Here is a 57,671-nt window from a genome sequence, read left to right as displayed (position 1 = left end):
TGAATCAGAAATACGTAAGGAGATCCTTAACGTAAAGTTTAATTCAGGTGAAAAATCGATGACTCCGAAAATTATCGAAGTAAGATTGCTGACCCAAATGCCAGATAAAACTAAATAAACCTTGACAAGGCTTATTAGAAAAAATTAAACCAATGAACAATAAACTCAACAAAATTTTAAGCTTAATTCTCTGTACATTCTGCATTTTCATTGATGCAAAAATTACACTTCCGGCATTGGTTTCAGACGGAATGGTTTTACAAAGAAACCAAAAGCTGAATGTTTGGGGAAAAGCAGATGCAGGAGAGAAAGTGGAAGTGAAATTCCTCAATAAAAATTATAAAACCACAGCTGATCAGGCTGGAAACTGGAAAATCACCCTTCCCGAGCAGAAAGCCGGAGGTCCTTACACAATGACCATCAATGAAATTACATTAAAAGATATTCTTATCGGCGACGTTTGGCTGGCTTCAGGGCAATCTAACATGGAACTGCCGATGCGTAGATTGATACCGCTTTACGCCGATGAAATTAAAAAAGCAAATAACCAGAATATCAGATTTTTCACAGTTCCTCAAAAATATAATTTCAAGTTACCTCAAACTGAGCTTGACAGCGGAAAATGGGAAGCTACCAATCCTCAGACTATTCTAAATTTCTCTGGAGTTGCTTATTTTTTTGCGAAACAGTTGAGTGAAAAAAATAAAGTTGCCGTTGGAATTATCCACACAAGTTTAGGCGGCTCGCCGATTCAGGCATGGATGGATGAAAATTCCCTGAAAAAATATCCTGAATATTTAGATGAAGCCAAAAAATGGCAGAATGATGAATTGATAAAATCTACAGAATCTTCAGAGCAGGCATCGAGTAAAGCCTGGTATGCAGAACTCGAGCAAAGCGATATCGGATTAAACCAGCATTGGGAAAGTTTTGATTTAAACGATTCCGATTGGAAAACAATGCAGATTCCCGGTTCCTGGGAAGATAAAGAAGGTTCTTTCGAAGGCGTAATTTGGTTCAGGAAAGAAGTTAATTTAACTAAAAATCAGGCACAAAAAGCAGCCTTTTTAAATTTAGGAAGAATAAAAGACGCCGATGTTACCTATATTAATGGAAAAAAAGTAGGAAATGTAACCTACGAATATCCACCTCGCTGGTACGATATTCCGGCCGGCGTTTTAAAAGAAGGAAAAAATGTGATTGCTGTGAGAATTACCAATGGAAGCGGGAAAGGACAGTTCATCGCTGACAAGCCTTATTACCTTGAAATTGACGGAAATAAAATCGATTTAAAAACCGAATGGAAATATAAAATCGGAGCCAAAATGGAAAAAATGGCTCCCGGGCAAACCTTCATCCGATGGAAGCCAACCGGATTATACAACGCGATGATCCATCCGCTTATTAATTACAATATTAAAGGAGCAATCTGGTATCAGGGCGAAAGTAATACCGGAAAACCAAAAGAATACGGAGATTTGCTGACCACAATGATTAACGATTGGCGAAACAAATGGAATCAGAAAGATTTACCTTTCTTTACCGTACAGCTGGCAAATTTTATGGAACCCAAAGCACAACCTGTAGAAAGTAATTGGGCAGAACTCAGAGACCAGCAACGTCAGGTTTCACTGAAAGTTCCGAATACCGGACTTGCTGTGATTATCGATACAGGAGACTGGAATGATATTCATCCTTTAAACAAGAAAACAGTGGGTGACAGGCTGGCGTTGCAGGCGTTAAAAGTTGCATACCAAAAAAATATCATTGCAGACGGGCCTGTTTACCAATCAATGAAAATTGAAGGAAATAAAATTGTTCTTTCTTTTAAAAAAGGAACTGATGATTTTGTATCTGTTTCAGAATTAAAAGGCTTTACCATCAAAGGAAAAGACGGGAAATATGAATGGGCAAAGGCAAAAATCGAAGGCAATAAAATCCTTGTCTGGAATGACACGATTTCAAATCCCGTTTCAGTACGATACGACTGGTCAGACAATCCGGACGGCAATCTGAAAAATAAATCAGGACTTCCGGCTTCACCATTTACTACAGAATAATCAATTTGAAATTCAAACTATAAAAAACATATGAACAACTCATCCCCAAAAATATCTGTCGTTGAAAAAGTAGGCTACAGCTTAGGAGATCTGGCGGCTAATTTGGTCTTCCAGACGCTCGTAACATATTTGGCATACTTTTACACCGATATTTATGGATTAAAAGCAGAAGATGCATCCATCATCACGCTCACCGTTGGCCTGATTGCCGGTTTTGGCTTCAATCCTCTTGTTGGAGCACTGGCAGACAGAACCCGTACAAAATGGGGTAAATTCCGTCCGTGGATTTTACTTTCTGCAATTCCGTTGGGTGCAGCAGCACTCTTCGCCTTCAGCACACCTGATTTTTCTTATAAAGGGAAAATGATATATGCGGCAGTTACGTATTCATTGCTGCTGCTGCTTTATGCGGCCAATAATTTACCTTATGCTGCTTTAAGCGGCGTTATCACGGGAGATATGGGCGAAAGAAACAGTATTTCATCATACCGTTTTGTGGCTGTGATGTTTGCCCAGTTTTTTGTGCAGGTTTTTATGCTTCCGATTATTTTATCTGCAGGACATGGTGACAAAGCAGCCGGAATCGAGGTGGTAATGACCTGGCTTGCCATTATCGGGACGGTAATGTTGCTCATCACATTCTTCACCACCAAAGAAAGAGTCATTCCAAAACCGGAGCAGGAATCAACGTTGGGTGCAGATTTAAAAGATTTAAAGAAAAATAAGCCCTGGATTATCATGCTGATCGTTACAGCTTTGATTTTCATTACATTAGCAATGAAAGGTGGTTCATACGTCTATTATTTTAACAATTATGTAGACGAAGCTTCACTTCAGCAGTTTATATCACCTATTACCAATTTCTTCAATTCTATCGGAATGAATTTCTTTGGGGAAGATCCCCGTTCAGCAGGTTTCGGATTGTTCAATGCAGGCGGGATCATTATGATGATCATTGGGATTACTTTTTCCAAGAGATTTGCTGATAAATATGGTAAAAGAGATGCATTCATCGCTTCACTTTTTATTTCAACATTATTTGTTTTGGCATTCATATTTTATCCGCCAAAATCTGTAGGATTGATGTTTTTATCCCAAATTCTACACGGTTTTTTCTATGGAATCGGAACGCCGCTGCTTTGGGCAATGATTGCTGATGTCGCCGATTATTCAGAATGGAAAAATAACAGGCGGGCAACAGCAATTATTTTCTCGGCAATGATGGTCGGTTTAAAAGTCGGTTTAAGCATCGGAAGCTCATTGGTAGCCTACATCATCGGTCAGTACGGTTATATTTCTTCCGAAGGGGCAGTGAATGTTTTACAGCCGGAAACCGTTTCAGCAGGCGCAAAAATGCTGGTCAGCGTATTTCCTTCCATTCCGTTCTTTTTAGCGTGCGGCTTGCTGATGTTCTATGAAATCAACAAAAAGATGGAAATTAAAATAGAGCAGGATCTTAAAAAAAGAAGAAAATCAAAGGATTAATCAAAATATTTTTGGGCAGCTTTATCCGTCTTCCGCTCCCGCTTTTTTGTTCCGCTTCGCTCCACAAAAAGAGCTCCGCTCAAGCCGAGCTGCGTGCGATTCGAATTCAAAAATCTTGACAATATTAATTGGAAAAATCAATAGGAACGGGCTTTAACCTGTTCAATAAAAGACAAGGAAAAAGGCTTTAGCCAAAATTTATAAGTTGCGGCTAAAACCAAATGAAAATATAAATCTTATGAAAAAAATAGTAGCATTATTAGGAATTTTAGCCTTAACCGTCTCCTGCAAAACAGCAGGCACGGCCAGCTCTGACAATACCCTGAAAAGCGCGTTCAAAAATAAATTCTACATCGGAACTGCAATGAGCCTTCCGCAGGTTAACGAAACGGATACCAAATCAGTTGAGATCATTAAAAATCAGTTCAGTTCAATTGTGGCGGAAAATTGTATGAAATCAATGTTTTTGCAGCCGGAAGAAGGCAAATTCTTCTTTGATGATGCCGATAAATTCGTGGCGTTCGGAGAGAAAAATAAAATGTTTATCATCGGTCATACTCTGGTTTGGCATTCACAGCTTCCCAAGTGGTTTTTTGTGGATAAAGATGGAAAAGACGTTTCCGCGGAAATTTTAAAACAAAGAATGAAAAACCACATCACAACGGTTGTTACCAGATACAAAGACAGGGTAAAAGGTTGGGATGTTGTGAATGAAGCCATAATGGAAGACGGTTCTTACCGTAAGAGCAAATTCTATGAAATCCTTGGCAAAGAGTTTATTCCTCTGGCATTTCAATATGCTCAGGAGGCAGACCCGAACGCAGAACTGTACTATAATGATTACAACGAATGGCATCCCGGAAAAGTTCAGACCGTGATAAAAATGGTTGAAAATATAAAGTCCAGAGGAATACGGGTTGATGGTGTAGGTATGCAGACTCACGTCGGACTGGATTCTCCCTCCATCAGTGAATACGAAAAAGCACTGGTTGATTATGCTTCTGCCGGAGTCAAAGTAAATGTTACTGAAATGGAAATCAGCGCGCTTCCTTCGCCTTGGGGAACTTCCGCCAACGTTTCTGACACTGTAGAATATCAGGCAAAAATGAATCCTTACACCAAAGGCCTTCCGGAAAATGTAAAGGCAGAGTGGGAAAACCGTTATCTTGATTTTTTCAGATTATTCCTAAAACATCAGGATAAAATCAGAAGAGTGACTTTGTGGGGTGTTACTGATAATCAATCCTGGAAAAATGATTTCCCGGTAAAAGGCAGGACAGATTATCCGTTACTTTTCGACAGGAATGATCAGGCAAAACCTGTGGTGAAAAAGATTATTCAATTAACAAAAGAAAAATAAGTCTAACATCTAGTTTCTAACATCTAACTTCCAATTTAAACAATGAAAAAAGCAAAATATCTATTCCCGAAAGACTATATGGCAGATCCTTCCGTACACGTTTTTGAAGGCAAATTGTACATCTACCCCTCACACGACCGGGAAAGCGGAATAGAAGAAAATGACAACGGAGACCACTTTGATATGAATGATTATCACGTTTTTTCCCTGGATGATGTAGAGAATGGTGAAATCACAGACCATGGTACTGTTCTTTCGGTAAAAGACATTCCCTGGTCGGGAAGGCAGTTGTGGGATTGCGATGTTGCCCATAAAAACGGCAAATTTTATATGTATTTTCCGTTAAAAGATAAAAATGATATCTTCAGAATCGGCATTGCGGTAAGCGAAAAGCCTTACGGTCCGTTTATTCCCGAAAAACATCCGATAATGGGAAGCTACAGCATCGATCCCTGTATTTTTGAGGAAGATGGAAAGCATTATATGTATTTCGGTGGAATCTGGGGCGGACAATTGCAGCGTTACAGAAACAACAAAGCACTGGAATCGGCCATTCTTCCTAATGATAATGAGCCGGCAATTCCTTCAAAAGTCGTTTTATTGAGTGATGATATGCTGGAATTTGAAGAAGAACCGAAAGACGTTCTGATTCTGGACGAAAACGGAAATCCTTTGCTTCACGGTGACAAACATCGCTTTTTCGAAGCTTCCTGGATGCACAAATACAACGGCAAATATTATTTTTCATATTCTACCGGCGATACACATTTGATTTGTTATGCTACAGGAGATAATCCGTACGGCCCGTTTACTTTTCAGGGTGAGATTCTAACGCCTGTAATAGGATGGACAACCCATCACAGCATTGTGGAGTTCAAAGGGAAATGGTATTTGTTCTTTCACGACTCTGTACCGAGTGAAGGCAAAACCTGGCTGAGAAGTATGAAAGTAATTGAGCTTGAATATGACGAAAATGGTAAAATTAAAACCATTGAAGGTTTGGAAGAAAATCAATAGAAACGGGCTTTAGCCCGTTTTAAAATAGAATATGCAATTTGGCTTCAGCCAAAACCTAAATAATTTTGAAAAATTCACCAATGCAAAAATTCCGACTTTACATTCTGTTATTTTTGATGATTCCGTTTGCAATTTTCGCAGAAGACGGAAGTCAGCTCTGGCTTCGGTTTCCGGCAAAAAATGGAATTTCGGCAGATAAAATCATTTTCAAAGGAAATAATCCGACTTTAAATATTGCCAGAAAAGAGTTGATGAATCATTGGCAGGGTCAGGAAATTGAACTTCGAACCGACAGATCATTAAAAAACCTGAAAGGCGGTTACAAAATACAGTCAGTTCAGAATAAATTGGTTATTTCTGCAGAAAAGGAAATCGGCTTATTGTATGGGGTTTATCATATTTTGCGGCTGCAGCAGACAAAATCGACTACAACAGATATTAACATCATCGAAAAACCATCTTACGATGTAAGAATTCTCAACCATTGGGACAATCTGGATGGAACGATAGAGCGCGGTTATGCCGGGCACTCCCTTTGGAAATGGGAAGATTTACCCAACAAAATTTCCCCTAGATACGAAGAATATGCCAGAGCGAATGCATCCATCGGAATTAATGCAGCCGTTCTCAACAACGTGAACGCATCACCGAATATGCTCCGAAAGGATTATCTTGAAAAAGTAAAAGTTCTGGCAGACATTTTCAGACCTTACGGCATTAAAGTATATTTATCCGTGAATTTCTCATCACCGAAAGTGTTGGGAGGACTTGAGAATTCAGACCCTCTGAACAAAGATGTTCAGAAATGGTGGAAGGAAAAAGCATCAGAAATTTATAAATTAATTCCTGATTTCGGCGGATTTTTGGTGAAAGCCAATTCTGAAGGACAACCGGGACCGCAGGATTATGGAAGAACCCACGCAGACGGAGCCAATATGATGGCAGATGTTCTGAAACCTTACGGCGGAATCGTGATGTGGAGAGCATTTGTATACAGCCCGAGCAAAGAAGACCGTGCAAAGCAGGCTTATCTGGAATTTGTTCCTCTTGACGGTAAATTCAGGGATAATGTCATTATTCAGATCAAAAACGGACCTGTTGATTTCCAGCCTCGTGAAGCATTTAATCCACTTTTCGGAGCTTTAAAGAAAACTCCGGAAATGGTTGAGTTTCAGATTACCCAGGAATATCTGGGACATTCTAATCACCTGGTTTATTTGGCTCCATTATTTAAAGAAACTTTAGATAGTGATACTTATTCGGATGGCAGGGGTTCCACAATTGCTAAAATTACGGACGGAACATTAAGGCCTTCAAAAATTTCGGCTATTTCGGCTGTTGCCAATATCGGGGAAGATAAAAACTGGACAGGTCATCATTTTGCACAGGCCAATTGGTATGCTTTTGGGCGTCTGGCCTGGAACCACGATCTGACTTCAGAACAGATTGCCGATGAATGGATCAAAATGACCTTTACCGATAACGAAAAATTTCTCAATCCTGTAAAAGAAATAATGCTCACTTCAAGAGAAACTGTGGTGGATTATATGATGCCGCTCGGTTTACACCATATTTTTGCAGGAGGACATCATTATGGCCCGGAACCTTGGGGCGATTACAAGGGTGGAAGACCGGACTGGTCGCCGGTATATTATCATAGGGCCGACGCACAGGGAGTCGGGTTCGACAGAACAAAAACAGGAAGTAATGCGGTTTCACAATATTTTCCTCCATTAAATGAAACGTATGGAAACATTAAGACCTGCCCAGAAAACCTGATTCTCTGGTTCCATCATGTTCCATGGGATTATAAAATGAAAGACGGAAAAACTTTGTGGGAAGAACTTTCTTACAAATACGATACAGGTGTAAAAAATGTCCGTGATTATCAAAAATTCTGGGACAAAATGCAGCCTTATATTGATGAAGAAAGATTTGCAGAAGTCCGGTCGAAGCTTACAATTCAGGCAAAAGATGCTGTTTGGTGGAAAGATGCCTGCTTGCTTTATTTTCAGACTTTTTCAAAAATGCCGATTCCTTATGACATTGAAAAACCGGTTCATGAAATGGAAGATTTGAAGAAAATTAAACTGAACATGGGGCATCACAATTAAATCTTTATAAGAATAACTTAAACAAATTTTATATGAAATTTTTTATTGACACAGCCAACCTCTCGATGATAGAGGAGGCCAACGCATTGGGAATACTTGATGGCGTTACCACCAATCCTTCTCTCATGGCAAAAGAAGGAATTTCCGGTAAAGAAAATATCCTTAACCATTACCTTGAAATCTGCGATATTGTAGATGGAGATGTAAGTGCAGAGGTCATCGGGATTACTTATGACGAAATGATTGCAGAAGGAGAGGAGCTGGCGGCGCTACATCCTCAGATTGTGGTAAAAGTTCCCATCACCAAAGACGGAATCAAAGCGATCAAATATTTTTCAGGAAAAGGAATCCGTACCAACTGTACCCTTATTTTTTCTGCCGGACAGGCACTTTTAGCTGCAAAAGCCGGTGCAACTTATGTTTCACCTTTTTTAGGAAGGCTGGATGATGTTTCTACCGACGGGCTGAATTTAATTGAAGAAATAAGAACCATTTTTGACAATTTCGGCTTCGAAACAGAGATTCTAGCGGCTTCCGTAAGACACAGCATGCACATTATAAATTGTGCGAAAATAGGCGCCGATGTGGTAACATGCCCATTACCTCCGATCTTGTCTTTGCTAAAGCATCCCTTGACAGACAGCGGCCTGGAGCAGTTTATAAAAGATTCACAGAAAATGAAATAAATATATGTAGAATGTGCTGATTGTTTTTTATAATAAATATTTTAAATTATTCGAATAATATTAAAATTGGCTTAGTCAGATATATTATAAAAAGCATAAATTGCAGTTATCTATGAAGGAGAAATTAATCAATCATACAAAAGAAGCATTTCAATCGTTCTTCCGGACAGAACCGGATCATATTTTTCTTGCTCCGGGAAGAATTAATATTATTGGTGAGCACGTAGATTACAGTGATGGCTTTGTGCTTCCTGCAGCCATAGATAAATATATTTGTTTTGCCGTAAAAAAGGCGGATGATTCAGAAAACTGCACTTTTTTCGCGAAAGATTTTGATGATTCTTTCAGCTTTAATGTTAATCAAAAACAAACTCCGGTTTCACAGGTCTGGGTGAATTATCTGCTGGGTGTTTTTAACGCTGTTCAGGAAAGCGGAAAACAGATCGAAGGTCTACAGATTGCTTTTAGCAGTACGATTCCGATGGGATCTGGTTTATCTTCTTCCGCAGCTTTGGAATGTGGATTTGCCTTTATTCTCAATCAGCTTTTTGATTTAAATTTACCCAAGAAAGAGCTGGCGCTCATTGGTCAGAAGTCCGAACATACCTTTGTGGGTGTCAATTGTGGAATTATGGACCAGTTCGCATCCGTTTTCGGTAAAGAACATCAAGTGATCATGCTGGACTGCAATTCTTTGGAACATCAGTATTTTGAAGCTAATTTAGGAGATCACAGCCTGGTGCTTTTTGACAGTTGTGTAAAGCATACCCATCTGACTTCCGGCTACAACGACAGGAGGAAAGACGTTGATAACGGAAAAAAAGTGTTATGGCAAAAATTTCCTGAAGTAGAAAAGTACAGAGATTTCAGCTTTTCCATGCTTGATGCAGTGAGGGCTGAAATAGGGGAAATATCCTATAAAAGATGCAGGTATCTTTTAAAAGAAATTGAAAGAGTGAAGAAAGCTGCCAAAGCTTTATCAGAAGGTGATGTGGAATATTTGGGAACACTTCTTACCGAAACTCATTCCGGGCTTTCCACTGAATATGAAGTGAGCTGTGAAGAGCTTGATTTTATGGTAAAAGAAACTTTGAAGGAAAACGGCGTTTTAGGTGCGAGAATTATGGGTGGCGGTTTTGGCGGATGCAGCATCAATTTGATCAAAAATGAAAATATAAAGGATGTGATTGAAAAAATCAGCGAAAAATATAAAGCAGATTTTGATATCGAGATGAAAGTGTACCATGTAAAAATATCGGATGGAATTAATGAATACCAAAGAAATGAATTCGTCATTTAATCAGAAAAAACATCCTCACAGAAGATATAATCCGCTTTTGGACGAGTGGATTTTAGTTTCCCCACAAAGAGCCAGCCGGCCCTGGCAGGGACAAACCGAAAAAACGGCTGAAGACCAGCTTCCAGCTCACGACCCGAATTGCTATTTATGTTCAGGGAACATCCGCGCTAATGGTGAGAGAAATCCTGATTATCAAGGAGTCTATGTTTTTGACAATGATTTTGGCTCTCTGATGAAAGAAGAGGTAACGTTTTCCAATGAACAGCCGGATTTTTTTTCATTGAAGCCGGAACGGGGAATCAACAGGGTTATTTGCTTCTCAGAAAATCACAGCCTTACGTTACCGGAAATGGAAGTAGAAGATATCAAAAAAGTGGTAGATGTGTGGCAGGAACAGTACAAAGAACTTGGCGCTGAAGATTACATTAATCACGTTCAGATTTTTGAAAATAAAGGAAGTGTAATGGGCTGCAGCAACCCGCATCCCCACGGACAAATCTGGGCACAGTCATCCATTCCGTCTACAGTTTTGAGAACACAGGAGAATCTGAAGAAATATTTTGAAAAAACCGGAAATTCTCTTTTAGAAGATTATATAAAAAAAGAACTGGAAATCAATGAAAGAATCATTCTGCAAAATGAAGATTTTGTAGTGGTGGTTCCATTTTGGGCTGTCTGGCCTTACGAAACAATGATCGTCAGCAAAAGAAAAGCTGAAAATTTATTAGAGTTTTCAGATAGCGAAAAACTTTCTTTAGCATTGATAATAAAAGATGTAACAACCATTTATGACAATCTCTTTGAGATTTCTTTTCCATACTCTGCGGGAATTCATCAATCACCAACCGATGGAAAACTGCACGCGGAATGGCATTTCCACATGCATTTTTATCCGCCACTGCTTCGAAATGCAGAGGTAAAAAAGTTTATGGTGGGTTACGAAATGCTGGCGGAACCGCAGCGCGACATCACACCGGAACAAAGCGCGGAAATATTGAAAAATATTTCGGTTATGCACTATAAAATCCATAAATAAAAGAGCTTAACTTTGCATTGTAAATTTTTAACTGATCAAGAGATTTCCACTTGAACTTTTTTGTAAAGAACTATTATGAGAGATATTAAACTGATTGTCACAGATATGGATGGCACTTTTCTCAATTCAGATTATGAAGTAGGCCCCAATTTTTCTGCTGTTTTTAAAGAACTGAAAAAAAGAAATATCCTTTTTGTGCCCGCAAGTGGCAGACAAATGCCTGGTATTACCCAATATTTTGAAGACATTAAAAATGATATTGGCTTTATTGCAGAAAATGGGGGATATGTCATTTACAAAAATGAAGAACTTTTCGCGGATAAATTAGACCATAAATTTATTGTTGATATCACAGCAGCTGTCCGTGAAATTCCTGGTGCGAGAGCAGTTTTGTCCGCAAAGAAGAAAGCTTATTATGAAAGTGACGATCAACAATTTGTTGATTATTTTACAAAATATTATACTGAGAATCAAAAAGTAAATGATTTGGGAGAAAAAGTTGATGACGATGTGTTCAAAATCGCAGTTTATCATCCTGAGGGTTCTGAAAAGAATCTTTACCCTTACCTGGAAAAATTCAGGAACAATAATCTTGAAGTTGTTGTATCCGGGAAATACTGGCTTGATATAATGAATAAAGGTATCAACAAGGGTAATGCACTGGAAAAGCTGCAGAATCTACTGAATATTTCACCATCCCAGACAATGTCTTTCGGAGATTACATGAATGATATTACCATGCTGGAAAAATCAAAATATTCTTATGCAATGGAAAATGCTCATCCTTCTGTAAAGGTTGCAGCCAGTTTTTCTACCCTTTCAAATGACGATTTTGGAGTTTTAGAAACAATTAGTGAATATTTAAAAATTTAGTCTAAGGATTTTCAGCATACCTTCTTTAATTAAATTTAATAGGTTAACTATTTTGTTTTTAAAGTTTCTTTTATTTTTTACCAAATGACAAATACCCTACAGGTTACTTTAGCTAACTTGCAATTATGAAAGAATTATTTGACTTTATTCTAAGGTTTGGAAATCTTAATCAACAACAGATTGATTTTATTTCAAGTAAAGCTCAGGAGATTACCCTGCCAAAAGATCAATATTTTTCAGAGGCAGGTAAAATTGCCCGCCAGGTAGGATTTATTGTAGATGGAATTTTAAGAGTTTGCTATTATAATAATGAGGGACAGGAAATCACCAAATACTTTGTAGAAGAAAATAATCTGGTGGTGGACCTGGAAAGTTTTGATAATGAGATTTGTTCAAGTACTTATGTTCAGGCGATAACCGATGCGAAAATGATCGTTTTTTCGAGAAAAGACTGGCTGGAGCTTTTACAGACAATTGTTGGCTGGGATGCTATTGTCCATAAAATTATTTCAAGAGCCTTAATACAGAAAGTGGAAAGAAGGAGTCCTTTGGTTTCAGAAGATGCAACAACCCGTTATCTTAAATTTTTGGAGATTTATCCCACAGTTGTTAATCGTATTCCACTGTCGTATATTGCTTCTTACTTAGGTGTTACCCAATCTTCATTGAGTAGAATTAGAAAAAATATCCGCTAAAGTTACTTTTTGCCAAATGGCAAATGATTCTATTTTTAATTGATGGAATTTTACATCATTAATTAAAACAAAGAATAATGAATTCAGCATTAATTACAGGAGCCAACAGAAGTATTGGTCTGGAAACAGCAAAACAACTTTCAGAAAAAGGATTTTTAGTTTATTTGGGAAGCCGTGATCTTGCAAAAGGTGAAGAGACCGTACAAGAGTTGTTAAAAAAGGGATTCCAAAATATTAAAGCAATTGAAATAGATGTTACTCAGCCCCATTCAATTTCAGCAGCAAGGAATATCATCGAAAAAGAACAAGGAAGGCTTGACATTCTAATTAATAACGCAGGAATCTTAGGAGTAAACCCTCAAACTGCATCGGATACCTCCATTGAACATATTCGGGAAGTGTTTGATACCAATTTCTTTGGGGCGATCAGCGTTACACAAGCGTTTTTGGAATTGCTCAAAAAATCGGATAGTCCCAGAATCAGCAATATTACTTCCGGACTTGGATCATTAACACTGCACAGTGATTCTACCTGGAAGTACTATGGCATAAAAGGGGCAGCTTATGGCCCTTCAAAATCAGCTTTAAATGCATACACCATTGTATTGGCTTATGAATTGAAGGATTTGCCTTTTAAAGTTAATGCCATCGATCCCGGCTATACCGCGACAGATTTTAACCATCACAGCGGCCATGGGTCTGTGGAAAGTGCAGCTTCCTTTATCATTAAGCACACGCTTACTGATGAAAATGCACCAACGGGACAATTTTTCAGTAATGACATAGAAGATGAGACAAAAATAAGCCCATGGTAAGGTCTGTAAATAGTAGAATGTTTAGAAATTATAATATGGAATTAATTTTTTTATGTAAGCTTTAGACTACAACAAAGCATTTGCAAAAAAGTTCCGGCCTTTATATTTTCTACAAAAACGTACAGAAGATTTTAAGCCCTGTAATTCTCAGTAATTACAGGGCTTTTATTTTTGATATAACTAGGATTATTATTAAAATGTTTTCAACCATGCTATCCAATTCCTGTTTTTCCAGATTTCCCAGTTTATTTGCTATTGTTAACCTAGCTCCCATAACAATTATTGTTTCATAATATTGCAATTAATAATATTTTATTTAACTGGTAATAAGTGAGTTACTTTCGTTTTTATAGGTTAGGATTTCAGAATTTACAACTTACACTATTTAAATAGACTTAAAAAAGGAGTTAATTTTACGACCTGATTTTTAAGATTGGATAACAAATAAATAGATAATCTTATATATTTTGATTAAAAGATCTACTTGAGTTGACCAAAAGGTTCTGTTTCTTTTTTACATTCATAGAAAGGCTGAAATTTTAAGATTACAGTCTTTTGCCGGTTATATTAAAGATCAGCTAAAATAAATATAGTATCATGTTTAAATTTTTTTCTTCCCATTTAACGGGAAAAAGGCAGCAGGCGAAAGATGAAATCGAATATGAGAAAAGTATTTTATTTGATGTTTATACGATTGTTCTTGTTTTTATTTTGATCAGTAATTTTTTATTGAACCTTATTTTTCTTGAGGAAGCTATTTATGCCGCAATATTTTTGGGAATGGCTTTGTTCATGCTCTGCACAATTTTATGGCCGGACAGGTTGCGCTTCAACAAACACTTACTCATGTTGCTTTTTATGTTTTTGGGGATTGTTATTTTTTATTGTGATACAGTAAGTGGAAGAGAAGTGATGAACTATTTAAGTTATATATCATTATCAATTGCCGTAGCATTTTTTTTTGATTATGATAAAGACAGAGCCATCGTATTTATGCTTTTGGGGCTATATATACTGTTTTTTTTAGTAAACATTATTACGGATTATTCTGTACTCACTTTTTTACAGCAGAACCTTTCCCCTGAAAAACAATGGTACGTTCGGGTTTATAAGGTAATGGAGATTGCTTTCTGTACGTTTGTCGGCATGTATTTTATTCACAGAAAGGAAAAAATGATCATTAAATATTATCTTGAAAAAGAGAAAATGAATGATCTGATTAAAAAGACAGATAAAATAAATTTTTCTGACACTCTGTATGAACTTGCCATGAGTAGGAACTCTTTATTTATCACCTATTTTAAATCTCAGTTTCCGGATTATTTCGAGAAAATTTTAGAATCCTGTCCCAATCTTGTTGCCTCAGAATTGGAGATCTGTGCTTTATTAAAACTAAACCTAAACACAAAAGATATGGCAGTTGCTACCAATACCACTGTCCGCGCTGTCGAAAATAAAAAATACAGAATACGGAAGAAGCTCAAGCTGTCTTCTGAAACAGACCTCAATTCATATATGATTGTTACATTTTAATTTGATTGTATTTAACATGTTGATTTTTAAATAAAAATGATTTTTAGTAAATATAAGTAGGCAAAGAAGTATATGTGAGTAGCTCTTTTTTTGCCCTCTACAATGTTTGTAATTAACATTGCACTGATAAAAAATGGATGTGGCTGATATGGTAAAAACAGATACATCCGGCTATTTTATTTTCTATAAAGTTTAATACACAAATGTCTCTATATAAGAGAATACTGCTGGATTCTATCAGTATACTCTTGGGGTATCCCAAAATGTTGAGAACAATTTCAACAATAACAATTTTTATAACACTAAATAAATGAGAAAATTTAAACTATTTCTTGTCGTCTCAGTTATTTGTACGGTCTCAGCTTACGGACAATCTCCTGGCGGGGTCAATGCAGATTTGGGATTATGGGTAAAGGCAGATGATGGCTTTACCCCATCATCATGGGCAGATAAATCAGGCAACAACTACCATCTTACCCAAAGTACTACAACATTACAACCTGCTTTAACAAATGCACCGGATAAATTTAATTTTAATCCGGCTGTTGATTTTAATAATAAAGCAATGGGGAATAATCAGATTGCAAACCGTGGGGTGAATAATAGCTTGTCGCTGTATTCGGTAGCCTCTCTTGAAACAAATTCGGGAGCCAATACTTTGATAGGGATCGGAGCAAACGGAGATAATCCGCACTTTGGAGCTTATCCAAACGCCACTTTTATGATGTATACCAGTTTATACGGAAGTGCTGACAACCCTGCTATGGCCATGTCAAAGTCTTATCTAATGTCAGGACACTGGCAGCATGCAACAGCAGGTACAGGCCGCCTGGAGCTTAATGGATTTACTGCCCGGACAGGGGGAATCAAAGTTCCGCAGCAGGGAATTTTGTTGTCGGGAATGACTTTATTAATTCCATTAACCAGCCATGGAGAGGATTGGTTCCTGAGGTTATTGTCTATACAAGCCCAAAATCAGGAAACGAAAACCAAAGAATCAGCAGCTATTTGGGAATTAAGTATGGCCTTACACTTCGTACAGGCGGAGTTGATTCCGGTACATTTGATTATCTTTCGTCAACAGGTGCTAATATTTGGAATGGCGCAGCGAATAGTGCCTATCACAACAATATTTTAGGAATAGGCCGTGATGATGCAGGCGCTTTATATCAAAAGCAATCAAAAAGCATTAATGAAAATCAGAAATTAATTATCGGAGCCGGAAGTTCATTATTTAATATGAATTCAGCTAATACGAACAGTCTTACGAACGGCCAGTTTCTGGTGACAGGAGATAACGGATTAAAACAGTCTTTATCCGTTTCCTTACTCTATCCCGGTGCAGCAGGAGGGGAAATCAACTATAGATTCGCTTCTGTATGGAAGGTCCGGAATACAGGAAACACAGGTACTGTAATTGTAGCATGGCCTAAGGGAATTGTAAATTTAAATTTAGTACGTTCTACAAATGAAACATTTGACACATCGGATGATTTTATTCCGATGACTGGCGAAGTGACTGTTAATGGAACAGTTTATAATACAGCTGTGGTTACGTTTAATGATGGAGATTATTTTACATTGGCCGGTTATGCACAGTCTCCGGGCGGGGTAGTGGCAGATTTAGGATTATGGGTAAAAGCAGATGATGGTTTTGCTCCTTCTTTATGGTCAGATAAATCGGGAAATGATTATCATCTTACACAAAGTACAGCCGGCTTACAGCCTGTTTTAGCAAATAGCGCGGATAAATTTAACTTTAACCCGGCTGTTAACTTTGATAATAAGGTGATGGGTAACAATCAGGTAGCAAACCGCGGAGTGAATAACAGTTTATCGCTGTATTCGGTAGCCTCTCTTGAAACAAATTCGGGAGCCAATACTTTAATTGGAGTAGGGACAGCAGGAGATAATCCCCACCTTGGAGCTTATCCAAACGCCACTTTTATGATGTATACCAGTTTATACGGGAGTGCTAGTAATCCTGCGATGACCATGTCAAAGTCTTATCTAATGTCAGGACACTGGCAACATGCCGTTGCTGGTACAGCTCGTATTGAGTTTAACGGATTTGCTGCCCGTACGGGGGGAAATCAAAGTTCCGCAGCAGGAAATTTTGTTGTTGGAAGTGACGGCATTACAGGAGCAAGCCAGCCATGGAGAGGGCTGGTTCCCGAAGTTATTGCCTATACAAACCCAAAATCAGGGAATGAAAACCAAAGAATTAATAGTTATTTAGGCATTAAATACGGTCTTACGTTACGTACAGGCGGAGTTGATTCCGGTACATTTGATTATCTATCATCAACAAGTGTTAATGTCTGGAATGGTACAGCAAATAGTACATATCACAACAATGTCTTCGGAATAGCCCGTGATGATGCAGGTGCTTTATATCAAAAGCAATCGAAAAGTGCTAATGAAGATCAGAAATTAATTATCGGAGCCGGAAGTTCATTATTTAATATGAATTCAGCTAATACGAACAGTCTTACGAACGGCCAGTTTCTTATGACAGGAGATAACGGATTAAGACAATCCTTATCAGTAGCGTTGTCAAATCCTGCAGCACAGGTTAATTATAGATTTGCTTCTATATGGAAAGTTCAGAATATCGGAAATACGGGTAATGTAATTGTCGCTTGGCCAAAAAAGATCTCAAATTTACATTTAATCCGTTCTACGGATCCAACTTTTGATACATCCGATGAATTTGTTCCAATGACTTCTGAAGTGACTGTAAACGGAACGGTTTATAATACAGCAGTAATCACTTTTAATAATGGAGATTACTTTACATTTGGCGGTTATGCTTATGCACCTGGCGGGGTAGCTAATTCATTAAGCTATTGGTACAGGGCAGATAAAGATGCTGCCAATAACGGTGCAGGCACAGAAGTTACTTCCTGGAAAGATTTTTTTTCCGGAACAGTTTCTTCTCAATTGGGGACAAATCCATTTCCGAAGTATGTAACTGGTGCAGCCAATTACTTCAATTTTAATCCTGGAATCAATTTCACTGCAACTAATCAGAGTTTGGGAAACACTAATGTACGTACGGTTTCAGAACTAGAATACGATATTTTTACCTTTACTAAAGAAGGGCTTCTTCCCGGAAGTACTAATACAAGGATTTTCAGCTCATTAGTTAATAATGCAAACCAATCCGGCAATATCGCATATTGGGATGGAATTGGAATTAATAAAAGATTTAACCCCAACCCCGATGAGATTGAAAGGGTAGACGCTGCTTATGCAGGTAGATACCTGGCAAATCCGGGAAATATTAATTTTTCAACCACCATTCCTAGTATTATGTATCATAGATTTACTAATACAGAGGTTTCAAAGGGTCTTAATGGAGTGGCTAATGGGGTAGTCGGTGCCCACCATGCTATGGGATATTTGAACGGAGGGCATGCCTTTGGGTCCACTATATTTTCAGGTAATGGAAGTGATAATGATAGTTTTAGAGGAAGTATTGGAGAGACTATTATTTATGGAGCAGGTAGTTTGACAGAAACAGAAAGAAGAAGGGTGGATTCCTATCTGGCCATTAAATATGGCCTTACTTTGGGACGTACAGCTACAAACCACTATTTGTCTTCAACAGAATCAGTGGTATGGAACGGAGGAGAAAATGCATCCTTTAATAACAATATTTTTGGGATCGGGCGTGATGATATCTCAGCATTGCATCAAAAAGTATCAAACAGTGTGAACAGTGGAACCATACTCACCATAGCAACTGATAATGACTTCGTATCGGAAAATCTTGCGGCATCAAGAACAGCTATTTCTGATGACCAGGAGTTTTTAATTGCAGGAGATAATAATATTGTTGCACTTCCTATGCAGACGGTTAATCTGGGAAATGGCAATGCTAAAATTATCCAGAGAGAGTGGCTTTTACAGAGAACAGGAACTATGGATACTGTATATTTTCAGGCTGATCTGTCAGCTTATGAAAGTCAGTTTTATAACCCGAACGTAGCTTATATGATAATAGCTGATGATGCTAATTTCACCGTTAACAGAATATTAGTTCAAGGTACAAAAACAGCAGGTAAATGGGTTTTTAATCATGATTTTAATACAGAAAACACAAAACGTTATATCACATTTGGAACGCTTGAAAATGCTGTTTGCTACAAGCCTGGAGCCATTGCTACAGCAGAAAATCCGGCATTGATCAGTAAGGTAGGAATCAGTTCATTAACAAGAGCTGGGATTCAGAACTCAGATAACTGGCCGGCAGTCCGAAATGGCGCGTGGCTGGTTCTGGAAGCCAGAACGAAAGGTTTTGTTGTGAACAGAATGCCTTTTAACACTTCAGGAAATCCGGTAGGAATTCCGGCTGCTGATTTTGTGGAAGGAATGCTGGTGTACGATACCACCAATAAATGTCTTAAAATGTATACCTCCCAGAACGGAGATGCATTAGCCTGGTTTTGTGTCAGTACACAAACCTGCCCTGATTAATAATAATTTCTGAGGGCCTGAATGATGTCATTCAATATTCAGGCTCTTGTTCTTTCATTAAACTTAAATTAAAATGATTAAAAATATAATTGTAATAAGCAGTTTTTTAATGACTGTTTCTTTACAGGCACAAATAGGAATAAGCACAGAAAGCGTAAGCAACGGTTCGGTTTCTTTAGAGTTTGGAAACAACGAAAATAAAGGTCTTCTTCTTCCCTATGTTACGGATAAAACCGGAATTACCGAAAATGGGACTGTCCTTTTTGATACAGCAGATCATAAAGTAAAATACTTAAAAGATACCAACACATGGTTTGATCTGAGCATAGATTCATCAGGAACCGCAGATCTGAGTATTCAGGATACTGACAGGGAAGAGCAGCCGGGAGCTAAGGTTTGTATCAGTACCACTGCAGGAGGAACAGATACCACAAAAGGAATCCTGGTACTCGCTGATGCAGATAAAGCCATGATACTGCCTAAAGTAGCAAGCCCTCATTTAAATATTATCAACCCAAGTGCCGGAATGTTGGCTTATGATACTGTAAAGAAACAGCTAGCAGTATATAACGGTACAGTATGGACGTTTTGGAAACCCTGAAATAAAAAGACCTTCTTAAATGAAGACTCTTTATGAAAAATAAGATGAAAATTATAGAAAAAGGAATCAATTACGATTCCTTTTTTCTTTAAATATTTGTTCGAAGAAGATTTTTTTATCCGTAATATTCTTTCATCAGACTTTTTCTTTCATTAGATTCGAGGTCGATACAATCAAATTTCTTATACTGACAGAAAGAACCCATGTCCCGGTCGCCGTTAATAAAGACTGCTCCAACTAAAATTACATATTTACAGGGATAATTGGTCTGTTTTACTAAAACTTCTATTCTGTCATCAATAGCTTCATACATCACTTCAGTAGCTTCGAAAATTTGATTTTCAGCATCTAAGATCCTGTTTTTATGATGCAGAAAGATCTGTTCAATGGTATTCATCTGAAAATCTAATGATGTAATGTTGCCTTCCACAATCTGTCCTGCCACGAGTTTTCCTAAAGCCCCTTTTGCCGCACCGCAGCAGGGTGAATGACCAGTCTGGCCTATTCTGCTTATCTCACCCAAGCTTCCATCTTTGGTAATGCCAATGTGCGGAGCATAAAATATGATTACTGCTCCATCTTCAGGAACATGATGGGCAAAAGCGTTCATTCCTGTAATCCCTGCAAAAGGAAAACCGTTAAGTCCTCCCATATGAAAAGGTCCCAGCATTTCATAAGCTCTTGGAGGATACTGAATGGCATTTACATCATCACAGCACATGCTGTCTGCGTGCATTAACTGGTTGGGCTTGAGTCCTAAATTTTCTTCGATGACATCTAATAATCTGTTTACAGTGTCTTCCGTAGTTTTGGCAGCAGGGTACCACTGGTGTACTGTTTCTAAATGTTGAGTGTTCATTTATTATAATTGTTTTATAAAATAATATTATTTACAGGCTGTATTCCAGCCGGCAGGTCTTTTTCTCCCAGCATTTCACGGAGATCTATTTCTATATTTCTGCTTATCTGTGTTATCGGGATATCATTGGCATTGCCTTCAAACGGGTTTTCTGTACTTTCACCTATCTGTTCCAATACTAAAAATACCCATCCCAGCAGCACGCTAAAAGGAATGGTCAGCCAAATAATATTTTCTCCGAATTTTTCTGTCATTTTTGAAAACTCTCCAATAAAACCTAAAGGGAGTAAAAAACATAAAGAATTGGTAAAATACAGATTAATGCTTGAAAACTGGCGTGGATAAGGGAAATTTTTGATTCTTTCACATTTACCCTGCTGATCATATAGTTCTTTCAGATGGTTCTCCAGGGCAACGAAATTAAAGTCTGAAATTTTGGATTCTTCATTCATTTTTTTCAATTTTGAGGACTGTAAGGCAATTATCTGTGTTGCTCTGTTTTTTGTTGATAAAATGTACTCCAGCTCTTCTACAGTCAGAAAAAATTTCAGTTCTTCATCTAATGAACTTTCCCATTCCGGAACTTTATAATACTTAAGATACTCGCGGTTATAGCTTTTTGTTTTTACATTTTCCCAACCCTTTACTTCCCTCAATTGAAACCGTAAGGCAGTTAGCCATGCAAAATGACGATACATCATTTCCTTGTGTAAGTTGGCCTGCTCCGCTTTGTCATCCGATCTTATAAAATCTCTGATTGCAATTCCAAAGGCCCTGCTATTGTTGATAATTGCCCCATAGATCTGTCTTGCCTCCCAGGTTCGGTTATAGGTTTGGGTGTTTTTGAACCCCGAAATGAATGCTGTAGCTGTTCCCAATAATGCTACAGGAACCCACGGAATAGCTAGCCATTTCCATTCGAGAAAGTAAAACAGGCATGTAGGAACAATACTTAGTAAAAGCATTTTATAAATTTTCACTCTTGTCCAGGGAATGAAATGGTAAAGCTTATAATGAGAGCCGGTATTCATATGAGTTAATTGTTTTTTGATGAAAATTTGCTGATTAAAATTCCTACCAGCACTACTGTATAAAATTGTCCTGCAATACCAATAAAGGCTGTTATTAATTTGGTTATGTGCGTGGCTGGTGTTATATCCCCAAAACCGATGCTGGTAAAAGTGATAGAGCAGAAATAGACCAGGTCTATAAAAATACTGGCAGGAGAGGAGCTGTCAATTCCCTTAAAAGAATTGGGATTATAATATTCGAATGTCTGCAGCAGGAAGGTTGAAATTTCAATCAATAGAAAATAGCCGCATGCAGAAGCCGAAATAATATCACTGTTGATATATCCCGGTTTTAATAAAAAGCGCAGTAATTCTAAAAAAAGAAAAGCAAAAAATATGACATAATTGATATTGAGAAAAGTAAAATACCATGTTACCTCTTTAAAAAAAGGAATTCCGATAGGCAAAAGAAGCACCACAATAAAGTGAAGATTTCTGAACCAGTGCCGCCAGCTGTGTTTACCGGTGAAAATAAAAATACTGCCCAACCCCAGCAATAGCATATTGATTGGCCAGATGATCCTGGTGTAAAAATTAAGGTCAGATAAAAAGATGCCTACAAATAAATGCTGGATTAATACAAATAGCAATAATTCATATTTCCTTGTTTTGAATTGATGAAATATTGATCCCTCCATAATTCTGTTACGATCCAAAAACGCTCAGGTTTTTAGTAATATCTTTACCTGCATATGGCGGAAACACATCAAGTTCTTTATCAGGATTGCCAATCAGTACGGCCTTGGTATTGCTCAAGGCATCAAAACCTGCTTTTCCGTAATATTTTCCCATACCGGAGTAACCTACTCCGCCAAACGGCAGACTGTCTATCCAGCAATGCAGATTTGTTTGATTGATGCAGCCTCCACCAAACGAAACAGCATTCATGAAATAATCTATATTTGCTTGATTTTTGCTGAAAAAATAGGAAGCTAATGCTTTCGGTCTGCGTTTGATAATTTCAACAATTTCTTTCAGATCACTATAAACCAATATCGGGAATACCGGACCAAATATTTCCTGCTGCATTGCCGGATCTTCCCAGCTGCTCGGATACAGGATGGTAGGCTCCACATACCTGTCTTTAATATTAAACCGGCCCCCCAGAACCACTTTTTCAGGAATAATATAGGAGGCGACTCTTTCCGTATCATGTTCGCTGATCATCCTTGCAAAATCCGGACTTTGACTTGGATCTTCGCCATACATTTTTACAGTTGCTTTCTTTAATTTGTCAATAAATTCTTCGGCAATACTTTCATGTACATAAACATAACCCGGTGCAATGCACCATTGACCGGATATGGCCATATGTCCCCAAAGAATACGGTCAGCCGCAATATCAAGATTAGCCGTTTCATCCACCACCGTCGGATTTTGCCCTCCGAGTTCCAGAATAACAGGAGTAAGGTTTTCAGCAGCAGCACGCATGATTACTTTGGCCACGGCAGAACTTCCCGTGAAAAAAATAAAATCAAAAGGTAACTGCAATAATTCTGTAATTTCTTCTCTTCCGCCCATTACTACACTTACAGCTTCCGGTTCGAAATATTTTGGAATAAGCTCAGCAAAAAGAGCTGCAATAGTAGGGGTTGTATTAGCAGGTTTAAGTATCACAGGATTTCCGGCAGCGAGTGCTGCAATGGCAGGATCAAGCAACAGTAAAATAGGGGCATTAAAGGGGCCAATAACCAAAGTTACTCCAAAAGGTTCCTTGTAAATGATTCCTTTGTTCCCTGTTTCTTCCAGTCCTTTAGGGATTGCCACGGGTTCAGGAGCCATCAGTGTTTTTAGGTTTTCTTTGTAATACTTTATATTACCCAGCGGCACCGTAATCTCAAAAAGCTGTTCAAATGGCGGCTTGTTGAAATCTGTTTTCAAGGCCTGGCAAAATGCATCCTGATTTTCAGTAAGCATTCTTTCCAGTCTGTTTAGCTGGTCAATACGCCACTCATAAGTTTTAGAGGTGTCAGTATAGAAAAATTCTTTTTGTTTATCGAATAATATTTGATACTTGTTCATAATTTGATGTTTTTTTATTTAATAAATTATTGAGCCTGCCCTATGTCCAATCTATCGAATTTGCCTTCTGCATTCTGATGAAATTTGAAATAAGTTCTAAAGTCTCCCCAGCTTTCTGTATGAAAATTTCCGTAAATATCTTTACCCTCGTTGTCCACCTTATCAATAGTGGTGAAGCTTTCGTGACCGCAGGCACTTTTTACAAACTTTTGAAAATCCCTTGGATTACCGTCATCATATAATTTGGGCTCTGCTGTGAAAAATGACAAAAATGTTCTGCTATCACCTTTTTGCCATGCATCAAAAGCTTCCCTGACCTTAGTATTTGTTAATTTATCTGTATCCATTTTATTGTTTTTTTGTTCTGTTTTTTTTCCTGGGTTAACTGTCTGCCCACAGGCTGTGAAACTCAGTGAATACCCTGTCAATAATATAAAAGCCAATGTTTTCATACTTTAAAATTCATTTTTTAAAGGATACTGAAGGTAAATGATTACCAGGTTCAATAATAAAAAAGGCAGTTCAATAAGAACCCCTTTTAAGTCTTTATCTAGAAGATGAAAGCATATAATAAGTAAAATTCCTGCGGCCATAAGAAAATTTCCCCAGACAAACGTTTTTGGAAAAAGAATTAACAAGGCAGATAACATTGTAACGGCTCCGGTTATAGCTAGTCCAGTTTTATTAAAATTCCATTTACTAAACATTTCTACCATTTCAGGTTTTCCTGAAAACATGCTATATCCTTGTTTTAACCCCATAAATACGGCTATAAGAATAAATGCTGAATTAATTATTTTTAATATCATAATTTTTGATTTAAAAAAAAATGGATAACCGGATTTATAACCACTGATTATCCATTATTCTGATTAACTGCTAATCCGGTTTATCTTGTTGTATAACCACCATTGGCAAAAATAGTCTGCCCGGTAATCCACCAGCCGTCAGTCACTAAAAATTCTACTAACGGAGCGATGTCATTAATATTCGTTAATCCACCTAATGCTGATGCCGATTTATGGTAGGCTACTGCATCTTCACTTTCCTGTCCGTAGAAGAAAGGTGTATCCATTGGACCAGGAGCAACAGCTGTAACAGAAATTCCCCTTGCTCCAAATTCTTTGGAAGCTGCTCTTGTAAAATGCTCTACCGGAGCCTTGGCACCTGCATAAGTAGAATATAAGCCTGTGTAAGCAGCCAGCAATGAAGTTACAATAGTGCAGATCTTACCGTTATCATTTAGCTTTTTACCAGCTTCCTGTAAAAAGAAATATGCTGATTTGGAATTGATTCCGAACATTTTATCATATTCTTCTTCGGTAGTTTCGGTAAATGGCTTTTTCAATACCATACCCACCGTGTTGATGGCAACATCAATACCTCCGAATTTAGCAATGGCTTCATCAAAGAATTTGGTAACGTTTTCTACTTTGGTCAGATCCCCTTGAAATAAAAATGCTTCCGCTCCTAAAGCCTGAACCTCTGATAAAGTTTTTTCACTTTCAGCTTTTGAACTTTCGCTGTTGTAATGTATTGCGAGTTTTGCTCCTTTAGCTGCAAAATCTTTGCTTAATAATCCTCCAAGATTTTTACCTCCTCCAGCAATTAATACAACTTTTCCCTGTAAATCATTTTTTGACATAATATTGTTTTTTTTTAATTTTTATACTATACAAATATGGTTACTTAGTTATGTCTAAACATGGTGAACTTTTCAGAAGTTGTTAGAAATTCCGAATTTATTTGATATAGTGCGATGGGATAATTGAAAATCTAATTCAACGGAAACGTACAGTAATGTATAATTATGCTCTTGATTTAAGTATATTGCAAACAAATTAAGGAGAATCTGTGAAACGATTCACTTTGATCTCTGCAATACTTACAGTGTAGAAATGAGTATCGAGTTATAGGCCCGACAACCATTACCAAATACCATGAATAGAAAATTCTTGTCAGAAATCATATTTTTATAAATGAAGCAATAGTACAGGAAGAATCTTTTTCAGCACCTCAATGGCTAAAATTATAGGCTATATTTTGAGTATCTATAAGCCTAAATAAACTAGGATTATGCATAGCCACATTATAAAACAGTTCTTCTATTTCTCTTATTTCTCTGAAAAATATTATTTAGTTACTTCTTGACCGGGATATAGATAAAAGATACACCAAATGGGCAAACATGCTTCTTTTCACAGACTCTATTTTGATATCACCTGTTGTCTGATTGATTGTGGTTACCAGATCTGCATTACATTGCCCGGAAAAACTGCCGCTCCCCAAATAATTAGCTGAATTGGCAGAAGGATAGGAGATGCGGGGATAGTCAGGAATTGCCTGTTCCGCAGCTGTAGGACCACCTACATAGCCTTTATTGTCGATAAAACGCGAAGCCCAGGTTCCCAAAAACTGTCCGGTAGCCGTATTGATGGTTTGCCCTACCACGATTTGAGTATCTACAGCCCTCGTAAAGCCTGCACACGAGCTGTAATGATTTACTTTAACCGTACAGGAAGATGCATTATCAGTTGGCTGGAAGCATTTTCCTTCATAAACGGTCAGCCTTTGTTCAGCAGGAGACATTGAAGTGTTTAATAATGCTTTCGGAGAGAAAATCTCTTCAGGTGAAACTAACGTTAAAACTCCCTGCGGATCTGCTGCAACTATTTTTCTTTCTGCATTGGCTAGTCCTCTTACCCTAACCAGACCGTTAACATCCAGAGTGTGGGAAGGTATTTCAGTATTAATCCCTACCTGAGATTTCAAACTTGCAGAAAGTGCTATTGCAACAAAAAATATCATTCCTGTTTTCATCTTATTATTTGAATTTTAATGGTTATTAGATTTTTCACTAAATTAAGAAATATTTATTATTCTAAAAATAAATTTTTATTAATTTACTTTTAGAGGATAAAAACAATTAAAATCCAAATAAATAGTAAAAATAAACACATCAACGGGCTTTAATATAAAATCATGATATTTTACATTATATTTTAATAGATTAAGGAGTAGCCGTTTGTTTCCATTTGATAAATAATTGTATTTTAGCCAAAATATGCAGCTTATTCATAAAAATATAAACGGCTGATTAAAATTCAGATAATCTGAATGAAAAAAATTAGTAGATTTGCACGGAACAAGCCAAAACACTGATTCAGTTTTCTATTTCTAAAGTAGGGGATGAATAAATAACAATAAAATTTGATTAGCTTATAAACTATTAGAAACTATGAAGAAACTTTTTTTACTTCTTTTAACAGCTTTTTTATTTATCGGATGTAGCTCTGATGATGATACTATTTATGATTATATAGGAACATGGTCGGGAAAATATACCGGAAGCGATGACGGAACCTGGAATCTTGTAGTGGCCAGTGACGGAAAAGTAACCGGAACAATGCATTCTACGGTCAATGACGAAAATTATAACATTTCCGGAAACTTAACTGATACCGGAGACCTTACTGCTGTAATCGGGCTTCCTTCCGATGGGGAATTCAAAGGAACTCTTTCAAGAGAGAAAAATGGAAACGGAAACTGGTCAAATGCTGTTCCTACACCGGCTAGATCCGGAACCTGGACAGGAAACAAACAATAAACAGAAAAAGCCTGCAGATCAATCTGCAGGCTTTTTTATTTCAATAAATCCCATATGGGTAATTTTTTTCTTTTTTCTGAGTACTAAAAAGCAGAGCAGGAGTCCGGCATTATAAAAATGCTTCTTAAAACGAATTTCTCCTCCATGATTCAGCAAAAGCTTATCTTCAAAATATTCAGCAGAATATTCTTCCAGATCAGGCTGTATAGAGACCATCGTGATTTCATCTGCTGAAAATTCATTACCTCCACTCAAGATTATATCTTCCTTTTCTTCAAAGGCAAAAGTTCCAGTACTTAAATTCTCTTTATTTCCAAATTTAAATTCCTTGAGAAGTGTCAGTCCTTTTTCGGTAAGAAGTCCGTTCAGTACAGTTCTTTTTCCCTTCTCTGAAACTATATCTAAATCCTTGATTGTTGTCATCAACTTTGCAAATCTTTGGTAAAGCAAAGGTTCATCACATTCCTTGATATAGTTTTCAATACAGCTGCGTATCGTTTTTCCGGCTTTCGAACAATGCCCAAATTCAGAGCTGTTCTGTCTTACTTTTTCATAAGAAGGATTTTTTTTAAAAGCCGTTTTATTGAATCCGCTTTTCTTTCGTACCACATTTTTACCATTCAGGCTGTAAAAAACCAGATCACCTATGCTGCCTTTAAACTTTATCAAACTTTCGTACGTTGCCATATCACAAAATTAAATTCAAATATACTAATAAATATGGAAAATTATAATTTTAACATATATTTATTATATAGTTCTAGTATAGTTATTTTATAATTAATATATAAAATGTATATTTGTAACATAATTAGTTACTTCATTTAAAATCAGATGACTATGATACCGGGATTATTTGAAAAAAACTTAAGAATAAAACAGCTTTCCGTTCTTATGATCGCTGCTGCTATTGCAGTTTCCTGCGGATCTTCAAAGAATGTGTCTTCCAAAAAAAATACAGGAACAAAAACTGTTGTAAAAGCTGAAAATCTCAGGAAATTAGATTCTAAATTTGATGGGAATATCTCCAGATCCATCAGTGATATCTTGAAAGATGCTGAAAAGTATCTCGGAACACCTTATAGATTCGGAGGAAATACATCTTCAGGTTTTGACTGCTCCGGATTTACCGTAAAAGTTTTTGAAGAAAATGACTTCTCACTTCCACGCCGATCAACAGACCAGGCTGGTGCCGGTAAAAAGATAGACATTAAAGAAGTAAAGCCCGGAGACTTGCTTTTTTTTGCAACAGCCGGAGGAAGCAGGGTTTCTCATGTAGGCATCGTTCATGATATTGGGGCAGACGGAGAAGTGAAATTCATCCATGCTTCCACTTCAAAAGGAGTCATAATCTCTTCATTGAACGAAAAATACTGGAATAAAGCCTATCTCCATGCTCAGAGAGTACTATAACAAGACTATTTTGGTGAATAACAGTATAAATGACCATAATTACGGCAATTTAAGGTCTGTGACTGAACTTGTATACTATAACAATCTTTTGTACTTTTGACCTTCAGAACTGCGGGAAGCTGCAGAGATAATTTATACTAAAATCAAACAAGAAACATGTCGTTACAACAAACTATTGAAAACATTTGGGATAATAGAGATTTATTACAGAACGAAGATAGCCAGAAGGCAATAAGAGAGGTTGTTTCCTTATTGGATTCAGGAGAACTTCGTGTGGCTGAACCTACGGAAAACGGATGGCAGGTGAATGAATGGGTGAAGAAAGCTGTAGTAATGTATTTTCCGATCCAGAAAATGGAAACTATTGAAGTAGGTCCGTTTGAATTTCATGATAAAATTCCTTTGAAGAGAAATTATGCTGAAAAAGGAGTAAGAGTTGTGCCGCATGCTATTGCAAGAGAAGGATCTTTCGTTGCTTCGGGAGTAATTTTGATGCCGTCTTATGTAAATATTGGGGCTTATGTAGATTCCGGAACGATGGTGGATACCTGGGCAACGGTTGGAAGCTGTGCGCAGATCGGTAAAAACGTTCACCTAAGTGGTGGAGTCGGTATCGGTGGTGTATTGGAGCCTTTACAGGCAGCTCCGGTAATTATTGAAGACGATTGTTTCATCGGTTCAAGATGTATCGTGGTAGAAGGTGTTCACGTTGAAAAAGAAGCTGTATTGGGAGCTAACGTTGTATTGACTGCTTCTACAAAAATTATTGACGTTACAGGTGACACGCCTATTGAAATCAAAGGTAGAGTTCCTGCCCGTTCAGTAGTCATTCCGGGAAGCTACACAAAACATTATCCAGCTGGAGAATACCAGGTTCCATGTGCATTGATTATAGGTCAGAGAAAAGAATCCACAGATAAAAAAACATCTCTTAATGATGCTTTAAGAGAGAATAATGTAGCCGTATAAGCTGTATTTTCTCTAAATTTTAAAGTTTCATTTTTAAAATTTATACAATAAACCCTGAATAGTCATTTAGGGTTTATTTTATTTATACCTTTAAACAGTTAAAAAGCTTATTAAAAACTTTGATATGAAAATTGCCTTCGATGCAAAACGTTTTTTTCACAATACGTCCGGATTGGGCAATTATTCAAGAGACCTTGTCAGGATGCTTTCTCAGTACTATCCTGAAAATGAATACCTCCTGCTGAACAAAAACAGTTCGGAAAGAGGCAGAGAAATTCTGGAAAAACCAAATGTCAGGTTTGTGGAAACCTCAAAAGGTAGCCTTTCCCGGCAGCTTAAAATGGGAAAAGACGCCCAAAAACAAGGAGCAGAAATATTCCATGGTCTTTCCGGCGAACTTCCGTTGAAGTGGGGCAAAGAACCCATCAAAAAAATCGTTACGATCCATGATCTGATTTTCATGAGATATCCGCAGTATTATTCCTTTTTTGATCGAAAAATACACCTCTGGAAATTTAAAAAAGCCGCAGCTTCCGCAGATAAGATTATCGCTATCTCAGAACAGACCAAAAGAGATATTATTACCTATTTAAAGGTTCCTGAAAGCAAAATCGAAGTTATTTATCAGGGATGTCACAAAGCTTTTAAAGAACAGCAGTCCAATGAATTTATTCAGGAGGTAAAAGACAAATTCAAGCTTCCGGAACGATATATTTTAAACGTTGGAACCATCGAAGACCGCAAGAACCTTCTCAATATCGTTAAAGGAATCAGTGGAACAGATATTCCGTTAGTTGTCGTTGGAAGAAAGACTGCCTACTACAAAAAAATAGAAGCTTTTATCAAAAAAAGCAAGATGGAAAAACAGGTGATTTTTCTGGAAGGAGTTTCCATGGATGAACTGGCCGTGATTTATAAACTTGCAGACATCTTTGTGTACCCGAGCTTTTTCGAAGGCTTTGGAATTCCTGTAATAGAAGCACTTTTCTCAAAGACAGTAACCATTACCAGCAATGCCAGCTGCCTGCCGGAAGCAGGAGGAAAAGATTCCGTTTACATTGATCCCGCCAATTATCTCGATATTGGAGCCAAGATAAAATTTCTCTGGGAAAATGAATCCGAGAGAAAACGCCGTGCAGAAAAGAGTTTCGAGTTTGTTCAGAAATTTAATGACGGACCTATTGCTGCGCAATTGATAAATCTCTACAAAAAAAATCTGTAAAAAAACTTTGCAGTTTAAAAATAAATCCTACATTTGTACCACAATTCAAACAATGAAACCGAATTTTTTAACACTTCATCATTACTATCATCATCTCTGCTAAGACGGAATTGTTGATATAAACATGTGTTAAAATCAAAAATAATTAAAACCGTCTGAGTAAACAGACGGTTTTTTTGTTTCCCGGATTCCTCCGGAAGTATCCAACAGATCAGTTTTCATTTACTCAGATTTATCTTAAAATAATACAATGAGTAAATTAAAAATTGCGATTCAGAAAAGCGGCCGGCTCTACGAAGATTCACTTCAGCTCCTCAAAGACTGCGGTATTTTTGTCAACAACGGAAAAGACCAGCTAAAAGTTTCTGTAGATAACTTTCCGATGGAGATTATGTACCTCAGAAACTCGGACATTCCACAATACCTCGAAGACGGAGTGGTAGATATTGCTGTCGTCGGTGAGAATCTTTTAGCTGAAAAACAGAAAAATATCCACATCGTTCAGAAGCTTGGATTCTCAAAATGCCGTGTTTCCTTAGCCGTTCCAAAAGACGTGGAAACCGATGATCTATCTTACTTTCAGGGCAGAAAAATCGCCACCTCTTATCCTAATACCCTTAAAAATTTCCTTGAGAAAGAAGGAATAATTTCCGACATCCATATTATTTCCGGTTCAGTGGAAATTGCGCCTAATATTGGATTGGCAGATGGAATCTGTGATATTGTAAGTTCAGGAAGCACTTTATTTAAGAACGGATTAAGGGAAACCGTTACGATTCTGAAATCAGAAGCAGTTTTAGCAAAAACATCTTTGCTTGATACTCAAAAAGAAGCCATCCTGGATAAATTCCTGTTCAGGATTAAATCTGTTTTAAAAGCAAAAAATTCCAAATATATTCTCATGAATGTTCCTGATGATAAGATCAGCGATATTGCTTCAGTTCTTCCCGTCATGAAAAGCCCTACCGTTATTCCTTTAGCAGAAAAAGGATGGAGCAGCATCCATTCCGTGATTGATGAAGAAAGATTTTGGGACGTGATCGATGAACTGAAAGAAAACGGAGCCCAGGACATACTCATTATTCCAATCGATAAAATGGTTATTTAATATGAAAATATACAGATATCCAGAAACAAAAACATGGCCGGATCTGGTACAGCGACCGGTTTTTGAACGTGAAGAAATATCCGGACTTATTGCCGGAATATTTGAAGCTGTTGAAAAAGATGGAGACCAGGCACTTATTGGATTTAATAAAAAATTCGATAAAGCAGTAACTCCACAAATCATAGTTTCGGAAGCAGAACTGGAAAATGCAGAAAAAGAAATTTCTGAAGACTTAAAGAAGGCCATTCAGCAGGCAAAAGAAAATATTTCAAAATTCCATGCTTCCCAAATCGTGGAAACCCAAAAAATTGAAACTGTAAAAGGAGTAACCTGCTGGAGAGAAAACCGCGCGGTTGAAAAAGTAGGAATCTACATTCCCGGAGGAACAGCCCCTTTATTTTCAACAGTCCTCATGCTTGCGGTACCTGCCAACTTAGCAGGATGCCAGGAAATTATTCTTTGTACGCCGCCGGATTGCAACGGGGACATTAATCCGGCTATTCTGTTCACTGCGAAGCTTTGCGGGATTACGAAAGTCTTTAAAACCGGAGGAGCACAGGCCGTAGCAGCGATGGCTCTGGGCACAGAAAGTATTCCTAAAGTATATAAAATTTTTGGGCCCGGAAATCAATATGTAGTTGCAGCGAAAGAATACGCACAGCGTTATGGTGTGGCAATTGATATGCCTGCAGGCCCCAGTGAAGTTCTTGTTATTGCAGACAGTAAGGCCATTCCTGAGTTCTGTGCAGCAGATCTTTTGTCACAGGCAGAACACGGAAGCGATAGCCAGGTGGTTTTTATGACTACAGATTTTAAAATTTTCACCGAAACCGTTGAAGCTGTGGAGAAGCAGGTTAAAAAACTTCCAAGAAATGAAATGGCAGGTCAGGCATTGGACCACAGTCTCTTTATTCTGGTAAATTCTATAGATGAAGCTCTGGAATTCAGCAATCTGTATGCTCCGGAACATCTTATCCTCGCATTGGAAGATTTTGCCCCATACATTCCCATGATCAGCAATGCAGGATCTGTTTTCCTTGGAAATTATTCCTGTGAAAGTGCCGGAGATTATGCCAGCGGAACCAATCATACTCTTCCTACCAATGCTTATGCAAAGAACTATAGCGGGGTTTCTCTCGACAGCTTTGTTAAGAAAGTTACCTTCCAGCATCTTTCGAAAGAAGGGCTAAAGAAAATAGGAAAAACAATAGAAATAATGGCAGAGGCAGAAGGCCTTATTGCCCACAAAAATGCAGTATCTATCAGATTAAAATAAGACAATGAAAGAATTTAACCTCAATACTTTAGTAAGAAAAAATATACTGAGTCTACAGCCTTACATCAGTTTCAGGGATCATAATGAGTTCAATGCTCCTGTAATGCTGGATGCCAATGAATGTCCGTTCGGGGAATTCAACAGATATCCAGATTCGTCACAGAAAAAGCTTAAGAATAAATTAAAAGAACTTAAAAGCCTTTCTCCTTCGAAAATTGCGTTAGGAAACGGAAGTGATGAACTGATCGATCTGATCATTAAAATCTTCTGCGAACCTAAAAAAGATGCCATTCTGATGATGAACCCTTCATTTGCAATGTATGCATTCTATGCTGCAGTGAATGAAAATGAAGTTTTAAAGCTTGATCTGGATGAAAATTTTGAAATCCTAAAAGATGATTTTATAAAGATCACTCAGGAACGAGATATTAAAGTTTTCTTCCTGTGCTCACCAAACAATCCAACAGGAAACAGTGTACAGGACATTGAATTTTTTGTTAGGAATTTTGACGGCATTGTTGTCATAGATGAAGCTTATATTGAATTTTCCGGAAACAGATCTGGAATTGAACTGTTGGATAAATATTCGAATTTAATTGTTTTGCAGACGTTTTCCAAAGCCTGGGGAACGGCTGGAGCAAGGGTAGGAGCTGCTTATGCTTCCGAAGAAATCATCCGTTTTATCAATACGGTGAAAGCTCCTTATAATGTAAATTCCCTAAGTCAGGAACTTATTTTAAACCTTTTGGATAATAAAGATAAGCTTAAGGAAAATGTTGAAAAGGTTTTAGAGGAAAGAGTCTGGCTGGAAAAACAGTTTAAAACCATTGAATGTATAGAAAAAGTATTCCCGACTGATGCAAATTTCTTCCTGATCAAAATGAAAAATGTTGAAAAAGTCTACAATAGAATGCTTGAAGAAGAAATTCTCACTAGTAAAAGAGCACCTGCGATCCCGGATTGTATCAGGATTAATGTGGGAAACCGCAAAGAAAATGAAAAATTAATCAGTGTTTTAAAAGAAATAGCCTCATGAAAAAAGTATTATTTATAGACCGTGACGGAACGCTTATCATAGAACCACCCGAAGATTTTCAGGTAGACTCGCTGGAAAAGCTTGAGTTTTATCCCGGAGTTTTTCAGAACCTTTCTAAAATTGCCAGAGAAATGGATTACGAATTGGTTATGGTCACGAACCAGGATGGTTTAGGGACTGAAAGTTTTCCTACTGAAGATTTTGTAAAACCGCAGGAAAAAATGCTAAAGACCTTCGAAAATGAAGAAATTATTTTCAGCGATATTCTGATCGACAAAAGTTTTGAACATGAAAACCTTCCCACGAGAAAGCCCGGGATTGGAATGCTTTCAAAATACATCTACGGAAGTTATGATCTTGAAAATTCTTACGTTATCGGGGACCGGATTACTGATGTTCAACTTGCTCAAAATTTGGGAACTAAAGCTATTTTTATCAATGAAAGCTTTAATGAAAATGCAGCACTTACAACAACAGACTGGTCTGAGATCTATCGTTTTTTAAAGCAGGAATCAAGAAAGGCTAAAGTCTACAGGAAAACCAATGAAACTGAGATTGATATTGAAATAGATCTTAACGGGAAAGGAAATGCAGAAATTTCAACCGGACTTCATTTTTTTGATCATATGCTGGATCAAATCGCCAGACACGGAAATTTAGATCTTAAAATTAAAGTTAAAGGAGATCTTCAAGTGGATGAACATCACACGATTGAAGATACGGGAATTGCTTTAGGTGATGCTTTTATAAAAGCATTGGGAAACAAAAAAGGAATTGAAAGATATGGCTTTCTGCTTCCGATGGACGATTGTCTGGCTCAGGCTGCTATCGATTTCGGAGGCAGACCCTGGATCGTTTGGGATGTTGATTTCAAAAGGGAAAAAATAGGGGATGTCCCTACAGAAATGTTCTTTCACTTTTTCAAATCATTTACAGATTCTTCAAGATCTAATCTGAACATAAAAGCGGAGGGTAGTAATGAGCACCACAAAATAGAAGCTGTTTTCAAAGCATTTGCAAAAGCCGTTAAAATGGCGGTAAACCAGTCAGACAGCAGTTTTAACTTACCATCAACCAAAGGAAGCTTATAATATGATCGCACTAATAAAATATAACGGTGGAAATGTAAGTTCGGTCCAGAATGCCTTAGACCGGTTGGGTATAGACTCCATCATTACGGATGATCCTGAACTGATCATAAAAGCGGATAAAGTCATTTTTCCGGGTGTTGGAGAAGCTTCTTCAACAATGAAAGTCCTTAAGGAAAAAGGTCTGGATACACTTATTCCCAGTTTGAAGCAGCCCGTTTTGGGCATCTGCCTGGGAATGCAGCTGATGTGCGGGAACAATGAAGAAGGCGATGTCAAAGGAATGGGGATTTTTGATGTAGACGTTAAGCTGTTTCCTCCTGAAGATCTGGTTCCCCATATGGGCTGGAATACCATTTCCGGGCTGAAATCTCCGCTGTTTTCAGGAATTGAGGATAACAGTGATCTTTACTTTGTTCACAGCTACTACTGCGGACAGTCAGCGTCTACTGTTGCTGTATGTGACTATATCCTTCCGTTCAGTGCATCCCTGCAGAAAGATAATTTTTTTGCAGTCCAGTTTCACCCCGAAAAATCAGGGCTGACGGGCAGCAGGATTTTAAAAAACTTTATAAAATTGTAAATGATGAAAATTATTCCAGCTATTGATATTATTGATGGAAAATGTGTCCGCCTATCAAAAGGAGATTATTCCACCAAGAAAATATACAGTGAAGATCCTGTAGAGACTGCCAAAGAATTCGAAAGCTTTGGGATCCAATTTCTCCACCTTGTAGATCTTGACGGAGCTAAATCTAAGCATATCGTGAACCAAAAAGTCTTGGAAAATATAGCCAGGGAAACTTCGCTTCATATTGATTTTGGAGGCGGATTAAAAACCGGGAAAGATATAGAAACCGCTTTTAATGCAGGAGCAAAGCAGATCACTCTTGGAAGTATTGCGGTACAGAATCCGGAATTCTGTCTTGAAATGATTCAAAAATATGGTAATGACAGAATTATTTTAGGTGCCGATTGCGAGAACAGAAAGATCAAAACATCCGGATGGATGGAAGAAAGTACTTTAGATATCATAACCTTTCTCCTTCATTATCAGGAAAAAGGAATTACTCAAACCATATGCACGGATATTTCAAAAGATGGAATGCTGGAAGGACCGTCCACAGATCTGTATCAAGAAATATTGAATAAAACTTCGGTAAAACTTACGGCCAGCGGCGGGATTTCCTGTATCGAAGATGTGTACAGCATGAAGGAGATCGGATGTTCAGGGACTATTATTGGAAAAGCTATTTACGAGGGAAAAATAAGCTTACCACAACTTCAGAAATTTGTTGAAAATGCTTAAAAAAAGAATCATTCCATGCCTGGATATTAAAGACGGAACTACGGTAAAAGGAATTAATTTTGAAGGGCTCCGAAACGCCGGAGATCCGGTGGAGCTTGCCGTTAAATACGAAATGGAAGGTGCTGACGAGCTGGTTTTTCTGGATATTACAGCAACACTGGAAGACAGAAAGACATTTGCAGATCTGGTAAAGAAAATAGCCAGGGAATTGAGCATCCCGTTTACAGTAGGTGGCGGAATTTCTTCTGTGGAAGATGTCAGGAGGCTTCTGGAGGCCGGAGCAGACAAGATCAGCATCAATTCTTCTGCTGTTAAAAACCCGCAGCTTATCCATGAGCTTGCCGGGGAATTTGGAAGTCAATGCGTTGTTGTAGCTGTTGATACCCGGTTTACAGACGGATCAGATCTTGTATATGTCAGAGGTGGAAAGCAGGTGACAGGTTTAAATACGGTAGACTGGGCAAAAGAAGCAGCATCTTTGGGAGCCGGGGAGATTCTGCTGACTTCAATGGATGGGGACGGAACAAAAAACGGATTTGATATTCGCATCACAAAGTTGGTTTCAGAGGCTGTATCTATTCCTGTAATTGCTTCAGGAGGAGCTGGAAGTGCAGAGGACTTTGTTCAAGTATTTCATGAAACAAAAGCTACAGGAGCTCTGGCAGCCAGTATTTTCCACTTTAATGAAGTTCCTGTCCAGGAATTAAAACAATATTTAAAAACTCAAAAAATACCCATACGATGAAAATAGATTTTGATAAAAATAACGGATTAGTCCCGGTAATTATCCAGGACAGCAGAACACAACAGGTGCTCATGCTTGGCTATATGAATGAGGAGGCATTTAAAAAGACGGAAAAGGAGGGTATTGTTACCTTTTTCAGCCGTTCCAAAAACAGGCTCTGGACAAAAGGAGAGGAGTCCGGTAATTTTCTGACCGTAAAAAATATAAGCATAGACTGCGACCAGGATACGGTTTTAGTACAAGCTATCCCTAAAAATACAGTCTGTCATACCGGAAGTTTCAGCTGTTTTGGTGAAAAGGAAAGCAAGGGCTTCTTATATGAATTAGAAGCAAAAATTGCCGAAAGAATTGATCATAAGACAGAAGGTTCCTACACGTATTCTCTTTATCAGAGCGGCATTAATAAAATGGCTCAGAAAGTGGGAGAGGAAGCCGTAGAACTGGTTATTGAAGCCAAAGACAGCAATGATGACCTTTTTAAGAATGAAGCCGCAGATTTACTTTACCATTTTCTGATTCTACTTAAGGCAAAAGGATTTGCAATGGAGGATATTGAGAAAGTTCTTCAAAGCAGAAACAGTTAAAATGAACCCCACTTTACAAAAAAAGCAGGAAGTAATTCCTGCTTATATTTCTTGTTAAATTTCAGATTTATCTTTCAATTAAAATCTTTCTTACCGCAGTCTGTCCATCGGCTTTAATAACCCCAATATAAGCTCCAGCAGCCAGCCCCGAAATGTTGACCGTCTTTTCGTTAGCCTTTTTAAGGAGTGATTTTCCTGAAAGATCTGTAATTTCGAAACTGAAATCTTTTCCACTGGTATCGGGAAGTTCAATATTGATGGTGTCTTTAGAAGGATTTGGATAAATGGATACAGCTTCAAGAGATTGAGCTGAAACGGTTTCCTTTGCGCCCAGCACAATGGAACCCACAGAAGTGGCAACTGCAAAATGCTGTAGCGCTCCCACTGTTGCTTTTCCTATTTTGTAAATATAAACAGGGTCTGTATTTGCAAAAGTGTCATTGGAAGTATGAGGATAAGTACTTCTTATTCTTTCAAAAAAGCCAGTGATCACTTCGCCTTTTCTTTCAAATGGAATATAATCTGTGTCCTCTGCAGGATCCACATCTGTCAAAAGAGGAGAATAAAGTGCCGTACAGTTTCTGAGCTGCTGCGTTACTGCTGCTGAAGCTGCATTATTACTCGTAGGCCCTGCCATGTCCTGATCACAATATACTGTATTATTGTTGTTACCCATGACACCGCCTACCTGGTCAAGATTGAATACCAGCTTGATATCCAATACCCTTATTCCATTCTGATAAGCTACATTATTAGCGTAATGGGTACTTCCTCTTAGTCCTTGCTCTTCACCGGAAAAATGAATAAACTTAATTGAATATTCTGTAGGAACATTTTTTAAAATCCTTGCAGCTTCTAAAATAATAGAGGTTCCGCTTCCGTTATCGTTTACTCCAGGGCCATAGATGCTGTCAAAATGCCCACAGATGATCACATATTTATTAGGATAAACCGTTCCTGTTTTGGTAATGACCAGATTTTTGGAACTTGTCCCCCCAAATGTGAAAGGATCTTCTACGATCTGGCTGGCAGAATATCCAAATGATGTGTATTTATTTTTCAGCCAGGTTAATGCATTGGCATTTTGGAGTGAACCCGTAGTTTTGGTACCCAGGTTTGAGAACTGCTGTAAGTTCGTGGTAATATTGGTTTGTGAAACCAGATTGGCCCTGTCCTGATAAGCCTGGATAAAAGTCTGGGCACTGACATTTCCGACCGCTAATGCAGCCCATAAAAAGGTGGTAAGTTTTTTCATATTAAATATTTTGGTGGTGTGTGATTATTTTTCTATGATGATTTTTTTGGTGATGCTATTTTGATCAGATTTTACAGTGACCATATACATTCCATTGGTCAGGTTGGAGGTATTTATTTTCTTTTCGTTCTCTGCATTTAAAATTAAGCGGCCATTCATGTCACTAATTTCTACCTTAAAGTTAGTATGACCCTCTGACAGTTCAATATTTAAAACATCACGGGCCGGATTAGGATAAATCCTGATTGCTTCTAATGAATTTTCAGTCTGTACATCATCTGTTGCCAAAGTAGTGGTTGAAGCTACTGCAAAGTGCTGTAATGCTCCTAAGGCCGCTTTCCCCACATTAAATACATAAACAGGATCTACATTAGCGAAAGTATCATTTGGAGTATGTTCATTATAGCTTCTGATAGTTTCATAAAAACCTGTGATAATATCTCCCTTATTTTCAAATGGCATATAATCAGAACTGTATGCATTTGACATGGTTGTTTGAAGCGGAGAATATAACGTGGTGCAGGCCGCTAATTGTTGGGTCATCGCCAATGAAGCTGCGTTATTTCCGGTTTGTCCGCTCTGGTCGCTTTCACACTTGATATTATTATTTACATTCCCCAGTTTTCCTCCAACCTGGTCGATATTAAATACAACTTTCAGATTAAGCTGGCGTACATTATTCTGGAAAACAACATTATTTACATAGTGTGTACTTCCCAAAAGGTTCTGCTCTTCACCGGAAAAATGAATAAATTTCACAGAATATTCCGTAGGCACATCTTTTAAAATTCTGGCTGCTTCCAGCATTATAGAAGTTCCGCTGCCATTGTCACTTACCCCCGGACCAGCTACTGTATCGTAATGACCACAGATGATCACATAAATGTTGGGATAGACAGTTCCTGTTTTGGTGACTATTAAGTTTTTTGAAGTGTTGCCGTTATAGGTGAAACTATCTTCTGTAATCTGGCTTACATCATACCCGTAAGACTGATATTTTGTTTTAAGCCAGTTCAGAGCGTTTGTATTTTCCAGAGTACCAGTGGCCTTTATACCAAGATCTCCAAAGCTCTGTAGGTTTGCTGTAATATTGGCTTGGGATATCTTATCGACCCTTGTTTGATAAGCCTGTATAAAATTCTGGCCATGAAGGCTATAGGCTGATAAGGAAAGCAGTAAAATAGTCGTTATTTTTTTCACTTTTAACTAAAGATTTATAGATTTAATAATTCAGCAAATGTAGATAATAAAAATCAATTTTATTTTATGCAAAAGGAAAACTTTCCAATATGATTTCTTTTTTTCAATACGCTTTCAGAATCACTAAATTTTTCATCTTATATGGAATAATAGGATAAAAAAAATCCCGGACATAGCCCGGGATTTATATTGATAACAAAAAATTCTACATTATTTTACTTGATCTACAACTGCTTTGAAAGCTTCAGGATGATTCATTGCTAAATCAGCTAAAACTTTTCTGTTAAGCTCTACGTTGTTCTTTTTAAGAGCTCCCATAAACTGAGAGTAAGACATTCCATGCTCTCTGGCACCCGCATTGATACGAGTAATCCAAAGTGATCTGAAGTTTCTCTTTTTCTCTTTTCTTCCACGGTAAGCATATTGCATTGCTTTTTCTACCGCGTTTTTAGCTACAGTCCAAACGTTCTTTCTTCTACCGAAAAAACCTTTAGCTTGCTTAATAATTTTTTTTCTGCGAGCTCTTGAAGCTACTGCATTTACTGATCTTGGCATAATTTAAATTGTTTTTTTGAAAGGGGCGGCAGTTGAACTGCTCTTAGTGGGCACCATTTCAGGGTTAAATTGTTGAATTTGTTTGAATTCTTATAAACCGAATATAGATTTATAAAAACTACTTAATGGCTAATTGACGTAGAACGCTTTTTGTATCCACAGCTGCAACATAAGAAGTCTGCGTAAGATTTCTCTTCTGCTTAGTTTCTTTCTTAGTTAAGATGTGGCTTTTGAAAGCATTTTTTCTTTTAATCTTCCCTGTTCCGGTAAGTTTAAAACGCTTTTTAGCACCTGATTTCGTTTTTAATTTTGGCATTGTTCTGCTTTTTTATTGTTTTGTTATCAATATCTGTTTTGATTACTCCTACCGATGCTAGGAATAATAGTGTGCAAAATTACGAAAAAAACATGAAGCCGGCTAATTTTTGAACAATTATTTAAGTAGGACTTGATAAATGGAAAAGGACTGTCTGAGTCCGATTTATTCGGGAATGTTGTAAAATATTTTTAAAATAAATAAAAAACTGCGGGCACTTTTGTCCGCAGTTCTCTTATCTGTATTTAATAAAAGATCATGACTTGAAAAATTCTAAAAGATCTTTATTAATTGTTTCAGCTTCTGTAGTAGGCATACCATGAGGAAAACCAGGATAGGAGATCAGTTTTCCGTTCTTAAGAAGGGTAGCGGCAACTTTACCTGTAGTTTCGAAAGGAACAATCTGGTCGTCTTCGCCATGCATCACTAGAACAGGAACGTCTGTATTTTTAAGGTCTTCTGTGAAATCAGTTTCAGAAAAAGCCTTGATACAGTCATAATGTGCTTTAATAGAACCGTTCATCCCTTGTCTCCACCAGTTTCTCTGGATGCCTTCGGAAACTTTCGCTCCTTCTCTGTTATACCCATAAAAAGGGAAGGTAAGATCTATATAGAATTGTTGTCTGTGATGGGCAGTATTATTACGAATATCATCAAAAACAGACATCGGTACACCGTCAGGATTATTTTCGTTTTTAACCATAATAGGAGTAACGGCGCTTATTAAAACAGCTTTTGCAACTCTTCCTTTTCCATGCTGCGCCACATATCTGATCACTTCACCACCTCCGGTAGAATGGCCTACATGAATAACATCTTTAAGATCTAAAGTTTCTACAATTTCTGCAACATCAGAAGCATAAGTGTCCATATTATGTCCTTCCGCAGTCTGTTCAGACCTTCCGTGGCCTCTTCTGTCATGGGCAATAACTCTGTAGCCTTGCTCCAGGAAGAACAGCATCTGCGCATCCCAGTCATCGCTTGATAATGGCCATCCGTGGTGAAAAAATACGGGTTGCCCTTTTCCCCAATCTTTGTAATAAATCTCCGTTCCGTCTTTTAATGTAAGTGTGCTCATTTCTTTATTTTTTAAAAGTTATTGATTGTATATTGAATATTGTTTTTTATTAATTACAATACAAATGTATATTTATATCTTTCAGTAAATATTGATGTAGGGTAATATTTAATAATAACTTAATAAATTTTAAAAAATAAAAAACCTCAAAATATTTTGAGGTTTTATATGATAGGAAACAGACATTTAGTCTGTTAAAACTATTTAGCTGGTTTTTTAGGACTCATCATCATGATCATTCTCTTTCCTTCAAGTTTAGGCAGCTGATCTACTTTTCCAACATGCTCAAGTTCCTGAGCTAGTTTTAGAAGCAAAATTTCTCCCTGATCTTTAAAGATAATTGAACGTCCTTTAAAAAATACGTAGGTTTTTAATTTTGAACCTTCTTCAAGAAACTTTTCAGCATGCTTCTTCTTAAATTCATAATCGTGATCATCGGTCTGAGGTCCGAAACGGATCTCTTTTACAACCACTTTTACCTGCTTAGCTTTTAGTTCCTTCTGCTTTTTCTTTTGCTCGTATAAAAACTTTTTATAGTCTAATATTCTTGCAATGAAAGGCTCAGCCTTATCGGAGATTACTACCAGATCAAGTTCCTGCTCTGTGGCAAGTTGTCTTGCTTTATCAATCGGATAAACTCCCGGCTCTACGTTATCGCCCACCAAACGAAGCTCTCTCACACGAATTTTATCGTTGATCAAGTGTAAGTCCTCCTGTACCGGACGTCTCTGTGGGCCCCTGTTGTTAAATCTTTGTGCTATTGTATTATAATTTTATTGGTTAATTACTTATCTATCTTTCTCAATTTAAGGATTAATGCAAATTCAATAATCTCTTTATTTTTTAATCCTTAAATCTTTTAATAATTTAAATTTTAAATTGCAGCTTCCTTTTTAAAGTAAGAAACAAAATCTTCCATATTCATGACTCCAAGATCACCTTCACCGCGTCTTCTTACAGAAATTGTGCTGTCATTCTCTTCATTTTCACCTACAACCAGCATGAATGGGATCTTCTTCAATTCCGCATCACGGATCTTTTTCCCTGTCTTCTCATTTCTATCGTCAATCAGACCGCTAATATCGTGATTTTCCAAAAATTGTGAAACTTTTTTTGCATAATCTACATATTTTTCACTGATCGGTAGAATAATGAACTGATCCGGGCTTAACCATAACGGGAAATCACCTGCGGTATTCTCCAGCAAGATCGCAATAAAACGCTCCATAGAACCGAACGGTGCTCTGTGAATCATGACCGGCCTGTGCTTCTCATTATCGTTTCCGATATAGTGAAGATCAAATCTTTCCGGTAAATTGTAATCTACCTGAATGGTTCCCAACTGCCATTTTCTTCCTAAAGCATCTTTTACCATGAAATCCAGTTTAGGGCCATAGAATGCAGCCTCACCGTATTCCACAATAGTTTTTAAACCTTTCTTCTCAGCTGCATTGATGATTGCGTTTTCGGCCTTTTCCCAATTTTCATCAGAACCGATATATTTTTCTCTGTTATCAGGATCTCTTAAGGATACCTGAGTTACAAAATCTTCAAAACCTAATGATTTGAACACATACAGCGTTAAATCAATTACCTTTTCAAATTCTTCTGAAAGCTGATCCGGAGTACAGAAAAGGTGAGCATCATCCTGAGTAAATCCACGAACTCTTGTCAGCCCGTGAAGCTCTCCGCTCTGCTCATATCTGTAAACGGTCCCGAATTCTGCATATCTCTTTGGAAGATCCCTGTAGCTCCATTGCGAAGTTTTGTAGATCTCACAGTGGTGAGGGCAGTTCATCGGCTTCAGCATGAATTCTTCTCCTTCATTTGGAGTTTTAATCGGCTGGAAGCTGTCTGCACCATATTTATCCCAGTGTCCGGAAGTTACATACAGTTCTTTTGACCCGATATGTGGTGACATTACGAACTCATAACCTCCTTTTTTCTGAGCATCAGAAAGGAAATTCTCCAGTTTTCTTCTTAAAGCAGTTCCTTTTGGCAGCCATAATGGAAGACCGGCACCCACTTTTTCAGAGAATGCAAAAATGCCAAGTTCTTTACCCAGTTTTCTGTGGTCTCTTCTTTTAGCTTCTTCCAGTTTTTCAAGGTACTCAGTAAGTTCTTTCTGTTTAGGGAAAGAAATACCGTAAACTCTTGTTAATTGAGGATTTTTTTCATTTCCTCTCCAGTAAGCTCCGGCTGCATTCAAAATCTTAACAGCTTTTACAATACTTGTATTGGGAATATGTCCTCCACGGCATAAATCCGTGAAATCATCATGGGTTACAAAAGTGATTTCTCCATCATTAAGATTAGAGATAAGCTCTACTTTATAAGGATTATCTGCGTATGTTTTTAATGCTTCTTCTTTGGAAACAGGATATAAAGAGAATGTTGAACCTTTTTTGGCATTTTCCAAAACTTTCTTTTCGATCTTCTCAAAATCTTTTTCCGATAAACTTTCGTCCCCGAAATCCACATCATAATAGAATCCGCTTTCTATAGCAGGTCCTATCGTTAGCTTAGCATCAGGATAAAATTCAAGGATAGCCTGCGCCAGAAGATGGGCAGAAGAATGCCAGAACGCTTTCTTTCCAAGATCATCATTCCATGTCAACAATTGCACCGTTGAATCCGTGGTTATAGGTGTGGTCGTTTCTACTTGTTTGCCGTTTACAACTGCGGAGATGGTATTTCTAGCCAATCCCTCGCTTATAGATTTTGCCACATCTAAAGGAGTAACTTCTCCTTCGAATTCTTTGACACTATTGTCTGGAAGTGTAATTTTTATCATTGTTTACTAAGAAATTTTAAGTTGCAAAAATACGCATTTTTTAAATAATATGCTATTTTTAAAGTATATTTGAAGTAAGAATTGCTGTTGAATCTTCAAATTTAGATTCGTTATTTTAAATGTACTCATCCTCAACTTAAATTTCATCCGGTAAAGCACATTGGAATTCTCGGTGTCTTGTAGTAATAATGCTGTGAAAATGAGATTTTTTACGCAGTAAATTTATAGCAATTCAAAAAAGAAATGATAATGTACGATGATATGAAAAACTTTAATATTGACTTACACTGCGATTTACTATGCTATTTATTGAAAGCAGGTTCAACAATTGACGACAGAGAATTGGGATGTTCACTGCCATATTTAAAAGAAGGAAATGTAAAGCTTCAGGTTATGGCAATATATGCTTCAACCGCTGCAAACAGTACTGTTGAGGGAGTAAAGCAGAGTGAAATATTTTCAGATCTTTTAAAGAATGAAAATTTCTTTCTGTTTGAAAACGGGAACTATAAAAATACTGAAAACGAAGATCGGGTAGGCATTATGGCCTCCATCGAAAATGCCTCTGCTTTTTGTGATGAAGATGAAGCTTTGGAATCGGGATTTAAAAACCTGGAAGAGATCATCAGGAACACAAAAAGAGTGCTTTATCTGGGAATTACCCACCACACTGAAAACCGTTTTGGAGGCGGGAATAATTCTGAAGCCGGCTTGAAAGATGACGGAAAAATCCTGATCGATTATATTGCAGACCGAAGGATTGCTATCGATCTCTCCCACACGAGTGATCAGCTGGCTTATGATATCCTTAATTATATGGACCAGAAAAATTACAAAATTCCTGTTCTGGCAAGCCACTCCAACTACAGAAGTATCCAGGACAAAAAGCGAAATCTTCCGGATGAACTGGCGAAAGAAGTTATTAAAAGGAACGGCCTGATCGGGCTCAACCTTATCCGCGAATGGCTTGATGAAAAGAGTCCTGAAAGGTTATATGAACATATCCAATATGGGCTTGATCTGGGAGCAGAAGATGTTATTGCGTATGGTGCAGATTTTTTCTACGATAAAGGCCATCCGGATAAATCCCGTTATCCTTTTTTCTTTGAAGGATATGATAATGCTTCATTATTTAATACCACCAACAGCAGAATTGAAAACGATTTTTCCACGGAAATCATGGAAAAGATCAGTTATAAGAATGCTTTAGATTTTATTGAAAGAATATAGGGTTGCTAAGGTCTCGAAGTCACACCCGGATTTTAACTTTTTCTCTTGTACCTTACTTTCTGCTTGATAATCTCTATTACATCCACATTTTTCACCTTAGATTTCACCCATCCATGGATGTCAATATAGAACAGTGATCTCCTGTAATATTCATTTTTAGAAAATCCATCAAGCACTTCATCAAAAGCATCAAAAGCTTTATGGTGTTGATCTAATACCAGACTGTTAATGTTTTTGAAAAACTGAATGCTTTCAAAATGAAATGCTTCCGGTTTCTTCATTTTTCGGGCAAATTTAAGGGTAGAATTGATGAATTCATCATAGTCTTCATCATTCCCGGATTCATATTTCGCCATTAGGATCAGGATCCTTGTGTGGAATAGAAGATCTTCCTGAACATTGCCCCTACATTCCACAACCTTCATGGAATATTCGATGGATTTTTTAAACTTTTTGCTTCCGAAAAACATGGCGGCCATTTTCAGGTAAAGGATCATAAAATGATGCTCGTCAATTTTTTCCCGAAGTCTTTCCATCTTCAGTTCAATCTCAGGGATAAGTTTTGTCCCTGTGAAAAATTCACCTTTTACAAAATGAATGTTCATTAAAGTATTGTAATGGGTAAGAAAGATCAGTGCCTGCAGATTTTCATTCTGAGCAAAATTCTGGGAATTGACCATCACATTGAAATGCTCAAAATGCTCCTCCAGGATATCAATATTTCCATAAAGGAACAGAATTTTCAGCAGGTAAGTGTTTCCTTTGATATACCATACCGGATGACTGATGATCATCTCCGGCTTTTTGTGGAACAGATCTACCCACTGGTAGGCATATTTCAACGTGTATTTGTAATCCTGAAGTAATTGATTTTTCCACACATGAGCTTTGAAATACCAAAGCTTTTCCGTAAAATTCAGTTGATCTAGTTTAATTTTCTTAATCTGATCATTGAACAGATTCAATACTTTTTCCCGGTCTGTATCATTTTTTACATAGCCATACGTAAGCATTTCACTGTATAATTTCAGAGAAAGATTAGACAGTTCTGTTGCATAATGATTCTGCCTGCTGATTTCGGTAGACTGTTCAATCAGTTCATCGGCACGCCCCTCAATACTTCGGGTAATAAACTGTGATTCGATGACTTTTTCAAGATTGATGATCTCTGACGCAATGCTTTTTTCATCCAGTTCCAGTGCAGACTGTTTCGTTTTGTCCAGTATTTTCAAAGCCTGCTTATAAAGTCCTTTCTGGTACAGGATATTGGCAAAATCAAGCTGTTCACGAAGCTGTATCCTGTAGTTCTGGTGGCTTGGATTCATTCGTAAGCTTACGAGGATCTGCTTGTACAGGTGGGCTTTCAGGTTAGAAAGCTGCTGTTTTGTGGAAATTTTTTTCTCAATGATGATCTGTTCATCATATTCCTTCATCTTATCCAGTTCCGAAAAAAGGAGCAGAAATTTAGCATCAACATTAATTCCGAGACGGTTTACGTACAGCCTGAACTGACGTTTTTCAGAAGTGGTTAATGACTTAATCAGTACAAACAAAAAATCTTTCTGCAATTCTGCCATTGTAAATTTATAAAATGTAATTAATTGATTATTAATTAAATGTGTTAATTTTTCCTGCTGTTGAATATTGTAATTTTCAGAAAATATAAAAATGTAAAAATATTGTAAGCAGTAGTTTTGATCAAAATTAAGTAAAAAACTTCATTATGAATTCCGAAAAAATCGAAATTTTTGATACGACGCTGAGGGATGGGGAACAGGTTCCCGGATGTAAACTGAATACAAAACAAAAACTAATTATAGCAGAAAGGCTCGATAAGTTAGGGATTGACGTAATAGAAGCCGGTTTTCCGATTTCAAGCCCAGGAGATTTTGAATCTGTTTCTGAAATTTCAAAACTGGTTAAAAATGCCAAAGTCTGCGGACTGACAAGAGCCAATAAAAAAGACATTGATACGGCTGCTGAAGCATTGAAATATGCAAAGAGGCCCCGTATCCATACAGGAATCGGCACTTCTGATTCCCATATTAAATATAAATTCAATTCAACGCGTGAGGATATTCTGGAGCGGGCAGCAGAAGCTGTAAAATATGCCAAAAGCTATGTAGAAGACGTAGAGTTTTATGCAGAAGATGCGGGAAGAACAGATAATGATTACCTGGCAAGAGTCTGCGAAGTAGCAATTAAAGCCGGAGCTACTGTTTTGAATATCCCTGATACAACAGGCTATTGCCTTCCTGAAGAATATGGGCAGAAAATAAAATATCTGAAAGAGAATGTAAAAGGCATTGAAAAAGCCATCCTTTCGTGCCATTGTCATAATGATTTAGGACTTGCTACAGCCAATTCAATTGCCGGGGCAATCAACGGAGCCCGCCAGATCGAATGTACGATCAACGGTTTAGGAGAACGGGCCGGAAATACAGCTTTGGAAGAAGTGGTCATGATTTTAAAACAGCATAAGAACCTGAATTTCCATACAGACATCAATTCAAAAATGCTTAATGAAATGAGTTTAATGGTTTCAGATCTGATGGGAATGCCAGTACAGCCCAATAAAGCTATCGTGGGAGCCAATGCTTTTGCGCACAGTTCAGGAATTCATCAGGATGGCGTTATTAAAAACCGTGAAACGTATGAGATTATAGATCCTGCGGAAGTGGGTGTGAATGCTTCCTCCATTATCCTTACAGCCAGAAGCGGTCGTTCAGCATTGGCATACAGATTCAAGCATATCGGTTATGACATCACTAAAAATGAGTTGGATTTCCTGTATCAGGAATTTTTAAAGATCGCTGACCGGAAAAAAGAAGTAAACAATGATGATCTGTACATGATCATGGAAACATGCAGCCGAAAAATAGGATAGCATTTGATTTAAAAATCAAGGAAAAATATGGACAACAATAATAAAAAGACACTTTTTGACAAAGTTTGGGATGCTCACGTTGTAGAAACAATTCCCGACGGACCTCAAATCATTTATATAGATAAACACTTGATCCATGAGGTAACCAGTCCTCAGGCTTTTGCAGAACTTGAAGCCAGAAACCTTGACGTTTTCAGGCCAAAGCAGATCGTAGCTACGGCAGATCACAATGTTCCGACCCTCAATCAGGAACAACCCATTCGGGATGAACTGTCCAGAAACCAGGTGGAACAGCTTACTGAAAACTGCAAAAAAAATAATATTGAATTATTCGGACTGGGACATCAGTATCAGGGAATTGTACATATTATAGCTCCGGAACTAGGCATTACCCAACCGGGAATGAGTATCGTATGCGGAGACAGCCATACATCTACCCATGGTGCTTTTGGTGCTATTGCTTTCGGGATTGGAACCAGTCAGGTTGCTCAGGTTTTTGCCAGCCAGTGTCTGCTTCTCAATAAGCCCAAATCAATGAGGATCACAGTGAATGGAAAGCTGAATGATAATGTTCAGGCAAAAGATGTGATCCTTTATATCATTTCTAAAATCGGAACCGATGGAGGAACAGGATATTTCTGTGAATATGCAGGAAATGTTTTTGAAGAAATGTCTATGGAAGGAAGGATGACTGTCTGCAATATGAGTATCGAGATGGGAGCAAGAGGCGGAATGATCGCACCTGATGAGACTACTTTTGATTATGTAAAAGGAAAAACATTTGCACCTAAAGGAGAAGAATGGGCCGATAAACTGGCTTATTGGAAAACCCTGAAAACAGATGAAGGCGCTGCTTTTGATAAAGAACTGGCGTTCGATGCTTCGGATATTTTTCCAATGATCACTTACGGAACCAATCCGGGGATGGGGATTTCAGTGAATGAAGTCATTCCAGTTCCTCAGAATGAATCCGAAGAAAAAGCGCTTCATTATATGGGATTGAAAGCAGGGCAGGAAGTGTCAGGCATTAAAGTACAGCATGTATTTATCGGAAGCTGTACCAATGCCAGGATAGAAGATTTCCGTTCAGCAGCAGAATATATCAAAGGAAAAAGTAAGTCCGAAAATGTAAAAGCTTTAATCGTTCCCGGCTCTCAGCAGGTTGTAAAACAGATCTACGAAGAAGGATTGGATAAGATTTTCAATGATGCGGGATTCCAGATCCGTCAGCCAGGATGTTCTGCTTGTCTGGCAATGAATGATGATAAAATTCCTGAAGGAGAATACTGCGTCTCAACTTCAAACAGGAATTTTGAAGGAAGACAGGGGCAGGGGGCCAGAACTATTTTAGCCAGTCCGCTTACTGCCGCCAAAGCCGCTATAGAAGGAAGAATTTCAGCTTTTGAAAACTTAAACTAAACAGATTTATACAATGCAAAAATTAACCTATATACAATCAACTGCAGTACCGTTACCTGCAGAAAATATAGACACGGATCAGATCATTCCTGCAAGATTTCTTAAAAGTATTGACAGGAAGGGCTTTGGTGAAAATCTGTTCAGGGACTGGAGATTTAATGCCCACACTGGAGAACCTAATTCTGATTTTGTACTGAATAACACTAAATATAAAGGTGAGATTTTAGTAGCCGGGAATAATTTCGGATGTGGAAGCAGCAGGGAACATGCGGCATGGTCTTTGACGGATTATGGTTTTAAAGTGATTGTATCCAGCTATTTTGCTGATATCTTTAAAGGGAATGCCCTAAATAATGGCCTTCTCCCTGTTAAAGTTTCTGAAGCATTTTTAAAAGATATTCTAAAGAATGTTACAGAAAATCCTGGTTTGGAAATTGCTGTAGATGTAGAAGGGCAGGTCATCAGTTTTAATGGAAAGACAGAAACTTTTGAACTTGATTCCTATAAAAAAATATGCCTTATCAATGGCTATGACGATATCGATTTTTTAATCAGCAAAAAACAGGTGATAAAACAATTTGAACTAAAAACACAAAAGTATGAGCAACAGTTATTTTAAAATAGCAGTTCTTCCCGGTGACGGGATCGGGCCGGAAGTGGTCAGTGAAAGTATTAAAGTATTGGATGCCGTGGCAGAAGTTTTTAACTGCCAGTTTCAATTTTCCTATGGATTGATGGGTGCCGAAGCCATTTTTAAGACTGGAGATCCTCTTCCCGAAGAAACATTAAAGATCTGTAAAGATTCGGATGCCGTTCTTTTTGGAGCTATTGGAGATCCGGTTTTCGACAACAATCCTGAGGCAAAAGTAAGGCCTGAACAGGGATTGCTAAGGCTCCGTAAAGAGCTGGGATTATATGCCAATATCAGACCTTTGAAGACCTATGCCTCGCTGATCGATAAAAGTCCCCTGAAAAGGGAGATTATTGAGGGAACGGATATTCAGATCTTCAGAGAGCTTGTGAGCGGTATTTATTTTGGTGAAAAATTTACAGATCCGGATGGAAAATATGCTTATGATGTCTGTAAATACAGTACGGAAGATATTATCCCTATTGCCCATATGGCTTTTAAAGAAGCTGAAAAAAGAAAAAAGAAACTTACACTGATCGATAAAGCCAATGTTTTGGATACTTCAAGACTTTGGAGAAAAACTTGCCAGAAAATTGCCTCTCAATATCCTGATGTACAGTTGGATTATATATTTGTTGATAATGCAGCCATGCAGCTGGTCCTGAACCCTAAACAGTTTGACGTTATTCTAACTGAAAATATGTTCGGAGATATTATTTCTGATGAAGCCAGCGTTATTGGCGGATCTATCGGGCTTTTACCTTCAGCATCAATAGGTGAAGAAAATGCTTTATTTGAACCTATTCACGGTTCTTATCCGCAGGCTAAAGGTAAAGGTATTGCCAATCCCGTTGCCTCTATCCTGAGTACAGCCATGATGCTTGATTACCTTGATCTTCCTGAAGCGGCTGACAAATTAAAAAGAGCAGTGGAGCATGCTATTGAAAACAGATATGTTACAGTAGACCTTAATGCTGAGCAGCATTATTCTACAAGTGAGGTAGGGAGTTTTATCGCAGACTATATTAAGTATTCTGAGAAATCCTATTACAATTTTGAAAATATCAAGATCGGGAAATCTACGATCGTATAGTTTTTACTTAACAGTTCACATAAATAATAGATTAGTTAGAAAGGTTCTGTCCCGCTGGGGCGGAATCTTTCGTTTAAAATTACAAAAATAGTATTAAAGCTTATATGTTGTAATCTTACCCAACTTAGGTGTTCCGAAAATCTATAAACAGCTTATCAGTAAAAAAGGTTCTGCTCGCTTGAGCAGAACCTTTTTGGTTTATTTCTTAGTATTATCCGTTTTTCCTGATTTGTTTTTCGAGGAGTTCTGAACATCTTCTTTATCAATATCAGGTGGATTGCTCTTTTCTGACGAAGCAGGAATATTTTGGAAATCCTGGTTCTGTTTTTTGGTTTCTGCACTGTTGGCAGATTCTTTCTTTTTGTTGTCTTTTGAATCCATAGCTTTATATTTTTTAGAGTCCTAAAACACCGAGCTTGCCGGTTTCATCTTCTATGGTATAATCCAAAGCTTTTGCCAAAACGAAAATATTGTTAAGATTTTCCATTAATTGTTTACGGCCTTCCGTTCTCAGCTGATTCTCATTAATAGATTTAACCGCAGTTTCTTTAGCCTTTTGTGTCACATTTTTAATGTCTTTTTCTGAAATTCTGTTGAAAAAAGAATCGTCCAGCGACTGGATCTCAACGCTTGGTGTAATTCTTATTTCCGCATCAGGAAGTTCAGTGATAACCAGCTTTTTGTTGATAGAATCTACTTCTATCTTCATTTTGTTAAGATCATAAGAAACCTGCGCATTGGTTTTGGTATAGGTAATAATGCTGTTGTTTGACACCTCTTTCCCGAACACCTCATAGCCCATCTTGGTTTTCTGCATGCTGGATATATTCTGCTCCATGACTACCATTTTGTTCATTTTGGAAATCTGGTTGGTCAGAATATAATAATCCGATTTCTCCGTCTTTTCACCTAGATTAAAGCATGATTTAAGCCCAAAGAACAGAATCAGCATAACGAAAATTCCCGCTGCAAATGATATGATTACTTTGTAATTTCTCAACTTTATTTGTTAAAAATTTCTTTGATTACAGAACTGTCGTCTTTTTTCAGGATTTCAGCCAGATCTCTTTCAATATATCCTGTTTTAGGCATTTCTATGATCCTACCTATTTCTTTGCCATATCTTTCAACAATAATGGTTGGAACTTTCTGGATGTTATAACGAACTTCGTCTCCGGTAGGGGATTCCTTTTTGCGGTTAACAGCGATGATTGTCAGCTTATTATCCGGGTATTTCAATTCCTCAAGAATTTTCATCAGCCTTGGAAAATCTCTGTGACTGTCTTCACACCATGTTCCTATAAAAACAACAAGAGAATAAGTGTTGAACTTAGCTTTCTTTAGCTCGCTGATCGCTTTTTGGTCAACCGCATATTCGTCATGCTCTTTCACATACCAGTCTGCATAAGGAGCCTTTAAGAACTGTTCTTTGAACTGGTTCCCTAAAAGCATTTTGCCGTCGTTCTGAGTGTCTACTTCACGGTTCATTACCACTTTTTGGGCACTGAACTGCTGGGAAGCAAAAACAAAACTTGAAACAGCAATAATATTGGTAATAAATTTTTTCATATTATTTTTCGATAATTGTTTTTAAATCTGCAGGGGAATAGTACTTATTCTTAAGAACTTTATGGTCTGCTTTTCTGTAGACGTTAAATTTCTCTCCTGATTTTTCATAAAAAGATTCTACCTCTTTTTCTTTATAAAATGCTACAGTTTCCTCTGCCTGTTCTGCAGTATCACATGCTTTAGACATATTGGAACGCTGTACTTCGTTGAATAGCTCTACAAATTTATTGCCAAGTCCGAATTCCAGTACAGCTCCGCTTAAAACATATTGAAGATCACACAGGGCATCAGCTATTTCTACGATATCATTATCAGCAATAGCCTGCTTTAATTCATTTAATTCTTCCTGAAGAAGTTCAACTCTAAGGTTGCATCTTTCCTGGGAAGGAATTTGTGGTGTATCTAAAATAGGGGCTTTAAAAGTGGTGTGGAATTCTGCAACTTGGTTCAGACTGTCAATTTTATCCATGAATTTTATTATTTACAGCAAAGATAGAAAACGATTTTGGAAAATGTGTAATAGCTATTAGATATCTGTTCTGATAAAAGGTTAAAAATCGTTGGTTACAAACATGTTTTCACTAAAAATCCACAGCTTAAACTGTGGATTATTTTTATTGTTAAAATCTTTCTAATTGATTTTAAAACATAAAGAAAATATTATTTTAATTCTTCATACTGCCAGATGCCTGAAATATTTAAAAGCGTTAAGCCGGGTTGCTTTTCACCATAGCTGAATACACAGATATATTTTGAATGACAAGCCTGGCAGTCGGTACCAAAATATAATGTCGGTAAATCATTTACCGTTAAGCTTCCAAAATGAACCATTCTTTGGGAGGTTTCGGTAACAATTTGGTTATGTAATAATTCATTTTTAGATAAAACTTTATCTTCATTATAGATCTGGAAGATTGGAAATCCGGTTTCATACGGGAAAATTTCAACGGTGTTTTGATGGCCGCAATTACAGCAGGTGAATTTTGTTAAAGCCGCCGGAATTATTTCATCGTTGCTGAAATGATTCTTTGCAATGAGAGCCTGCTTATTGAGGGTTATTTTTTTTGATATTGAATACATCTGAGCTTATTTATTGCTGGATAACGGTTCCTACCAGGTTATTATACTTTCCGCTTGGGCTTTTCTTGATGGTGATTTTAATATAGCCTTCCTGTGCCAGTTTATTCCATGTTTTCTGATAACCTGTTGCGACATCGATCGGAATTTTCCACATCGTCTGTTTTCCTCCGCCAATCTGATTAAACCATGGAATTACATCAGCTGTTTGAGACTTGAAAGGTAATAAATTATTCAGAACGTCTATTTCATAATAGAAATCATATTTGTTTTCAGGCTGGTTTAAAGCTCTTTGTGAAAAAGTATAAACATATCCGTTAATGATCGGGCTTGTGAAACTTCCTCCCAAAGTTGGATTCCCGTTTCCTTCATAATTTCCAATGGCCCCGCTGTATCTGTCGAATTTTTGTCCCGCCTGAAAAGGAACATCATCAACGATATTATAGCCACCGTTAGCAGGAGGCCATCCGCCATTAAGGTTATTAGCATTAAAGAGAGCCTCCAGTTCAGTCCATTTTCCCAGTTTATATAAGTCAAACGCCTGGTTTCTGATTGTCTGACTTACAGTTCCGGCTGGGTCATAAGTTAAAGCAAACTCATCCGAATTTTTATAGAATACATGGGTAACGACTCCCGTTGGATTATCAGTTTCTTCATTATCCGAACTACAGGCAACTGAAAAAAACACGGTTGTCAATAAAAAGATGTACTTAAATAAATGTTTCATGGTAAAAGTTTTAGTGGTTTTAGTTTTCTGAATAAATGGTTCTGTTATTTTTGATAAAATTATAGCATGAGATAGGGTCGTCTTTTTTATAAAAAGGCATTTCTGTAACCCAGTGGTTTTGGCAGTGTAAAAGTTGATGTTCTTAAGAATTGGAATTAAAGAGAATCACATCATCAGCCAATAATCCGGTCCGGATCTATCTCAAATACTGATTAGGCAAACGATACAATGAAAAAAATAATTTGAGTGATAAATTTAAATCAAAAATTTCAAATATTAATCAATTTTTTAACAATAAAATATTATGTTAGTTTTAAATGTATTAATCAATCGGTTTTATAGATTTTATACAAATTATTTATAAAGAAATTAAGCTTCGTGAGCCATCAGAAATCTCTTATTTCCAATAAAAAAGACTGCCGGTAAGGCAGTCTTCAAAGTGTTTAAATAATGGTTATTAATTTTTAATGAATCTCTTGGCAGCTTCTCCAACCTGGATCATATAAGCTCCTTTAATAAGTCCGCTTACATTCACACCGCCTCTTTCCAGTTTTCCTGAATTGATTAGTTTTCCACCCATATCGAAGATCTTATAATCTTCTGAGGCTGTATTTGAGATATGCAACCTATCCTTTACAGGGTTTGGATAAAGCTTGATATCAGTGATCAGATCTTTGGTATCAAGAAGATCTCTTTTTCCTGAAGAGACGATATTCAGGGTGTAGTCTTCAACCTGTCCGTAAGTATAAGATCCACATGAAGAAGTTGGTGCAGAGCTGTACTTCATCATAACTCTCATTCTAGTAGAACCTATTACAGCAGTTGCAGGAATAGTGATACTTCCTGTTGCAGGAGTAGTGGTAGAGCCCGCTTTAGACCATGCTAATTCTCCGCTGTCTGTAAAATCACCGTCACCATTATAATCGATGTACACTGCATAAGCTTCGCTGTAAACCGTTGATGTCCAAGTAGGAGTCACAGAGATGGTATAAGCGCTTCCTCTTGTTACATTGGTAGAAATAGAAGTGAAGTTTTCATACCCCGCAGTTCCTGTTGAAGTATTGTTAATGGTTCCGAATTTCACATTTCCTATTCTTTCATCTGCCGTATTGGTTGCAGAAGCTGTACAGTAAGTCACCGTACCTCCGGAAAGTGTTGTAACACTCACTGTATTGCTTGAAGGCGATATATTTCCTGCTGCATCTTTAGATTTAACAGTAAAGCTGTAAGTAGTGGCAGGCGTTAAACTTGTTACCGTATATGTTGTAGATGCTGTAGAACCGATCAATGAAGCACCTTGATAAACATCGTAACCTGTAACCGCTACATTATCCGTAGCACCGCTCCAGGAAAGATTGGTTGTAGTAGAAGTCGTTCCGGAAGCCGCAAGGGTAGGTGCTGTAGGAGCTACCGTATCTGTACCTCCTGAACCTGCATTTACAGTGATATTTGCATTATTAACATCGAAGAAAATA

General features: G+C 37.5%; 56 protein-coding genes (2 of these 56 only partly in view). 32 read left to right on the top strand and 24 right to left on the bottom strand.

Annotated elements, in window-relative coordinates; all coding sequences use genetic code 11:
* The 15 genes from J2T03_RS03555 to J2T03_RS03485 all read left to right on the top strand — a co-directional run.
* Positions 1 to 118, top strand: the end of a protein-coding gene (locus tag J2T03_RS03555; protein WP_307209468.1) for a glycoside hydrolase family 127 protein. It extends 2,261 nt beyond the left edge of the window; the window shows 118 of its 2,379 coding nt (coding positions 2,262–2,379); its start codon lies beyond the left edge, outside the window; it ends in the stop codon at positions 116 to 118.
* Between the two features lie 34 nt (positions 119 to 152).
* Positions 153 to 2,060, top strand: a complete 1,908-nt coding sequence (locus J2T03_RS03550) for a sialate O-acetylesterase (RefSeq protein WP_307209466.1) — start codon at positions 153 to 155, stop codon at positions 2,058 to 2,060.
* 30 nt (positions 2,061 to 2,090) lie between these two features.
* A complete protein-coding gene (locus J2T03_RS03545) occupies positions 2,091 to 3,545 on the top strand; it encodes an MFS transporter (protein ID WP_307209464.1) in 1,455 nt (484 codons plus the stop codon).
* 238 nt (positions 3,546 to 3,783) lie between these two features.
* A complete protein-coding gene (locus tag J2T03_RS03540) occupies positions 3,784 to 4,905 on the top strand; it encodes an endo-1,4-beta-xylanase (protein WP_307209462.1) in 1,122 nt (373 codons plus the stop codon).
* Between the two features lie 42 nt (positions 4,906 to 4,947).
* Positions 4,948 to 5,922: a glycoside hydrolase family 43 protein gene (locus J2T03_RS03535; protein ID WP_307209461.1), complete on the top strand. Its 975-nt coding sequence runs from the start codon at positions 4,948 to 4,950 to the stop codon at positions 5,920 to 5,922.
* Positions 5,923 to 6,002: 80 nt separating this feature from the next.
* Positions 6,003 to 8,036, top strand: a complete 2,034-nt coding sequence (locus tag J2T03_RS03530) for an alpha-glucuronidase (RefSeq protein WP_307209459.1) — start codon at positions 6,003 to 6,005, stop codon at positions 8,034 to 8,036.
* 32 nt (positions 8,037 to 8,068) lie between these two features.
* A complete protein-coding gene (gene fsa, locus J2T03_RS03525; RefSeq protein WP_307209458.1) occupies positions 8,069 to 8,722 on the top strand; it encodes a fructose-6-phosphate aldolase in 654 nt (217 codons plus the stop codon).
* Between the two features lie 112 nt (positions 8,723 to 8,834).
* Positions 8,835 to 10,022 (top strand): galactokinase, encoded by a 1,188-nt coding sequence (galK, locus tag J2T03_RS03520; RefSeq protein WP_307209455.1) that lies wholly within the window; start codon positions 8,835 to 8,837, stop codon positions 10,020 to 10,022.
* Positions 9,991 to 11,058: a UDP-glucose--hexose-1-phosphate uridylyltransferase gene (locus J2T03_RS03515; protein ID WP_373425268.1), complete on the top strand. Its 1,068-nt coding sequence runs from the start codon at positions 9,991 to 9,993 to the stop codon at positions 11,056 to 11,058. The genes galK and J2T03_RS03515 overlap by 32 nt, the downstream gene beginning before the upstream one ends.
* 75 nt (positions 11,059 to 11,133) lie before the next feature.
* Entirely contained in the window at positions 11,134 to 11,931 is a 798-nt protein-coding gene (locus J2T03_RS03510; protein ID WP_307209454.1) for an HAD family hydrolase, read from the top strand.
* Between the two features lie 125 nt (positions 11,932 to 12,056).
* On the top strand, positions 12,057 to 12,626 hold the full coding sequence (locus J2T03_RS03505; RefSeq protein ID WP_307209453.1) for a Crp/Fnr family transcriptional regulator: 570 nt from the start codon (positions 12,057 to 12,059) through the stop codon (positions 12,624 to 12,626).
* 77 nt (positions 12,627 to 12,703) lie between these two features.
* Positions 12,704 to 13,441: an SDR family oxidoreductase gene (locus J2T03_RS03500; protein ID WP_307209451.1), complete on the top strand. Its 738-nt coding sequence runs from the start codon at positions 12,704 to 12,706 to the stop codon at positions 13,439 to 13,441.
* Between the two features lie 597 nt (positions 13,442 to 14,038).
* Positions 14,039 to 14,974: a helix-turn-helix transcriptional regulator gene (locus J2T03_RS03495; RefSeq protein ID WP_307209449.1), complete on the top strand. Its 936-nt coding sequence runs from the start codon at positions 14,039 to 14,041 to the stop codon at positions 14,972 to 14,974.
* A gap of 1,008 nt (positions 14,975 to 15,982) precedes the next feature.
* On the top strand, positions 15,983 to 19,456 hold the full coding sequence (locus J2T03_RS03490; RefSeq protein WP_307209448.1) for a hypothetical protein: 3,474 nt from the start codon (positions 15,983 to 15,985) through the stop codon (positions 19,454 to 19,456).
* 73 nt (positions 19,457 to 19,529) lie between these two features.
* Positions 19,530 to 20,057 (top strand): hypothetical protein, encoded by a 528-nt coding sequence (locus J2T03_RS03485; protein WP_307209446.1) that lies wholly within the window; start codon positions 19,530 to 19,532, stop codon positions 20,055 to 20,057.
* Positions 20,058 to 20,172: 115 nt separating this feature from the next.
* Here J2T03_RS03485 and J2T03_RS03480 read toward each other — a convergent pair whose 3' ends face one another.
* The 8 genes from J2T03_RS03480 to J2T03_RS03445 all read right to left on the bottom strand — a co-directional run bounded on the left by J2T03_RS03480 (position 20,173) and on the right by J2T03_RS03445 (position 26,828).
* Positions 20,173 to 20,916 carry a hypothetical protein gene (locus J2T03_RS03480; RefSeq protein ID WP_307209444.1) on the bottom strand — a complete coding sequence of 248 codons (744 nt, stop codon included), beginning with the start codon at positions 20,914 to 20,916 and terminating at the stop codon, positions 20,173 to 20,175.
* 14 nt (positions 20,917 to 20,930) lie between these two features.
* Entirely contained in the window at positions 20,931 to 21,947 is a 1,017-nt protein-coding gene (locus J2T03_RS03475) for a bestrophin family protein (RefSeq protein WP_307209442.1), read from the bottom strand.
* Between the two features lie 5 nt (positions 21,948 to 21,952).
* The gene (locus tag J2T03_RS03470) at positions 21,953 to 22,624 is read right to left on the bottom strand and encodes a potassium channel family protein (protein ID WP_307209440.1); all 672 of its coding nucleotides are present in this window, start codon (positions 22,622 to 22,624) and stop codon (positions 21,953 to 21,955) included.
* A 7-nt stretch (positions 22,625 to 22,631) separates the two neighbouring features.
* Entirely contained in the window at positions 22,632 to 24,008 is a 1,377-nt protein-coding gene (locus J2T03_RS03465) for an aldehyde dehydrogenase family protein (protein WP_307209438.1), read from the bottom strand.
* A gap of 26 nt (positions 24,009 to 24,034) precedes the next feature.
* Positions 24,035 to 24,355 (bottom strand): hypothetical protein, encoded by a 321-nt coding sequence (locus tag J2T03_RS03460; protein WP_307209436.1) that lies wholly within the window; start codon positions 24,353 to 24,355, stop codon positions 24,035 to 24,037.
* A 108-nt stretch (positions 24,356 to 24,463) separates the two neighbouring features.
* Positions 24,464 to 24,817, bottom strand: a complete 354-nt coding sequence (locus tag J2T03_RS03455; protein WP_306842481.1) for a DoxX family protein — start codon at positions 24,815 to 24,817, stop codon at positions 24,464 to 24,466.
* A gap of 80 nt (positions 24,818 to 24,897) precedes the next feature.
* On the bottom strand, positions 24,898 to 25,653 hold the full coding sequence (locus J2T03_RS03450; RefSeq protein ID WP_307209434.1) for an SDR family oxidoreductase: 756 nt from the start codon (positions 25,651 to 25,653) through the stop codon (positions 24,898 to 24,900).
* A 491-nt stretch (positions 25,654 to 26,144) separates the two neighbouring features.
* On the bottom strand, positions 26,145 to 26,828 hold the full coding sequence (locus J2T03_RS03445; protein ID WP_307209432.1) for a hypothetical protein: 684 nt from the start codon (positions 26,826 to 26,828) through the stop codon (positions 26,145 to 26,147).
* Positions 26,829 to 27,246: 418 nt separating this feature from the next.
* Here J2T03_RS03445 and J2T03_RS03440 point away from each other — a divergent pair, with 418 nt between their 5' ends.
* Entirely contained in the window at positions 27,247 to 27,615 is a 369-nt protein-coding gene (locus tag J2T03_RS03440) for a hypothetical protein (protein ID WP_116011733.1), read from the top strand.
* 18 nt (positions 27,616 to 27,633) lie between these two features.
* Here the strand turns inward: J2T03_RS03440 and J2T03_RS03435 are convergent, their stop codons facing one another.
* The gene (locus J2T03_RS03435; protein WP_307209430.1) at positions 27,634 to 28,302 is read right to left on the bottom strand and encodes a hypothetical protein; all 669 of its coding nucleotides are present in this window, start codon (positions 28,300 to 28,302) and stop codon (positions 27,634 to 27,636) included.
* Between the two features lie 153 nt (positions 28,303 to 28,455).
* Here J2T03_RS03435 and J2T03_RS03430 point away from each other — a divergent pair, with 153 nt between their 5' ends.
* From J2T03_RS03430 to hisIE, 11 genes are all read left to right on the top strand, one after another.
* Positions 28,456 to 29,028: a C40 family peptidase gene (locus J2T03_RS03430; RefSeq protein ID WP_307209428.1), complete on the top strand. Its 573-nt coding sequence runs from the start codon at positions 28,456 to 28,458 to the stop codon at positions 29,026 to 29,028.
* Positions 29,029 to 29,184: 156 nt separating this feature from the next.
* The gene (locus J2T03_RS03425; protein WP_306842489.1) at positions 29,185 to 29,997 is read left to right on the top strand and encodes a 2,3,4,5-tetrahydropyridine-2,6-dicarboxylate N-succinyltransferase; all 813 of its coding nucleotides are present in this window, start codon (positions 29,185 to 29,187) and stop codon (positions 29,995 to 29,997) included.
* 124 nt (positions 29,998 to 30,121) lie between these two features.
* Positions 30,122 to 31,219, top strand: a complete 1,098-nt coding sequence (locus tag J2T03_RS03420) for a glycosyltransferase family 4 protein (protein ID WP_307209426.1) — start codon at positions 30,122 to 30,124, stop codon at positions 31,217 to 31,219.
* A gap of 250 nt (positions 31,220 to 31,469) precedes the next feature.
* Complete coding sequence (gene hisG, locus J2T03_RS03415) at positions 31,470 to 32,327, top strand: ATP phosphoribosyltransferase (protein ID WP_307209425.1); 858 nt, start codon at positions 31,470 to 31,472, stop codon at positions 32,325 to 32,327.
* Between the two features lies 1 nt (position 32,328).
* Positions 32,329 to 33,603, top strand: coding sequence for a histidinol dehydrogenase (gene hisD, locus J2T03_RS03410; protein ID WP_307209423.1), 1,275 nt, complete (start codon positions 32,329 to 32,331; stop codon positions 33,601 to 33,603).
* Positions 33,604 to 33,607: 4 nt separating this feature from the next.
* Entirely contained in the window at positions 33,608 to 34,639 is a 1,032-nt protein-coding gene (gene hisC / locus J2T03_RS03405) for a histidinol-phosphate transaminase (protein WP_307209421.1), read from the top strand.
* The gene (gene hisB, locus J2T03_RS03400) at positions 34,636 to 35,730 is read left to right on the top strand and encodes a bifunctional histidinol-phosphatase/imidazoleglycerol-phosphate dehydratase HisB (RefSeq protein ID WP_307209419.1); all 1,095 of its coding nucleotides are present in this window, start codon (positions 34,636 to 34,638) and stop codon (positions 35,728 to 35,730) included. The genes hisC and hisB overlap by 4 nt, the downstream gene beginning before the upstream one ends.
* A gap of 1 nt (position 35,731) precedes the next feature.
* Positions 35,732 to 36,310 carry an imidazole glycerol phosphate synthase subunit HisH gene (gene hisH, locus J2T03_RS03395; RefSeq protein ID WP_307209417.1) on the top strand — a complete coding sequence of 193 codons (579 nt, stop codon included), beginning with the start codon at positions 35,732 to 35,734 and terminating at the stop codon, positions 36,308 to 36,310.
* A 3-nt stretch (positions 36,311 to 36,313) separates the two neighbouring features.
* Complete coding sequence (gene hisA, locus J2T03_RS03390; RefSeq protein ID WP_307211073.1) at positions 36,314 to 37,036, top strand: 1-(5-phosphoribosyl)-5-[(5-phosphoribosylamino)methylideneamino]imidazole-4-carboxamide isomerase; 723 nt, start codon at positions 36,314 to 36,316, stop codon at positions 37,034 to 37,036.
* The gene (gene hisF, locus J2T03_RS03385) at positions 37,029 to 37,781 is read left to right on the top strand and encodes an imidazole glycerol phosphate synthase subunit HisF (protein WP_307209415.1); all 753 of its coding nucleotides are present in this window, start codon (positions 37,029 to 37,031) and stop codon (positions 37,779 to 37,781) included. The genes hisA and hisF overlap by 8 nt, the downstream gene beginning before the upstream one ends.
* On the top strand, positions 37,778 to 38,365 hold the full coding sequence (hisIE, locus tag J2T03_RS03380) for a bifunctional phosphoribosyl-AMP cyclohydrolase/phosphoribosyl-ATP diphosphatase HisIE (protein WP_307209413.1): 588 nt from the start codon (positions 37,778 to 37,780) through the stop codon (positions 38,363 to 38,365). Before hisF ends, hisIE begins: the two co-directional genes overlap by 4 nt.
* 67 nt (positions 38,366 to 38,432) lie before the next feature.
* Here the strand turns inward: hisIE and J2T03_RS03375 are convergent, their stop codons facing one another.
* The 7 genes from J2T03_RS03375 to thrS form a co-directional block, all read right to left on the bottom strand.
* Positions 38,433 to 39,620, bottom strand: a complete 1,188-nt coding sequence (locus J2T03_RS03375; RefSeq protein ID WP_307209411.1) for a M28 family peptidase — start codon at positions 39,618 to 39,620, stop codon at positions 38,433 to 38,435.
* Positions 39,621 to 39,644: 24 nt separating this feature from the next.
* Positions 39,645 to 40,820 (bottom strand): M28 family peptidase, encoded by a 1,176-nt coding sequence (locus J2T03_RS03370; RefSeq protein WP_307209410.1) that lies wholly within the window; start codon positions 40,818 to 40,820, stop codon positions 39,645 to 39,647.
* A 210-nt stretch (positions 40,821 to 41,030) separates the two neighbouring features.
* Positions 41,031 to 41,375, bottom strand: coding sequence for a 50S ribosomal protein L20 (rplT, locus tag J2T03_RS03365; protein WP_034705993.1), 345 nt, complete (start codon positions 41,373 to 41,375; stop codon positions 41,031 to 41,033).
* Between the two features lie 118 nt (positions 41,376 to 41,493).
* Positions 41,494 to 41,691 carry a 50S ribosomal protein L35 gene (gene rpmI, locus J2T03_RS03360; protein ID WP_047453167.1) on the bottom strand — a complete coding sequence of 66 codons (198 nt, stop codon included), beginning with the start codon at positions 41,689 to 41,691 and terminating at the stop codon, positions 41,494 to 41,496.
* A gap of 256 nt (positions 41,692 to 41,947) precedes the next feature.
* A complete protein-coding gene (locus J2T03_RS03355) occupies positions 41,948 to 42,769 on the bottom strand; it encodes an alpha/beta fold hydrolase (protein WP_307209409.1) in 822 nt (273 codons plus the stop codon).
* Between the two features lie 200 nt (positions 42,770 to 42,969).
* Positions 42,970 to 43,470 (bottom strand): translation initiation factor IF-3, encoded by a 501-nt coding sequence (gene infC, locus J2T03_RS03350; RefSeq protein ID WP_172617123.1) that lies wholly within the window; start codon positions 43,468 to 43,470, stop codon positions 42,970 to 42,972.
* A gap of 173 nt (positions 43,471 to 43,643) precedes the next feature.
* Complete coding sequence (thrS, locus tag J2T03_RS03345) at positions 43,644 to 45,563, bottom strand: threonine--tRNA ligase (protein WP_306842522.1); 1,920 nt, start codon at positions 45,561 to 45,563, stop codon at positions 43,644 to 43,646.
* 243 nt (positions 45,564 to 45,806) lie between these two features.
* Between thrS and J2T03_RS03340 the strand changes: the two genes are divergently transcribed.
* Complete coding sequence (locus J2T03_RS03340) at positions 45,807 to 46,793, top strand: dipeptidase (protein ID WP_307209405.1); 987 nt, start codon at positions 45,807 to 45,809, stop codon at positions 46,791 to 46,793.
* A 32-nt stretch (positions 46,794 to 46,825) separates the two neighbouring features.
* On the opposite strand, the gene J2T03_RS03335 is transcribed toward J2T03_RS03340, so the two are convergent.
* Positions 46,826 to 48,370, bottom strand: coding sequence for a hypothetical protein (locus J2T03_RS03335; RefSeq protein ID WP_307209403.1), 1,545 nt, complete (start codon positions 48,368 to 48,370; stop codon positions 46,826 to 46,828).
* Between the two features lie 146 nt (positions 48,371 to 48,516).
* Here J2T03_RS03335 and J2T03_RS03330 point away from each other — a divergent pair, with 146 nt between their 5' ends.
* From J2T03_RS03330 to leuB, 4 genes are read left to right on the top strand one after another with little or no spacing between them, the layout of a single operon-like run.
* Complete coding sequence (locus J2T03_RS03330) at positions 48,517 to 49,680, top strand: 2-isopropylmalate synthase (protein WP_306842527.1); 1,164 nt, start codon at positions 48,517 to 48,519, stop codon at positions 49,678 to 49,680.
* 27 nt (positions 49,681 to 49,707) lie between these two features.
* Positions 49,708 to 51,099 (top strand): 3-isopropylmalate dehydratase large subunit, encoded by a 1,392-nt coding sequence (gene leuC, locus J2T03_RS03325; RefSeq protein ID WP_307209402.1) that lies wholly within the window; start codon positions 49,708 to 49,710, stop codon positions 51,097 to 51,099.
* Positions 51,100 to 51,112: 13 nt separating this feature from the next.
* A complete protein-coding gene (leuD, locus tag J2T03_RS03320) occupies positions 51,113 to 51,718 on the top strand; it encodes a 3-isopropylmalate dehydratase small subunit (RefSeq protein WP_307209400.1) in 606 nt (201 codons plus the stop codon).
* The gene (gene leuB / locus J2T03_RS03315) at positions 51,699 to 52,823 is read left to right on the top strand and encodes a 3-isopropylmalate dehydrogenase (protein WP_306842532.1); all 1,125 of its coding nucleotides are present in this window, start codon (positions 51,699 to 51,701) and stop codon (positions 52,821 to 52,823) included. Before leuD ends, leuB begins: the two co-directional genes overlap by 20 nt.
* A 198-nt stretch (positions 52,824 to 53,021) precedes the next feature.
* Here leuB and J2T03_RS03310 read toward each other — a convergent pair whose 3' ends face one another.
* The 7 genes from J2T03_RS03310 to J2T03_RS03280 all read right to left on the bottom strand — a co-directional run.
* The gene (locus J2T03_RS03310) at positions 53,022 to 53,204 is read right to left on the bottom strand and encodes a hypothetical protein (protein WP_306842534.1); all 183 of its coding nucleotides are present in this window, start codon (positions 53,202 to 53,204) and stop codon (positions 53,022 to 53,024) included.
* Between the two features lie 13 nt (positions 53,205 to 53,217).
* Positions 53,218 to 53,823 (bottom strand): DUF4230 domain-containing protein, encoded by a 606-nt coding sequence (locus tag J2T03_RS03305; RefSeq protein ID WP_306842536.1) that lies wholly within the window; start codon positions 53,821 to 53,823, stop codon positions 53,218 to 53,220.
* Positions 53,824 to 53,825: 2 nt separating this feature from the next.
* Positions 53,826 to 54,392 (bottom strand): TlpA family protein disulfide reductase, encoded by a 567-nt coding sequence (locus J2T03_RS03300; RefSeq protein WP_306842538.1) that lies wholly within the window; start codon positions 54,390 to 54,392, stop codon positions 53,826 to 53,828.
* Between the two features lies 1 nt (position 54,393).
* Positions 54,394 to 54,861, bottom strand: a complete 468-nt coding sequence (locus tag J2T03_RS03295; protein ID WP_116011702.1) for a nucleoside triphosphate pyrophosphohydrolase family protein — start codon at positions 54,859 to 54,861, stop codon at positions 54,394 to 54,396.
* Between the two features lie 191 nt (positions 54,862 to 55,052).
* Positions 55,053 to 55,472, bottom strand: a complete 420-nt coding sequence (locus J2T03_RS03290) for a hypothetical protein (RefSeq protein WP_307209399.1) — start codon at positions 55,470 to 55,472, stop codon at positions 55,053 to 55,055.
* 10 nt (positions 55,473 to 55,482) lie between these two features.
* A complete protein-coding gene (locus J2T03_RS03285; RefSeq protein WP_306842541.1) occupies positions 55,483 to 56,196 on the bottom strand; it encodes a glycohydrolase toxin TNT-related protein in 714 nt (237 codons plus the stop codon).
* 457 nt (positions 56,197 to 56,653) lie between these two features.
* A protein-coding gene (locus J2T03_RS03280; RefSeq protein WP_307209397.1) for a reprolysin-like metallopeptidase crosses the window boundary here: on the bottom strand, positions 56,654 to 57,671 show its 3' portion. The gene runs 1,910 nt beyond the window's last position; only the last 1,018 of its 2,928 coding nucleotides appear in the window; its start codon lies beyond the right edge, outside the window — the gene reads right to left on this strand; its stop codon occupies positions 56,654 to 56,656.

Source organism: Chryseobacterium lathyri, from assembly GCF_030812195.1.
In the GTDB taxonomy this organism is placed as follows: domain Bacteria; phylum Bacteroidota; class Bacteroidia; order Flavobacteriales; family Weeksellaceae; genus Chryseobacterium; species Chryseobacterium lathyri_A.
The sequence above is the reverse complement of the archived record's forward strand: the minus strand, read 5'-3'. Positions and strand labels throughout refer to the sequence as shown.

Bases quoted from the DNA above. Each gene is read 5' to 3' on its own strand.
- J2T03_RS03440 (WP_116011733.1), top strand. From the start codon at position 27,247: ATGAAGAAACTTTTTTTACTTCTTTTAACAGCTTTTTTATTTATCGGA.
- J2T03_RS03475 (WP_307209442.1), bottom strand. From the start codon at position 21,947: ATGAATACCGGCTCTCATTATAAGCTTTACCATTTCATTCCCTGGACA.
- hisC (WP_307209421.1), top strand. From the start codon at position 33,608: ATGAAAGAATTTAACCTCAATACTTTAGTAAGAAAAAATATACTGAGT.
- J2T03_RS03465 (WP_307209438.1), bottom strand. From the start codon at position 24,008: ATGAACAAGTATCAAATATTATTCGATAAACAAAAAGAATTTTTCTAT.
- J2T03_RS03340 (WP_307209405.1), top strand. From the start codon at position 45,807: ATGATAATGTACGATGATATGAAAAACTTTAATATTGACTTACACTGC.
- J2T03_RS03530 (WP_307209459.1), top strand. From the start codon at position 6,003: ATGCAAAAATTCCGACTTTACATTCTGTTATTTTTGATGATTCCGTTT.
- J2T03_RS03535 (WP_307209461.1), top strand. From the start codon at position 4,948: ATGAAAAAAGCAAAATATCTATTCCCGAAAGACTATATGGCAGATCCT.
- J2T03_RS03435 (WP_307209430.1), bottom strand. From the start codon at position 28,302: ATGGCAACGTACGAAAGTTTGATAAAGTTTAAAGGCAGCATAGGTGAT.
- hisG (WP_307209425.1), top strand. From the start codon at position 31,470: ATGAGTAAATTAAAAATTGCGATTCAGAAAAGCGGCCGGCTCTACGAA.
- J2T03_RS03470 (WP_307209440.1), bottom strand. From the start codon at position 22,624: ATGGAGGGATCAATATTTCATCAATTCAAAACAAGGAAATATGAATTA.
- hisF (WP_307209415.1), top strand. From the start codon at position 37,029: ATGCTTAAAAAAAGAATCATTCCATGCCTGGATATTAAAGACGGAACT.
- leuD (WP_307209400.1), top strand. From the start codon at position 51,113: ATGCAAAAATTAACCTATATACAATCAACTGCAGTACCGTTACCTGCA.
- J2T03_RS03290 (WP_307209399.1), bottom strand. From the start codon at position 55,472: ATGTATTCAATATCAAAAAAAATAACCCTCAATAAGCAGGCTCTCATT.
- J2T03_RS03455 (WP_306842481.1), bottom strand. From the start codon at position 24,817: ATGATATTAAAAATAATTAATTCAGCATTTATTCTTATAGCCGTATTT.
- J2T03_RS03330 (WP_306842527.1), top strand. From the start codon at position 48,517: ATGAATTCCGAAAAAATCGAAATTTTTGATACGACGCTGAGGGATGGG.
- J2T03_RS03375 (WP_307209411.1), bottom strand. From the start codon at position 39,620: ATGAAAAAACTTACCACCTTTTTATGGGCTGCATTAGCGGTCGGAAAT.
- J2T03_RS03355 (WP_307209409.1), bottom strand. From the start codon at position 42,769: ATGAGCACACTTACATTAAAAGACGGAACGGAGATTTATTACAAAGAT.
- J2T03_RS03510 (WP_307209454.1), top strand. From the start codon at position 11,134: ATGAGAGATATTAAACTGATTGTCACAGATATGGATGGCACTTTTCTC.
- hisH (WP_307209417.1), top strand. From the start codon at position 35,732: ATGATCGCACTAATAAAATATAACGGTGGAAATGTAAGTTCGGTCCAG.
- leuC (WP_307209402.1), top strand. From the start codon at position 49,708: ATGGACAACAATAATAAAAAGACACTTTTTGACAAAGTTTGGGATGCT.
- J2T03_RS03430 (WP_307209428.1), top strand. From the start codon at position 28,456: ATGATACCGGGATTATTTGAAAAAAACTTAAGAATAAAACAGCTTTCC.
- J2T03_RS03505 (WP_307209453.1), top strand. From the start codon at position 12,057: ATGAAAGAATTATTTGACTTTATTCTAAGGTTTGGAAATCTTAATCAA.
- J2T03_RS03285 (WP_306842541.1), bottom strand. From the start codon at position 56,196: ATGAAACATTTATTTAAGTACATCTTTTTATTGACAACCGTGTTTTTT.
- J2T03_RS03445 (WP_307209432.1), bottom strand. From the start codon at position 26,828: ATGAAAACAGGAATGATATTTTTTGTTGCAATAGCACTTTCTGCAAGT.
- hisD (WP_307209423.1), top strand. From the start codon at position 32,329: ATGAAAATATACAGATATCCAGAAACAAAAACATGGCCGGATCTGGTA.
- J2T03_RS03545 (WP_307209464.1), top strand. From the start codon at position 2,091: ATGAACAACTCATCCCCAAAAATATCTGTCGTTGAAAAAGTAGGCTAC.
- J2T03_RS03450 (WP_307209434.1), bottom strand. From the start codon at position 25,653: ATGTCAAAAAATGATTTACAGGGAAAAGTTGTATTAATTGCTGGAGGA.
- J2T03_RS03420 (WP_307209426.1), top strand. From the start codon at position 30,122: ATGAAAATTGCCTTCGATGCAAAACGTTTTTTTCACAATACGTCCGGA.
- J2T03_RS03500 (WP_307209451.1), top strand. From the start codon at position 12,704: ATGAATTCAGCATTAATTACAGGAGCCAACAGAAGTATTGGTCTGGAA.
- J2T03_RS03480 (WP_307209444.1), bottom strand. From the start codon at position 20,916: ATGAACACTCAACATTTAGAAACAGTACACCAGTGGTACCCTGCTGCC.
- J2T03_RS03485 (WP_307209446.1), top strand. From the start codon at position 19,530: ATGATTAAAAATATAATTGTAATAAGCAGTTTTTTAATGACTGTTTCT.
- hisA (WP_307211073.1), top strand. From the start codon at position 36,314: ATGAAAATTATTCCAGCTATTGATATTATTGATGGAAAATGTGTCCGC.
- J2T03_RS03460 (WP_307209436.1), bottom strand. From the start codon at position 24,355: ATGGATACAGATAAATTAACAAATACTAAGGTCAGGGAAGCTTTTGAT.
- J2T03_RS03425 (WP_306842489.1), top strand. From the start codon at position 29,185: ATGTCGTTACAACAAACTATTGAAAACATTTGGGATAATAGAGATTTA.
- thrS (WP_306842522.1), bottom strand. From the start codon at position 45,563: ATGATAAAAATTACACTTCCAGACAATAGTGTCAAAGAATTCGAAGGA.
- fsa (WP_307209458.1), top strand. From the start codon at position 8,069: ATGAAATTTTTTATTGACACAGCCAACCTCTCGATGATAGAGGAGGCC.
- J2T03_RS03295 (WP_116011702.1), bottom strand. From the start codon at position 54,861: ATGGATAAAATTGACAGTCTGAACCAAGTTGCAGAATTCCACACCACT.
- rpmI (WP_047453167.1), bottom strand. From the start codon at position 41,691: ATGCCAAAATTAAAAACGAAATCAGGTGCTAAAAAGCGTTTTAAACTT.
- hisB (WP_307209419.1), top strand. From the start codon at position 34,636: ATGAAAAAAGTATTATTTATAGACCGTGACGGAACGCTTATCATAGAA.
- hisIE (WP_307209413.1), top strand. From the start codon at position 37,778: ATGAAAATAGATTTTGATAAAAATAACGGATTAGTCCCGGTAATTATC.
- J2T03_RS03495 (WP_307209449.1), top strand. From the start codon at position 14,039: ATGTTTAAATTTTTTTCTTCCCATTTAACGGGAAAAAGGCAGCAGGCG.
- J2T03_RS03540 (WP_307209462.1), top strand. From the start codon at position 3,784: ATGAAAAAAATAGTAGCATTATTAGGAATTTTAGCCTTAACCGTCTCC.
- rplT (WP_034705993.1), bottom strand. From the start codon at position 41,375: ATGCCAAGATCAGTAAATGCAGTAGCTTCAAGAGCTCGCAGAAAAAAA.
- leuB (WP_306842532.1), top strand. From the start codon at position 51,699: ATGAGCAACAGTTATTTTAAAATAGCAGTTCTTCCCGGTGACGGGATC.
- J2T03_RS03310 (WP_306842534.1), bottom strand. From the start codon at position 53,204: ATGGATTCAAAAGACAACAAAAAGAAAGAATCTGCCAACAGTGCAGAA.
- J2T03_RS03550 (WP_307209466.1), top strand. From the start codon at position 153: ATGAACAATAAACTCAACAAAATTTTAAGCTTAATTCTCTGTACATTC.
- galK (WP_307209455.1), top strand. From the start codon at position 8,835: ATGAAGGAGAAATTAATCAATCATACAAAAGAAGCATTTCAATCGTTC.
- J2T03_RS03300 (WP_306842538.1), bottom strand. From the start codon at position 54,392: ATGAAAAAATTTATTACCAATATTATTGCTGTTTCAAGTTTTGTTTTT.
- J2T03_RS03335 (WP_307209403.1), bottom strand. From the start codon at position 48,370: ATGGCAGAATTGCAGAAAGATTTTTTGTTTGTACTGATTAAGTCATTA.
- J2T03_RS03515 (WP_373425268.1), top strand. From the start codon at position 9,991: ATGAATACCAAAGAAATGAATTCGTCATTTAATCAGAAAAAACATCCT.